The sequence below is a fragment of the Massilia horti genome, from assembly GCF_004614195.1.
GTDB lineage: Bacteria > Pseudomonadota > Gammaproteobacteria > Burkholderiales > Burkholderiaceae_D > Telluria > Telluria horti.
In genome coordinates this window covers 1-48,891 of the sequence record NZ_SPUM01000118.1, presented here as the reverse complement: position 1 = coordinate 48,891, position 48,891 = coordinate 1, and the positions used below count along the sequence as shown (strand labels likewise).

The following is a 48,891-nucleotide window of genomic DNA, read 5'->3' as shown; positions in this document are numbered from 1 at the left end:
GGGCGCGGGAGCAGCCGCGGCTTGCGCCTGCCGCGCGCGGTCGCCGCTCGAGCCGTCGTCCAGCGCCAGGCCGTGGGCGCGGATGGCGTCCGCCATTTCCGGCGTGTAGCCGCGCACCGCGACCGCGTTCAGGCGGTAGGTCTTGAGCAGGGCGACCAGCGCGCGCCAGTCGATGCGCGGGGCAGTCGCGGCGATGGCGCCGACGTCGATGACGGCGAACTCGTCTTCGAAAAAGTCCGACACCCCGCCCGTCATCTGCTTGAGCGCGGCGTTGATCGCGGTCGGATCGGCCGAGTGCAGGATGGTCGAAATAGCAACAACCGTTGAGATTTTGATCTCGATCGGCAGGGAAGATGCGGTTTTCGGCATAAACGGTTCAGGTTGGCTTTAGCCCGTGCATTCTACTGTGAAATTTGTCCTAAAGGCCAAGGCTTTTATGCATGATTCCTAAAGGCAAGCAGTCCATTATGCGTTTGAAATAATCATTCGAAAATCTGCACCAACGGGTGTCGCACAATTGTGATCCTCGGTTGTTTTGAATGAATAAGCTGATAAGATTGACCTTAATCAAATCCACTCAGAAGCGCGAATTTAGCATGAATGGTTTTCCGGCCATGACTCGGGTGCACACCTGAGCCTGTGCCTGTGCCGCCGCGCTCGCGCCCCCACGCCGGACGCCGAACGCGCAGGTACAGCGGCCGCTGCATCAATCAACCACGCTGGCCTTGGGCCAGGAACCGGAGATTTCATATGGAAGACGTCGTAATTGTGGCCGCCGGCCGCACCCCAGTGGGCAAATTCGGCGGCACGCTCGCCAAGATTCCCGCCGCCGAGCTCGGTGCCCTCGTGATCAAACAGTTGCTCGAAAAAACCGGCATCGACCCGGCCGCGGTGAGCGAAGTCATCATGGGCCAGGTGCTGACCGCCGGCGTGGGCCAGAACCCGGCGCGCCAGGCATCGATCAAGGCCGGCGTTTCCGACAAGGTGCCGGCCTTTACCCTGAACATGGTGTGCGGCAGCGGCCTGCGCGCGACCCACCTGGCGGCCCAGGCGATCAAGCTGGGCGACGCCTCGATCGTGGTGGCCGGCGGCCAGGAGAACATGAGCGCCGCGCCGCACGCGCTGCAAAATTCGCGCGACGGCATCCGCATGGGCGACGGCAAGCTGGTCGACACGATGATCGTCGACGGCCTGTGGGACGTATACAACCAGTACCACATGGGCGTGACCGCCGAGAACGTCGCACGCAAGTACGACGTGTCGCGCGCCCAGCAGGACGAGTTCGCGCTGCAGTCGCAGCTCAAGGCCGAGGCCGCGCAAAAGGCCGGCAAGTTCAAGGACGAAATCATCCCGGTCGAGATCCAGTCGAAGAAGGGCACCCAGGTGTTCGATACCGACGAATATCCCAAGCACGGCAGCACGATCGAGGGACTGTCGAGCCTGCGCCCGGCATTTAACAAGGAAGGCACGGTTACCGCCGGCAACGCCTCGGGCATCAACGACGGGGCCGCCGCGGTCATCATGATGTCGGCCTCCAAGGCCAAGGAACTGGGCTTGACGCCGATGGCGCGCATCAAGGCCTATGCCTCGGCCGGCCTGGATCCGGCGTACATGGGCATGGGCCCGGTCCAGGCCGCCCGGCTGTGCCTGGAAAAGGCCGGCTGGAGTCCGCAAGACCTGGACGTGATGGAAGTGAATGAAGCGTTCGCCGCCCAGGCGGTCGCTGTCAACAGGGAAATGGGCTGGGATACGTCGAAGATCAACGTGAACGGCGGGGCAATCGCCCTCGGTCACCCGATCGGCGCATCCGGGGCGCGCATTCTGGTCACGCTGCTGTATGAGATGCAGCGGCGCGATGCCAAGCGCGGCCTGGCCGCCCTGTGCATTGGAGGGGGTATGGGAGTCGCCTTGGCTGTCGAGCGTCCGTAAGAGATGCCGACAGCGAAACATCAAAGTGACGGACAAAACAGGAGAAGACGATGGCTAGAGTAGCATTGGTGACCGGCGGCATGGGCGGTCTGGGCGAAGCGGTCTGCATCAAGCTGGCCGCGCTGGGGTACACCGTGTGTACCACCTATTCGCCAGGAAATACGAAACACGACAGCTGGCTAGCCGCGATGCGTGAGAAGGGCTTCGCTTTCCGGGCCTATGAGTGCGATGTGGCCGATTTTGAATCGGCCCAGGCCTGCGTGGCCAAGCTGGTGCAGGAAGTCGGCCCGGTCGACGTGCTGGTCAACAACGCCGGTATCACGCGTGACATGACGTTCAAAAAAATGGACAAGGTCAACTGGGACGCGGTGATGAAGACCAACCTGGATTCGGTGTTCAACATGACCAAGCAGGTGTGCGACGGCATGGTGGAACGCGGCTGGGGGCGGATCATCAACATCTCGTCGGTGAACGGGCAAAAGGGCGCCTTCGGCCAGACCAACTATTCGGCGGCCAAGGCCGGCATGCACGGCTTTACCAAGGCGCTGGCGCTGGAAGTGGCGCGCAAGGGCGTGACGGTCAACACCATTTCGCCGGGCTATATCGGCACCAAGATGGTGATGGAGATCCCGAAAGAAGTGCTCGAGAGCAAGATCATCCCGCAGATTCCGATGGGCCGGCTGGGCAAGCCGGAAGAGGTGGCGGGCCTGGTGGCTTACCTGTCGTCGGACGAGGCTGCGTTCGTGACGGGCGCCAACATTGCGATCAACGGCGGCCAGCACATGTCCTGAGCCCATTGGCCACTGACAAAAGCACTGCTTCGGGCAGTGCTTTTTTTGTTTCAAGGAACCCACGATGACGCTGGCCTTCAAGCCGTATCTGCGCGAAATTTCGCTCGATCCGAAAGCGCAGATCGATTACGACCGCTATCCATTCTCGATCCCTGCCGTGCGCGAGCTGGGAGTGATGACACTGCATCGGGACGTGACGTTCTTCGTTGGCGAGAACGGGGCTGGCAAGTCGACCGTGCTGGAAGCGATCGCGGTGGCGATGGGCCTGCCGGCGGAGGGTGGCAACCGAAATGTTTACCGGCAGCAGCAGGAAGTCTCGCCGCTGCACGGCTACCTCAAGCTGGTCAAGGGCTTCAGGCAGCCCCGTGCGTCATATTTCCTGCGCGCGGAGAGCCTGTTCAACGTGTTTAGCTACCTCGACGAGATCAAGGTGGGACCGGGGAGCGGCGCGGGCCTGCACCGGCGATCGCATGGCGAAGCCTTCATGGATCTCATGCTTAACTTTCGCGAGGATGGCTTGTACCTGCTCGACGAGCCCGAAGCGGCGCTCTCGCCGTCGCGCCAGCTTGCCGCACTGACGGTGATGCACCAGCTGGTGCAGGAAGGCTCGCAGTTCATCATTGCGACGCATTCGCCGATCCTCCTGTCGTATCCCAACGCCAAAATCCTATGCTTCGACGAGAGCGGTATCATGGAGGTCGCCTATGCGGACACGGAGCACTATGCGGTCACGCGCGACTTCCTGAACAATCACGAGCGCCGGCTGCAGCAGTTGCTGGTTGATGAGGATGCCGATTGAATACTGTTCCATTGCTTTTTGACGCGAATGAATACTCTGCCCCATGACAGCCTGGCCCTTGCCGGCCTTGAAGAACAAATCCTGCAACCCGGCGTCAAGGGCTTGCCGATCACCGAGCCGCTGCGCCAGGGCGCGATCGGCGTGCAGGGCTGGAACGTGCTGCACGGCGACACCAGCTTTCCGGTCGCGGTCCTGAAAACCTCGGCGCTGCGCCACAACCTCGACTGGATGCGCGGCTTTTGCCAGCGCTACGGCGCCACGCTCGCGCCGCACGGCAAGACCACCATGAGCCCGCAACTGTTCGGCGCCCAGCTCGCCAACGGCGCGTGGGGCATCACGCTCGCTACGACCACCCAGGTGCAGGTCGCGCACCGCTTTGGCGTGCGCCGCGTGCTGCTGGCCAACCAGCTGGTCACGCGCGCCGACATCAAGGGCATCCTGCAACTGCTGCACGACGATCCCGACTTCGAATGCGTGGTGCTGGCCGATTCGCTGGCCGGCGTCGCGCGGCTGGCCGAAGCGGTCGGCGCACACCCGCTGGCACGCGCGCTGCCTGTCCTGGTCGAGCTTGGCCTGCCCGGCAAGCGCGCCGGCTGCCGCACGATCGACCAGGCCATGACCGTTGCGCGCGCGATCGCGGGCGCACCTAGCCTGCGCCTGACGGGCTTTGAAGGCTACGAGGGCCTGCTCGTGTCCGACGACCGTGAGGCCGACGTGCGCGCCGTGGACGATTTTGTCGCCGCGCTGGTCGCGCTGATGTGCGAGGCCGACGACGAAGGATTGTTCACCGGGCCGGAGATCCTTGTTTCGGCCGGCGGCTCCGCCTACTTCGATTTGGTCGCGCGCGGCTTGCGCCAGACCACCAGATTGACGCGCCCCGTGCGCGCGGTGCTGCGCAGCGGCTGCTACCTGACCAGCGACCACGGTTCCTACTACCGGCTGATTGGCGAGCTTAACGAGCGTGAGGACGTGGCGCCAGGCGAGGGATTGCAAGCGGCGCTGGAAGTGTGGAGCGCGGTGCTGTCGCGCCCGGAGCCGGATCTCGCGATCCTGTCCATGGGCAAGCGCGACGCCTCCTACGACGTCGACCTGCCGATCCCGCTGTACACGCACAGCCCCGGTCCCGGCATGCCAACCGCGCTGCCGGACGGCTGCACGATCTTCAAGATGAACGACCAGCACGCCTATTTGCGCCTGCCCGCCGGCCATCCGCTGTGCGACACGCTCGCCGTCGGCGACCTGGTCGGCTGCGGCATCTCGCACCCGTGCACCACCTTCGACAAATGGCCGCTGCTGCTGGCCGTCGATGACGATTACCGGGTGCGCTTTGCGGTCAACACCTTCTTCTGATTGAACCGGGCAGTAGGCTACAATCGGCTCAAGCAACTTGAGAGAGCGCCACATGCCCGTCACGCCGCCATCGCTGTTTCCGCCGATCCTGCCCGTACGCTCGGGCATGCTTGCCGTCGACGAGCTGCACACGATTTACTGGGAAGAGGTCGGCAACCCGGACGGCATCCCGGTGCTGTTCCTGCACGGCGGCCCCGGCGCCGGCCTGTCGCCGCAGCACCGGCGCTTCTTCGACCCGCATGCCTACCGGGTGATCTTGTTCGACCAGCGCGGCGCCGGCAAGTCGACGCCGCTGGGCGAGTGGCGCAACAACACGACCCAGCTGCTGATCCAGGATATCGAGCGCCTGCGCGAGATGTTCGGCATCCGGCAATGGCTGGTGTTCGGCGGCTCGTGGGGCTCGACGCTGGCGCTGGCCTACGGGCAAGCGCACCCCGAGCACTGCCTGGGCTTCGTGCTGCGCGGGATCTTCCTGTGCACCGCGGCCGAAATCGACTGGTTCCTGCACGGCGTGCAGTGGTTTTATCCCGAGCTGTACGAAGAGTTCGTGGCGCCGATCCCGGTCGAGGAACGCGGCGACCTGCTGCGCGCGTACACGCGGCGCCTGCTGTGCGACGACCCCAACCTGTACTGGCCCGCGGCGCGCGCCTGGAGCCGGTTCGAGGGCCGGCGCGTGTTCCTGCTGCCGCAGGAAGAAGAAACCTCGTCCGACACGCTCGACCTGGGCGTCGGCCGCCTCGAATCGCACTATATGGCCAACCTCGGCTTCCTCGAGGACGACCAGCTGATCCGCGACGTCGGCCGCATCGCGCACCTGCCGGCCGTGATCATCCAGGGCCGCTACGACGTGATCTGTCCACCGCTGGCGGCGTGGCGCCTGCACCGCGCCTGGCCCGGCGCGCAAATGCGCATGATCGCCGACGCCGGCCACGGTGCGCTGGAGATGGGCATCGCGCGCGCACTGGTCGGCGCCACCGAGCAGTTCAAGCGGCGCCGCCGGTTCGACTAGACGCGACAGCAAGGCGGCCTGATAAACTAGAGGCGTGACAACGACGACAACACATCCACATCCATGAATATCCAGATCAGCGACATCGGCCACATCATCCAGCTTTCGATCGCCCCCGTGTTCCTGCTGACTGGCGTGGCCACCAAGCTGACCGTGCTGATGAACCGCCTGGCGCGCATCATCGACCGCACCCGCGAGCTCAAGGACCGCCTGCGCTCCGGCCGCGATCGCGCGGATGAGGAGGAACTTGAAGTGCTGTACCAGCGCTGGCAGCTGATCAATTACGCGATCACGGCGAGCACCGCGACTGGCCTTCTGATTTGCCTGGTGATCGCCTTGCTGTTCCTTGGCGACACCACCGACCTTCCCGTGGACAGATGCATCGCCGTCATGTTCGTGATCGCGATGGCTGCCCTGATCTGCAGTTTCATGTTCCTGCTGCGCGAAGTCTTCGTCTCGTTCCGCTACATGCGCATGCACGAGGCGGTCCTGATCCAGGAGCCGCGCTGAAGCTGCCGACCGAGGGCGTCCCTTTACCGAATAGAGTTTATCCATGCAAGACTACCAACGCCCCCCTACCTTGCACCGCTACGGGCCGTGCTCAGAGCTGGAGCAAGCGCTCAAGACCGGCCAGTTCCGGCTGATCCCGTCAGGCAGCTTCCTGACCGTGTCGTTTTCCAAAGTGTGGGACAAGAAGCTGTTCGACGTGCTCGCGCCCGCGGACTGCTGCCTTGTGATCCATAACACCGAGGAGTTCGGCGAACGCCTGCACCGTGCGGTGCAGCGCAGCCTGCCCAACTGGGCCGGCATCGACGGCCCCGTCGAATACGGCGTGCGTTCGCGCCTGGGCAGCGCGTTTACCAAGAGCGGCGAACAGGCGCAGGAACAGGAATGGCAGTTCGCCTGGCGCTCCATGTCGCCGAACGCCAGCCTGAATCCGGTGACAGTGCGGATCGGCAGCCTGGAACAGTTCGCCGAACTGCGCGATCGCGAAAGCCATTTGGTCTGATCGCACGGCTTACCGTAGGGTGCGCACTGCGCACCGGTCATCGTGTGCTGACTTGCGGCTGCCGCTTCGTTACGCTACGTTCGCGAACCGCGTGCGCACAGGGTGCGCACCCTACGCGCGATCGGCGCTCCCGTTTTAGAACCACGCGTCTAGAGATTCACGGTTAAATGCCGTGATGACAACCGCAAGCTACCCGCACCTGCTCGCGCCGCTCGAGCTGGGCTTCACCACGCTCAAGAACCGCGTGATCATGGGCTCGATGCACACCGGGCTCGAAGACCGCTTCTACAACTACGGCAAGCTGGCCGCGTTCTACCGCGAGCGCGCGCGCGGCGGCGTCGGCCTGATCGTCACCGGCGGCATCTCCCCCAACCGGCAAGGCTGGCTGCTGCCGTTCGGCGGCACGATGAACTTCGCCGGCGACGTGCTGAACCACCGGCGCGTCACACGCGCCGTGCACGAGGAGGGCGGCAAGATCCTGATGCAGATCCTGCACGCCGGCCGCTACGGCTACCAGCCGTTCGTGGTGTCCGCGTCCGATATCAAGTCGCCGATCTCGCGCTTTCGGCCGCGCGCGCTGACCGCGCGCGGAATCGAATCCACGATCCGCGCCTACGCCCGCGCCGCGCGCCTTGCGCGGATGGCCGGCTACGACGGCGTCGAAGTGATGGGCAGCGAAGGCTACCTGCTGAACCAGTTCCTGTGCGCGCGCACCAACCGGCGCGATGACCGCTGGGGCGGTCCTATCGAAAACCGGATGCGGCTGGCGCTGGAAGTGGTCAAGCGCATCCGCCAGGCGGCCGGGGACGACTTCATCATCATGTACCGCCATTCGGTGCTGGACCTGGTCGAAGGCGGCAACACCTGGGACGAGGTGGTGACGGTCGCGCGGGCGCTGCAGGAAGCCGGCGTGACCATCCTGAACACCGGCTACGGCTGGCACGAGGCGCGCGTGCCGACCATCGTCACCTCGGTGCCGCGCGCGGCGTTCGCCCAGATCGCGGGCCGGCTGCGCCAGGCGGTGTCGATTCCCGTGGTCGCATCGAACCGGATCAACATGCCGCACGAAGCGGAACAACTGATCGCGCGCGGCGACGCGGACCTGGTCTCGATGGCGCGGCCGTTCCTGGCCGATCCCGAGTTCGTCGCCAAGGCAGCAATCGGCCGTGCCGACGAGATCAACACCTGCATCGCCTGCAACCAGGCATGCCTGGACCATACCTTCGCCAACCGGCGCGCGACATGCCTAGTCAATCCGCGGGCCGGGTACGAAACGGAGCTCGTGTACCGCAAGGCGCGCACGCCGCGCAAAGTGGCGGTGGTCGGCGCCGGACCTGCCGGGCTATCGGCGGCGACCGTGGCCGCCGGGCGCGGGCACCAGGTGACGCTGTTCGAGTCGATGGACCGCATCGGCGGGCAGTTCAACGTGGCCATGCGCATTCCCGGCAAGGAGGAGTTTGCCGAGACGCTGCGCTACTTTCGCCGACAGCTCGAACTGTTGAACGTGGACGTGCGGCTCGGGCGGCGCGTCACGCGCGAGGAGCTGGCTGCCGGCGGTTTTGACGACGTGATCGTCGCCACTGGCATCAAGGTGAGAAAGCCCGCCATCGAAGGCATCGACCATCCCAAGGTGCTGTCCTACCTGGACGTGCTGCGCGAGCAGGCGCCGGTGGGCCGGCGGGTGGCGGTCATCGGCGCTGGCGGTATAGGGTTCGACGTGAGCGAATACCTGCTGCACGACCCATCGCATGCGCTGCCGGTGCCGGTGCGGGAGTGGACGCGCGAATGGGGTGTGGACCTGGAGGTGGCCGGGCCGGGCGGGCTGGTCAAGCCGGAGGACGCAAGCCCGTACAGGCAGATCTGGCTCATGCAGCGCAAGACGTCCAAACCTGGCGCCGGGCTGGGCAAGACATCCGGTTGGGTGCATCGCGCGAGCCTGGTGCGCAATGGCGTGGTGATGATGGCCGGGGTGCGGTATGACCGGATCGACGATGCGGGGCTGCATGTGACCGTCGGTGGCGAGCAGAGGCTGATCGAAGTGGACAACATCGTGATCTGCGCGGGGCAGGAGAGCCTGGATGAGCTGATGCCGGGCGAGGGCGGGGCGAACGGACCCAGGTACTACAAGATCGGCGGCGCGGCGCTGGCGACGGAGCTCGACGCGAAGCGCGCGATTCGCGAAGGAGCCGAGCTCGCGGCGCGGTTGTGATACGGCCGCGTGACCGTAGGGTGGGCGGGTCTCCCGCCCACGCGTTCAAACAGTGCGTGAATCAACCGAACGCGTAGCGGCGGTGCTAGCGCCGGCTGGACGCGTGGGGTGAGTCGGGCTAAATGCCCGACGAACGAGCCCCCCGCCCTACGCCTCCGTTTTACGCCCGCATCCGTTGATTGGGTATCGTAGGGTGCGCACCTGTGCGCACGCGGTTCGCGAAGGTAGCGTAGTGGAGCTGCGGCCGCAAGTCAGTATGCGTTGACCGCGTGCGCACAGGTGCGCACCCTACGCCTCCTGTCGGCGGAGCTGGATGCGATGCGTGCGATCCGCGAAGGAGACGATTTGGCGGCGCGGTTGTGACGGTAGTAGGGTCGCTGGTTCGTAGATTCACGCTCTGTTTGAACGCGTGGGCGGCACAGCCGCCCACCCTACGCACCCCCGGTTACTTCTTGCGCACCACCACGCACCCGATCGAATACCCCGCACCAAACGAGCAGATCACCCCCAGCGCGCCCTGCGGCAAATCGTCCTGGTACTTATGGAAGGCGATGATCGACCCAGCCGAGGACGTGTTAGCGTAGGTATCCAGAATCACCGGTGCCTCTTCCGGCGCCGCGTCACGCCCCAGCAGCGTGCGGGCGATCAGCAGGTTCATGTTCAGGTTCGCCTGATGCAGCCAGTAGCGCGACACCTGGCCCACTTCCAGTCCCGCCGCCGTCACCGTGTCGCGGATCATCTCGGCCGCCATCGGGCACACTTCCTTGAACACCTTGCGGCCCTGCTGGCGGAACAGCTTGTCCGGCTGGCCGATGCCCGCTTCGTCAAAGCGGTTCATAAAGCCGAAGTTGTTGCGGATATTGTTGGAGAACTTGGTCTTGAGCTTCGATTCGACGATCTCGAACTGGTGCGCACCGCGCGCCGTCTCGGCCGCCTCAACCACCAGCGCGGTGCACGCATCGCCGAAGATGAAGTGGCTGTCGCGGTCGCGGAAGTTCAGGTGCCCGCTGGTGATCTCGGGATTGAGCACCAGGACCGCGCGCGCCTGTCCGGCCTGCACCGCCGCGGCCGCGGTCTGGATGCCGAAGGTGGCCGACGAGCAGGCCACGTTCATGTCGAAGCCGTAGCCTTCGATGCCGAGCAGCTCCTGCACCTCGACCGCCATCGCCGGATAGGGGCGCTGCATGTTGCTGCAGGCGACCAGCACCATGTCGATGTCGGCCGGTAGGCGCCCCGCGCGCGCCAAAGCCTCACGCGCGGCGGCTACGCACATCTCGGCTTGCAGCGACGGTTCGTCGTCGCCGCGCTCGGCGATGCGCGGCGTCATGCGCGCCGGATCGAGGATGCCCGACTTTTCCATCACGTAGCGCGACTTGATGCCGGAGGCCTTCTCGATGAACCCGCTGCTCGACGGTTCGATCGCCGCCACCGTGCCGGCCGCAATTGCGTCGGCATGCTCGGCATTGAAGCGCTCGGCGTAGGCGTTGAACGCCAGCACCAGTTCGTCATTGGAGATCGAGTAGGGCGGGGTGAACAGGCCGGTGCCGCTGATGACGACAGCTTTCATGATGGTCGGGCTTTCGCAAGAAGGGCGAGGAAGGTGGACCCGATTCTACACATATTTCGGGCCCAGTCCGATGTGGCATTGGCGGCCGGCGGCGATTCACCCGCCTGCCGTCATAATTGCTTGGCCAAGCGCTGGCAACTTTCCAGGCTGCGCTCCGGGTTAGGACCCCACTGCGAGGCGTCGATCTTGGGGCCGAGCTGTTCAAGCTGCGCAATCAGCGTGGCTTTGTCCTTGGCCAGGCATGCCATGTACGCGTAGCGATTGCGGCGCTCCGGGCTTTCCGGGTAACGGGACAGAAAGTCTTCCCAGCTTTTCTTCATCGTGGGCCAGTCGGCGCGGCTGTCCTCGAACAGCGCGTGGCCAAACTGTTGTTCGGCGGCGGAAGAATACAGCCGCGCATACATGCCTGTGCCCAAGTCCGCCTGCGTCTGCTGCGCGACCTGGCGAATATATTTGTCCAGGGTTTTGACATCGCCGCCCCACTTCGGTAGCAGCGAGGTCACGATGTCGAAGTAAAGCGAGATGTCCTGCGGATTGCGCTTTAAGCCATCCTGCGCGATCGCTTCCAGTTGCCTGGCATTCCAGCCCAAGCCCATTCCAATCTGCAGCAGCGTGGAATGGGCATAACTGTCGGTCAGGGCGACGTCCGCGTGTGCCTTCAGGTAGTCGACCGCGCGGCGCGAATAGCTGAGAAAATCGTTCCAGGCCTCTGGCGGCACTTCCTTGGCGTAGCCGTTGCCGCGATAGGACCACGCATGCTTCAGCAGCGCCTGGGCGTGCAGGATGTGCGCCAGCGCCGATTTCGGATGCTCGGTAGCCCATTGCAGGGTCAGCGCCTCCAGCTCGCGCAGGTAGGGCTCGCTGTGCGGAAGTTTGGAATCGAGGATGCGCTCGATTCCGGTCCGAAACTCCGCCAGCTCGGAGCCGCCGTCGGCGGCGATGTGGCCGGGCTGCCTGAGCTCGGCATTCTGTTTTTCGAGCGCGTCAAAGTCGCCCCACCAGAGCGACCACAGGGCTTGTGAGGTGATGGGCGGGTCTGGCTTCTCTGCCCAGGCCGGCGTCATGTTGACCAAGGGCGTTATGGCGATTGTCCAGGCCAGGACGCGTCGGGCGACCTTCCGGCCAAGTTGCGGCTGTATTTTCATTGGTCGGATCCTTTCGGCGCGGCGGCGGCCGTTTTCGCTGACTCGTCCAGATTCCACACCAACTGGATCCGGACACCTTGCGCGCCGTTCGGAATGTCGTAGCGGCGCTCCTCCAGTGCATAGTCCACGGACAGTTTGTCAAAAATGCTTTCAAAGGCAACAGGCCGCACGCCGCGGATACCTTCCACCTTGATCTCGCGCGCCTCGACGCTGGCCTGTTCGGGTTTTCCTTCGGCGTTGAACCGAATCCGCATATAGGTCTTTCCGGTGACAAGAAAGCGCCTGGCCAGCGGCGGATAGGGAGGAGTGTTGGTCGCCGCGCCAGGCTTGGGCTCGCGCTCCTGGGCGATGGGGGCGGCCACGAAACGGGCGCTCGCCGTGATCAAAGTTCCATAGCGGAAGGCATTGAGCGCATCGGCCGGCTTCGCGCCCTGGCGCAGACTTTCCTGTAGCCACCACTGTTGGAAGGCGCATCGCGTCACCGGTGCCAAGCTCGCGTAATCCTTCTGCTGGCCGAGCAGTGTCGAGGCCAGCATTGGTGGAAGGGGCAGCCTGGCCTGCTGGCCGTCCGCCGGAGCGCGTTTGATCAGCAACATCGCGGCGTCCTGAGGCAGGGGATCGGGCCAGGGCGCGACAGTTGTCCGGGCCTGCCCCCAGTGGGCCAGCAACTGGCGCTCGGTCGCCAGCGCGGCCGTCCGCTGCGCCGCCGGCATGGCCTGCAGCCTCATCATTCGGCTGGAAAAATCGCTGAAACGGCCGTCGCCTTCCAATTCGCACACCCGGGGAGATGTCTTGAGCACCGCCAGTGTCGCCTGCTCGTAGTCTGTGTCACCGGGCTCGATTTGCCAAAGCGCCAGTTCATTGAGCAGGCGCGCCCAGACGGCGTAGTACAGTTCGTTGGGTGAGAGCTTCTCGCCCTTGGCGGTTTGCAGCTTTCGTTCTTCCTCCAGCCACGCGGGCAGGAGCTTTTGGATGCGGGCCAGATGATCGGCGCTCATCTTCTCGGCCGCGGCGCGCAGCTCGGGGTCCAGCCGCAATTTTTTATCCAGCTCGAAGGATCGGGACAGATCCCTGTGCAGGATGCGCACCATTGCCGCGCCCTGCCCGTCGTCTGACGCTGGCGCGGCAAGGGTGGCCGCGCAGCCGGATGCCAATACCAGTGCTACCGCACCTCGAACAATGGGCGATAACTGGACTTCATAGATCATCGGGGGTCTTTCAGAAAATTACCAGGCATGCCGAGACGTAGAAGCCATCTCCCGTGAAGTCTCGCGCAAGGGGGTAATTTTATCCTGAAAGCAACCGATCCAGAGAGGCTCTGCGGGCGCTCTAATTGTCGCGGTGCGCCAGCACCGACCCGCCGGCGCGCTTGGACAACTGCATCGGCGTGCCCTTCAGGTGGTTGATCGCCTGCCCCAGCTGGAAGTCGCTCGCGCCGCCGAACTCGAGCGGCTTGCGCGCGCGCTCGATCGCGGCCGCGCGCAGCTCTTCCTCGAGCTCGTCCTGGCGCGCCCCCGCCATTTCCTTGTCGCGGTCGTTCGTCAGGTGGCGGTCGAGGTCGACCTCGCGCACGCGCAGCGCGTTGATGCCGTCGCCTTCCGCCGTTTCGTCCACTGGAAAGTCGGGCACGATGCCGCGCGCCTGGATCGAGCGTCCGGCCGGGGTGTAGTAGCGCGCGGTGGTCAGCTTGACGGCGGTGTCGTTGCCGAGCGGGCGGATGGTCTGCACCGAGCCCTTGCCGAAGGTCTGGCTGCCGACGATCGCGGCGCGCTTGTAGTCCTGCAGCGCGCCGGCGACGATCTCGGACGCGGAAGCCGAACCGGTGTTGACCAGCACCACCATCGGCACGGTCTTGAAGATCGCCGGCAGATTGGCCAGCGCGTCGCCGTCGCTGCGCAGCATGTAATATTCGGGCTTGCCATAGAAGCGCTGCCGCGAATCGGCCAGCTGGCCGTTGGTCGAGACGACCTCGGCGCCCTTGGGCAGGAATGCCGCCGCCACCCCGATCGCGCCTTGCAGCAGGCCGCCCGGGTCGTTGCGCAGGTCGAGCACCAGGCCCTTCAGGTTCGGTTCCTGCCGGTACAAAGCCGTCAGGCGCGCGGCCAGGTCTTCCACCGTCGGCTCCTGGAACTGCGAGATGCGTACCCAGGCATAGCCGGGTTCGACGATCTTGCCCTTGACGCTCTTTTGCACGATCTCCTCGCGCACGATCGTCAGCTGCAGCGGCTGCGGCAAGCCCTCGCGCAGGATGGTCAGCGCCACCTTGGTGTGCGGCTCGCCGCGCATGCGCTTGATCGCTTCGTTGATGTCCAGGTCCTTGACCGGCGTGGCGTCAATGCGCGTGATCAGGTCGCCAGCCTGGATGCCGGCGCGCTGCGCCGGCGAATCTTCGATCGGGGACACGATCTTGATGTAGCCCTCATCGCTTGGCGATATTTCGATGCCCAGGCCAACGAACTTGCCCTCGGTGCCTTCGCGCAGCTCGCGGTAGGCCGCCTGGTCGAGGTAGGCCGAGTGCGGGTCGAGCGAGGCGACCATGCCGGAGATGGCGTTGGTCAGCAGTTTTTTGTCCGGCACCTGCTCCACGTAGTCGGACTTGATCACGCCGTACACCTCGGCCAGCTGGCGCAGCTCGGCCATCGGGATGGCCTGGTCGACGGGCTTTTGCGCCAGCGCGGAAAATTGCATGGAAATAGCAATCCCGGCAATCACGCCAAGGCTGACGAGTGCGGAGTTTTTGAAAGTGGAGCCCATATTCACCTGGATTTACGGCAGGATCGGCCCGCCAGCGCATGAGATAGCGCAAAGGCAGTATAAACCCGAACAGGCGGGCCCGCTCAAGGCGCACGACCGACCGTAAATTCGGCGCAACATTTGTAAATCGCTGTAACCCCCATTTGAAGGACGGTAAGCAATTGTAAGAGTTTGCACTGACGTCAATTGAGCGACCTATAGTTCCTCTCAGTTTTTCTCTCTCTCCACTCTTTTGAAGTGGTCTTTGCCCTCGGCTCCCCCTCCGAGGGCTTTTTTATGCCCGGGAGCTTTGCATGAAAACACCTACGTTCGCCCGTGCCGTGCTGCTGGCGCTGGCTTTGGGCGCCGCGGCGCCCACCTTCGCCACCCCGCTGTTGGAAATGCATCCCGAGGACCTGCTGGTGGTGGCGCAAGAGCTGAAGACGTCGCTGAATTTGAACGCCAACCAGCAGACGCTGTGGCAGCAAGTCGAAAGCCGCAGCCGCAGCATCCTGCGCGAGCGCGCGAACCGGCGCGAAAAGCTCCAGCAGCAGGGCAAGTCCATGCTCGACAATCCCAACCTTGAATTGCGCGATCTGGGCGCGGCTGTCGATGCCGAGGAGGCCGCCAGCGCGGCGGAGAACAAGCAGCTGCGCGAACTGTGGCTCACCGTCAATGATGCGCTCGACGACACCCAGCGCCGCAAGGTGGCAGCGATGGTTGCCGATCAGATGGTGCGGGTGCAGGCGGAAGGCGGGCCGCGCGGATCCTTTGATGCCAGGGGCGAGGGCCGTGGCCGCGGCGGCATGGGCCATGGCCGGGCCGGAATGGGGCGTCCCGGTGGGGGAATGGGCGGCGGCTGAGCCGCCATGTATCGAAAAGTAAAAAAATAGCGGCGGGTGTTCCGTTGCCCGGCCCAGCCGCTAGAATGCTTTATCTTAAGGGCAATACATGTTGGCTGAGGCTAATGGTGTCGCCTTGCTTTACATGATTTGAAGAAGATATGAGCAAACTATTTCCGATCGCCTGCCTGGCCCTGCTGGGCACGGGCGGCGTCGCGCATTCCCAGGACCAATCGGTTACCCCGGCCACGCCGGCGGTGCAAGAGCAAGGGCAAGATCAAAATAAGGCCGAGGACTCGTCCTCGCCCCGCCGCGGCAACGGCCGCATGCGCGGCAATTCCCAGCCCGCGGCGCCTGCCCAGGCCGACGCCCAAATCCAGCAAGTGACCATCAGCGGCAGCCGTGCCGACGACACCGAGTCGCGCCGCCTGTCGACCGCGGCCAAGATGGTGTTCGGCCGCGAGGAGCTCGACCGCAACGGCGACACCAGCGTCGGCGAAGTGCTCAAGCGCCTGCCGGGCGTGACCATGGGCGGCGCGCCGGGACGCGGTGGCGGCGGAATCCGCATGCGCGGCCTGGGCAACGGCTATACCCAGATGCTGGTCAACGGCGAGCGTCCGCCGCCAGGGTTCTCGCTCGAGTCGCTCTCGCCCGACCAGGTCGAGCGGATCGAAGTGATGCGCGGACCGGTGGCCGAGCACAGCACGCAGGCGATCGCCGGCACCATCAACATCATCCTGCGCGAAGGCTACCAGCAGAAGGACCTGCAGTTGCGCGTGGCCGACAACATCGAGCAGGGCCGCCATGGCGGCATGGTGTCGCTGACCATGCCGGGCAAGACCGGCAACCTGACCTGGCTGTTGACCGGTGGGCTGATGCAGCACCGCCAGCACAACCAGACTGACACGGTCAACCTGAGAACGCGCGACCTGGACAATGTCGTGGAGCGTGAGCAGCTGATCCACGACGAGGGCAACGGCAAATCGACCGGCATCCACCTGTCGCCGCGGCTGCAGTACAAGTTCGACAATAACGATACGCTGACCTTCCAGCCGTTCTTGATGAGCAACCGGAACACGGGCGATGCCGACACCAAGGTCACCCAGCCGGTGGGCAGCGACGACCAGCTCGAGTACGCGTACCAGCATTCCCGGTCGAAATCGAGTTCGACCTTCCTGCGCGGCTTCGGCAACTGGCTGCACCGGATGGAAGCGGGCGCCAAGCTGGACGTCAAGTTCGGCTTCGGCGGCGGCCAGAGCGACAGCGACACCTGGCGCAACACCTTCGACAAGGCCGGTGTGGCCAAGCGCGCCTATGTCGATTCCGATTCGACGCGCGAGCGCAGCCTGAACACCGGCGGCAAATTCACCAAGCCGCTCAAGCAGGGCCACCTGTTCGCCGCCGGCTGGGACGTGGAGGCCGGCCACCGCAGCCAGAACCACGTGGCGCAGGGCGACAGCGCGGCGCTGTTCGACGATTCGGGCGCGACGTTCGCGGCCGACACCCGGCGCGTCGCGGCGTTCGTGCAGGACGAGTGGGACATCACGGAGCGGTGGTCGGCCTACCTCGGCCTGCGCTGGGAAGGCATCCGCACGACGAGTTCGAGCCTTGGCACCGACGTCAAGAACACCAGCAGCGTGTGGAGCCCGGTGCTGCACACGGTATGGCGCATTCCCGGCCGCGAGAAGGACCAGCTGCGCGCCAGCCTGACCCAGAGCTACAAGGCCCCGGCGCTGAACGACATGATTGCCGTGCCTTTCATCTCGACTACCCCGGACGACCCCACGCGGCCGGACCGCATCGGCAACCCGAACCTGAAGCCCGAACTGGCCAAGGGCATCGACCTGGCGTACGAACACTACCTGGGCAAGAACGGGATCGTTTCGGCCAGCGCGTTCATGCGCAACATCGACAACCTGATGCGGCGCCAGACCGTGCTTCAGCAAACCGGCAACGGGCCGCGCTGGGTGTCCACTCCGATCAACATCGGCAGCGCGCGCACCAGCGGCATCGAGCTGGAAGCCAAGTTCCCGCTGACTGACCTGTTCCCGAACGCGCCTGGCATCGACGTGCGCTCGAACTACAGCCGCTTCTGGTCGCAGGTCGACGGCATCCCCGGCCCGAACAACCGTCTGGACCAGCAGCCGAAGCAGACCGCCAACGCGGGTCTGGACTACCGCATGAAAGGACTGCCGCTCACCGTCGGCGGCGGCTTGAACTGGACGCCGGCCACGATCGTGCAGACCACGGTCAGCGAAGTGGCCAGCACCGGCGTCAAGCGCCAGTTCGACCTGTACGGGCTGTGGAAATTCAGCCCGGCCACCCAGGTGCGGATCTCGGCCAACAACCTTGACCCGAACCTGTACGAGACCGGGCGCAGCGTCGATGCCAAAGGCATCACGCAAAGCGCCTTCAACGTAGCCCGCACCTACACGACGGTCGGAGTGCGGCTTGAAACAAAACTGTAGCGGCAGCCCAGCAGCCCGGTCCGACATCGGCCGGGCTGTGCTACATTTGCCTGCGGCCACGAGCCGCTTATTAGAAATAGAATAAGGACCTTCTTGTGAAACGATACCTTCTGAGCACCCTGACCCTGTCCGTGATGGCAGCCTTCGCCAGCGCGGCGGACAACGTACACACCGCCGCTCCGGTCGCCGCGGTTTCCGGGATCGACACCCAGTACATCGACCCGGCCGTGCGCCCGCAGGACGACTTCTTTGAACACCTGAACGGCAAGTGGCTCAAAGCGACCGAGATCCCGAGCGACAAGGCCAGCTGGGGCACCTTCATGAAGCTGCGCGACGACACCCTGCCGCAGCTGCGCGGCATCATCGAGGCTGACGCCCAGAGCCCGCACAAGAAGGCCGGCACCGACGCCCAGAAGATCGGCGACCTGTACACCAGCTTCATGGACGAGAAAAAGCTGGAAGCCCTGGGCTACAAGCCGCTGACCGGCGAGCTGCAGCGCATCCGCGCGCTCAAGGACAAGAAGGGCGTTCCGGCACTGATCGCGCACCTGGCGCAAATTGGCGTGACCACCCCGTACGGCATCGGCGTGGCCCAGGACGCCAAGGAATCGACCAAGTACGCTGCCTACATCCGCCAGAGCGGCCTGGGCATGCCGGACCGCGACTACTACCTGAAGGCCGACGACAAGCGCATGGCCGAGACCCGCGCCAAGTACGAGCAGCACGTGGCCACGATCCTGGCGCTGGCTGGCGACAAGGATGCGCAAGCCAAAGCCAAGGCGATCCTCGCGTTCGAAACCGACCTGGCGCAGGCACAATGGACCAAGGTCGAGCTGCGTGATCCGGAAAAGAGCTACAACAAGATCGAAGTGGCCAAGCTGTCCGAGCTGACCCCGGGCTACGACTGGAAGGCCGCGCTGGCCGCCGTCGGCATCGGCAACAAGGTCGACTACGTGATCGTCGGCCAGCCGAGCTACCTGTCCGGCCTGAACCAGATCCTGAACAACACCGACATCGAGACCCTGAAGGCCTACTTCCAGTGGCAGCTGCTGCGCGAATATTCGCCGTTCCTGTCCAAGGCATTCGTCGACGCGAATTTCGCGTTCTACGGCGCCACGCTGACCGGCGTGACCGAAAACCGCCCGCGCTGGAAGATCGGCGTGTCCACGGTTGAAGGCGCAATGGGCGAGGCGGTGGGCCGCCAGTACGTCGAGAAGTACTTCCCGGCCGAGCGCAAGGCGCGCATGGAAGTGCTGGTGAAGAACCTGCTGGCCGCGTACAAGGAGTCGATCGACAACCTCGACTGGATGGGCCCGGAGACCAAGAAGCAGGCGCAGGACAAGCTGGCCAAGTTCACGCCGAAGATCGGCTACCCGAACAAGTGGCGCGACTACTCCAAGCTGACGATCCGCGCCGATGACCTGGTCGGCAACGTGATGCGCGCCTCGACCTTTGCCTACAACCGCAACATCAGCAAACTGGGCAAGCCGATCGACCGCGAAGAGTGGGGCATGACGCCGCAGACCGTGAACGCGTACTACAACTCGCGCCTGAACGAGATCGTGTTCCCGGCCGCGATCCTGCAGCCGCCGTTCTTCAACATGGAGGCCGACGACGCGGTGAACTACGGCGCGATCGGCGCCGTGATCGGTCACGAGATCGGCCATGGCTTCGACGACAAGGGCAGCCAGTCGGACGGCGACGGCAACCTGCGCAACTGGTGGACCGCGGAGGACCGCGCCAACTTCAAGGCCAAGACCGACATGCTGGTGGCGCAGTACAACGCGTTCTCGCCGCTGCCTGGCTATAACGTCAACGGCGAGCTGACCCTGGGCGAGAACATCGGCGACAACTCGGGCCTGTCGATCGCGTACAAGGCGTACAAGATCTCGCTGGGCGGCAAGCCGGCGCCGGTAATCGACGGCCTCACCGGCGACCAGCGCTTCTTCATGGGCTTTGGCCAGGTATGGCGCACGAAGATGCGCGAGCAGCAGCAGATCGTGCAGGTCAAGACCGATCCGCACTCGCCGGGCCAGTTCCGCGCCAACGGCACGCTGCGCAATCAGCCAGCGTTCTACGAGGCGTTCGGCGTGAAGGAAGGCGACAAGATGTACCTGGCGCCGAAAGACCGCGTCACGATCTGGTAAGCTGTAAACGGCTGTAAACCGCTTGACCACGGAACCGGCGCCACGAGCGCCGGTTTTTAATTCCAACCCTAAACTGGAGACGAGCTTGATGAAACGATATTTGCTGAGCGCGCTGACCCTCGCGTTGATCGCCGGCGTTACCCACGCCGAAACGGGCAAGGGCGCGAGCAAGGCTGCGAGCGCCAAACCGGCGTCGGTCCTGACGGCCGGCATTGCGACCCAATATGTGGAACCGTCGGTCCGCCCGCAGGATGACTTTTTCGAATACCTGAATGGCAAGTGGCTCAAGACCACCGAGATTCCGGCCGACAAGTCGAGCTGGGGTTCGTTCGCCAAACTGCGCGACGACATCCAGCCGCAGCTGCGCGCAATCATCGAGAACGTCGCCAACAACCCGAACAAGGTCGCCGGGACCGACGCCCAGCGCATCGGCGACTTCTACGCCAGCTTCATGGACGAGGCACGCCTGGAGCAGTTGGGCTTGAGCCCGCTCAAGGGCGAGCTGGACAAGATCGCGGCGATCAAGGACAAGTCCGAACTGCCGGCGCTGTTCGCACACCTGGGCCAGATCGGCGTGAACGTCCCGTATGACTTCTCGATCCACCAGGATGCCAAGGATTCGACCAAGTACGTGGCCGACATCGCGCAGGGCGGCCTGGGCATGCCCGACCGCGACTACTACCTGAAGGCGGACGACGCCAAGATGGCCGACACCCGCGCCAAGTACCAGGCGCACGTCGAAAAGATGCTGGCGCTGGCAGGCGAGCAGGACGCCGCCGCCAAGGCGAAGGCGATCGTCGAGCTCGAGACCGAACTGGCACGCGTGCAATGGACCAAGGTCGAGAACCGCGACCCGGTCAAGACCTACAACAAGGTCGAACTGGCCGGCATGGCCAAACTCGCGCCCGGCTACGACTGGATGTCGTATCTGGACGCGGCCGGCATCAGCGGCAAGGCCACCTATGTGATCGTCAGCCAGCCGAGCTACCTGAAGGGCTTTGCCGCAATCGCGGCCAAGACCTCGCTCGACACCTGGAAGACCTACCTGCGGGCGCACCTGGTGGAAAGCTACGCCACCTACCTGTCGAAAGCCTTCGTCGACGAGCGCTTCTCGTTCTACGGCACCACGCTGTCGGGCGCGCCGCAGATCGAACCGCGCTGGAAGCGCGGCGTGTCCACCATCGAGCGTACCCAAGGCGAAGCGGTGGGCAAGCTGTATGTCGAGCAGTACTTCCCGGCCGAGCGCAAGGCGCGCATGGAAGCGATGGTGCAGAACCTGCTGGTGGCCATGAAGCAGTCGATCAACACGCTCGACTGGATGAGCCCCGCCACGAAGAAGGAAGCACAAGCCAAGCTGGCCAAGTTCATGCCGAAGATCGGCTATCCGAACAAGTGGAAGGATTATTCGGCGCTGGTAGTGGCCAAGGATGACCTGGTCGGCAACGTGATGCGTTCGCGCGTGGTCGAGTCCAACCGCGAGCTGAACAAACTGGGCAAGCCGATCGACCGCGACGAGTGGCTGATGACGCCGCAGACCGTGAACGCCTACTACAACCCGGAGCTCAACGAGATCGTGTTCCCGGCATCGATCCTGCAGCCGCCGTTCTTCGATCCGAAAGCGGATGACGCGGTCAATTACGGCGCGATCGGCGCCGTGATCGGCCACGAGATCAGCCATGGCTTTGACGACCAGGGCGCGCAGTACGACGGCGACGGCAACCTGCGCGACTGGTGGACCGCGGCCGACCACAAGAACTTCGAGGCCAAGACCAAGATGCTGGTCAAGCAGTACGACGCCTTCAGCCCTATCCCTGGCTACAACGTCAATGGCGCTCTGACCCTGGGTGAGAACATCGGCGACAACTCGGGCATGGCGATTGCGTACAAGGCATACAAGCTGTCGCTCAAGGGCAAGCCGGCGCCGGTCATCGACGGCATGACCGGCGACCAGCGCTTCTTCATGGGCTGGGCCCAGGTGTGGCGTTCGAAGATGCGCGATGCGCAGCAGATCGTCCTGCTCAAGGCTGACCCGCACTCGCCCGGGCAGTTCCGGGTGAACGGCACGCTGAAGAACCAGCCGGCCTTCTATGACGCGTTCAAGGTCAAGCCGGGCGACAAGATGTACCTGGCGCCGAAGGACCGCGTGATCATCTGGTAAGCGCGCCGCCAAGGCGAATCGCAAAAAGGGGCTGCAGGGATGCAGCCCTTTTTTCGTGGGTGCCGCATCGATACCGTCAATGCCAAGCCGCATGGCTTACCGGAGGCGTAGGGTGCGCACCTGTGCGCACGCGGTCACGGCATGCTGCTATGCGGCTCCCACAACAGATCGACGGTTCAAAACAAAACCGCCCGGCTAGCGGGCGGTTTGTCGAGGTGGCGGTGCCGGACTACTTGGCCGCAGCCGTCATGTAATCGACTGCCGCCTTGACGTCGGCGTCCGACGCGCTGGAATTCCCGCCCTTCGGCGGCATCGCCATTGGCGCGGCCTTGCTCTGGAACCCCTTGATCGCGTGTTCGTACAGGACATTTTGGCCCTGGGCGATGCGCGGCGCCCACGCCGCCTTGTCGCCGAACTTTGGTGCACCGCCGATGCCGGCGGCATGGCAGGCGGCGCAAGTCTGGGTGTACAGCGCCTTGCCGGCGTCGGCCCCGCCGGCTGCGGCCTGGGCAGGCGCGGCTGCTGCCGGAGGCGTTGCACCGCCCCCGCTTGCGGCAGTTGCCGCCGCAGGCGCCGCGGTGGCGGCTGCCGTGGCCGGCGCATTTGCGGTTGCAGCGTTGGTGGCGGAAGCCGCGGCGGGAGCAGGCGCTTCCGGTTCCTTGAAATTGGCGCCGGCCTGGTTCGCCATGTAAGCCACGGCGCGCGCTACCTCGACATCGTCCAGATCCGGATTGCCGCCCTTGGCCGGCATTGCACGGATGCCATGGACCGCATGCTGGACCAGGGTATCGAAGCCCTGGGCGATGCGCTGGCCCCAGGCGGCCTTATCGCCGAGCTTGGGAGCGCCGGCGGCGCCGGTGGCATGGCAAGCGGCGCACACGGCGGTGTAGACCGCCTGGCCATTCTGCAGGACTTTGGGGGCATTCACATCTTTCAGCGTATAGCCTTCTTCCGCAACCGGCCGCAAGCGCGCCTCGATGGCTTCCGGGGTTTGGCTCTCGGAGCCGGCGCCGGTCAGCTTGCTGCTGGTGGCATAGGAGACCAGCAGGATGATGCCGATGACAATAATCAGGAAGAATCCTGCTACCGCGGCGATGAGCTGCTTTGGCGTCCGGATCATGGATTGGTGTTCGTTGTGTGCGTCGCTCATGATTTCCTTAATACAATTAAAAAAACCTGCTGCCCTTCCGGCCCTTGCGATGCTGCATACCAATTTGCAAATGCCGCAAACGGCCGATTATAGACCCAAAGGTCGGGATTTTGGAACGAAAACAAGGGGCTCACGCTCACTTGGCATAGACGCCAAGGAGGAAAGAATGTATCCTTCGACTTCCTTTCCAGCGCGGCTGTAGCTCAGTGGATAGAGTATTGGCCTCCGAAGCCAAGGGTCGTGGGTTCGATCCCCGCCAGCCGCGCCATCCTTCTATAAAATAAAATAAAGCACTTAGCCTCAGCAGTATTTCGCACTGTTGAGCGTTTTTGCGCGATTTTTGGCACACCAAGTGTGGCAAAGTTGTGGCAAGCGTTGAGTTCACTCGACGGGCCGGTCCTAGCATATCTGCCCGATATTTCGGTTGCTACGCCGTCGCCGCTTTTTTGATGGCTGGTCCCAGAGATTCGACCATTAAAAATCGCAGCTGAGAGCTGTCGAAATGGCGCTCCTGGTCGCAGTAGCGCTACCGCTTACGAGGCCGACCTCTTCTTGGGGTAACTTCAACCGGGCGTTCGGTTAGCGTCTGTTGAGCCGGGGGCACAACGTGCTGCGCAAGCCATCGCTCAACATCCTCAGCCCGCCAAAGCAGGCGTTTTGTCCCAGGCAGGCGGCAGATCGGAGGGAGCGCCTCCGGATTACGTGAGGCGTCGCTCCGGACGCTTGCTACCGACTTATGCAGGCAAGTTGCTAGCTCTTCGACGGAAAGTAGGGGTTGTACAACAGGTTCCTTGCGCTCCAGCACGGAAGCCCCTTTAGTTGGATCAAAGCGAGAAAGAAATGTGCTTGGTGGCTTGATCGGTTAAGTCTGCTTTTCCAGAGCACGAGGGCCAGTGGATTGACAAATTGTTAGCAGTTTGACGGCGGCGATCCATCGTCGCAACCATAACCTCGACTATCCTTCTGCTGCGTCAAACTGCTGGGGCTTGACTATTGACGGTCAATAGTGCTGCGAGAGTCGCTAACGATATTGTTTTTCATACCTGACCGACGAGATCTCATGGCAAGAACTTTTTGCGTTAGGTCAATAGCTGCAGTTGCCCTTTAGTTAGATTGGTCATCTGGTTGCCGACATTCAAGGCAGCGGGATCTCTTAGCCTAGGGGGCATTGTGAAGCGGTACACGATCACTGAAGGGGCCACAACAACGGCGGGCGGCAAGGTAATTGGCGCCAGTAGCCATGGGTCCATCAACGGAGCGCGCATCGCGCTCGAAAACGATCCCGTTCACTGCCCAGCCTGCAACAGCATCGGCCACATTGTTTGTGTTGGCGCTCGGCTCAGCGAACGCTTTAATGGCATCCAGGTTGCCCTTGAGAACGACCTGTGCATCTGCCAGTGCTATCCGCATCCGCGCCTGGTGCCGAGCCAAACCTTGCGGTGCCAAATCGTCTCCGAGGATGCCGATAGCGCCGATATTGTTGGGCAGAGCGGAACAACGTCGGAATGGGGTGTCACAGCGGCTTCTGCCGAACAGCAGGAAATCCACGACCAGTACTTTCACGTCAAGGACGAGGCAGGTCACCCACTTGCAGATTTTCCATACGTGATCGAGCTTAGCAGTGGGCGCCGTATCGAGGGCCGAACGGACCAGGAAGGAAAGACTGCGAAAGTCGTGGCGTCACGCGCCGAGCACGCCACCCTGATTGTCTATGCGCAGGAAGCAACTTCTCTGAATCCGGCATGGGACCAATGACATGGCGACTAGGAAGGTGATCAAGACGCACTCTGCACAGCTCACGCCGACGACCGACAACAAGGGCGTTGATGTTGAGGTCGAGGACCTGGCCCGGCTGCGTGCGATACGAAGGCTGGTCGAGTCAAACAATCAGTCTAGCTTATCCACGGATCTGATCATCTGCCAGATCTACATGGAGTCACGATTTGACAAGAACGCGCACAGTGACGGAAGTAGCGCCCGCGGTTTGATGCAATTATTGAAGGCACCCATCCGGGAACTTTACCGGCTCGAGAATCGCAAGCAACCGTGGCGCGAGCGGAGGCGTGAAGCTGATCTTTACCGCGAGGCGGACGAGTTCCACGACAGTGACCAGCTTCTGGACGAAGCCACTAACATACGCGTCGGTACGGCGTATCTGCAGGCACTCATCGAGAAACGCACTGCGGGCCATTCAGCCGATCCCATCAGCGAAGCCTACAAGGATTACCGAGGAATCAGGAACGGGATCTACTATCGCAAAATCAAGGCTGCCGCTGAGAAACTGACAGCGAAGCCTGAGTCGATGCAGGTACTACGGGACATGGTGAAATGAAAAGCTCGCCCTTTTTGCTGTTCTGCTTGTTCCTTCCTGCTTTTACCGCGGCAGCCGAACTGGTGACAACCTGTGATATTGGCGGCAAAATAAGTAGCCGAGTCGATGCAATTCGAGATTCAAGAATTGCCGATACCTACGTCTATTATTTGCGGCAAAATGGCTCGGTGCGTCCGTTTTTTGGGGACAAGGACAGTTCAAGAGGATCATCAGTGCAGATTGCCTGCGTCGGACGTAAGACTCGCGCGCTCGTCGTTACTGGTGAGTTCACGGCGAACTTCCTTCAAGGCTTCGTGCTCACTCGTAATCCTAAAAGCGGTGTAGTCGAGCGTCTGGACTTTGCCGAAAAAAGTCGACCTGCCTGGCTGTATCTAACTCCATCCGAGACAACAATCGTCGTACCCACACACGGATACGGAGAAACGAACAAGAAATTCATCGTCTACCGCCATTTCGTCGGCTCATCCGCAGAGCCCCTAGTCGTACCAATGGACGAATTACCGCGTCAGGCCGGCGCCGACGTCATAAAGCTGGGCGGTCACCAGTCCCGATAAGGTGGCGCCGCGACTGTACGCAGGTGCCGGGATTGCTGCCAGCTAACCAGGCAGGAAGGACAGTGTCTGTGGCCGTAAAAATCGCCGAGGCCATGAACACGAACGGCGTGCCGAAATCCTCCGCACGGCACAGCCATGCCGCGTACGCTTCACCCGCAACGCGCTGGCACACCAAAAGCTCCAGGATGGTTGGGGGTGCTGGGGCGCGTCCCGGCATGCGGCCAGTGGCGGCAATCGTGCCGGGTGCGCGATGCTAGCAAGCGCCGGGTTTGCGGCGCGGCGGCGGCGATCACGCGCGGGTGCGAATATGGCCAGCGCCCCAATTTGCGGCGCGACGACGCTGGCGGTGCTGGGGGGCGCCCCGGCCTGCGGCCAAGTGGCGGCGACCTTGCCGGGTGCACGATGCTGGCCAGTTCTCGGTTTGCGGCGCGGTGTCGCGCTCGCCGGCGCGGAGTCCTAATTGCGGGTAGTGGGAGCGCTGGTTGGCAAGGGGAGGCGCCGTAATATCCAGGCGCGGGCCGGTCGCGCCGCAGCTCATGGAAAAATGGAAGCACCGGGCCCTAGGCCGCGATCAAAGCGAACTACTTCAGCGCGCGGACGGACCGGTGCCCGGCCCGCCCACGAAGTCTCAAGCCAGCGGACGCTATCCGGTAAACCGGACCGCGTCCGAGAAGCGCGATATGTGCGGGGGACGCCCCCGCACCCCACATAAGAGTTGCACACATTACGCACGATACGCGCGAGCGAAAAAGTGAGGATAACTCTTTGATTTACTAGGCTATTTTGGCGTATACGTTTGCTCGTTGCGGCCCCGGTTTAAAAGTGCGGTATTCGAAAAGCATGTTGAAATCAAACACTTAGAGCGTATACATTTGTAAACATGCCCTGCGAACCGTCGCAAGGTCACAATCGAGTATTGCTCCACGGTGGGACAGAACTGAGCACTCATCGCCGGGTCCGAAAGCGCCATCCAGCGCCTATCCGCGAACGGGATGCGAGCGTCGGCTTTCGCACTGGCTCTCGCCAGACGGCGAACGAGCTGAGCAAGAAAAAAGGCTGCACAGTCCTGGACCTTATCCTCGTGCGTATCTTACTGACAGCGCTCCACTTAGATACCGACGACTTCGACAAGCAACTGCTGTTTGGCGTCCACAATGCCAATTCGCTGGTTGTCAATCTTGGCTTGAAAAGCAATATTGTACAGAGTCAGCGTCAACAGCCGCACCTCGTCCAACGTTGCCCTTAGCACGGACACCTAATAGCCAACTGGATCCGCTTCGTCGGCAGCGTAACGGATGACAGCCACGAGTACCGGCGGCAGGAAACGCTGATGTGACAATCGAGCGCGACTTCGGCCTGAAGCGCGTGATTTCCTCATCCGAGGCGAAGCGCCACGCAGTCACCAAGCGCGAGATAGAGGCAGGTCTGCGCACCGGGCTGCCCTCGACGCGCCAGCAGCTGCAGCAGCTGTGTGATGGCGCTCTTGCCGGGTGCCCGGGGCCGCCCCCTTAACGAGCGGCTTTCATAATTTACTTGTGCGAAACTTACTTATGATCAAAAATTTAGCTACTCCAGTTGAGCGGTAGCGCAAAAATGATCACGTTCCTACATAAACACGGCCGTCCAAATCTCGTCCTCTTTGTCCATGGCTTTACGGGAGGAATTGAAACTTGGCGGAACTCGAGCGGAAAGCTTTTCCATGAGCTCCTTACTGAGGATCCTGCGCTCCTGGACAATTATGATTTCGCGTACTTCGAATATTACACAAAGTTCACGAATCTCTTTCCTGCCGCAAACACTTGGGTATCTCGATTGAAGATGCTCGTCGGAAGATCCCACCGAAAGGTTGAAAAGAACGTCGGGATTTCGGAAATCTCAGAGATGTTTCGAAGTCAACTGCGCTTCCAGGTTGGTTCCTACGCTAACGTTGTGTTGATCGCGCATAGTATGGGCGGGTTGGTCGTGAAGAATGCACTGGCCCAGGATCTGTCCCGACACGCTCCAACGCAGGTCCGGATGATGCTCTCGCTAGCCGTGCCTCATTTGGGCGCTAACCTCGCGACATTTGCCAAACTTCTGTCCAGCAACGAGCACCTGGCTGATCTGGCGCCTCTTAGTGACTTTTGCTCGGGGTTGAACGATCGCTGGCTCAAACTCGCTAACCGTCCCCCTATTAAATACTTCTACGGGACATATGACGATGTGGTAACAAAAGCTAGCGCAACAGGAACAGATAACATTGAGCAAGACATCATTGCTTGCGACGACGACCATTTGAGCATAGTGAAACCTCTTGATTCATCGTCAATCGCAATTACCGCGACTCGCGCTTTCTTAGCGGATTTTTTGCACGCCACAAAAATCCCTGATGGCGGCAAACTTCTGAAACTAAAAAGTGATGCCGAATTGGCAGATGAATATTTCGTGCTGAAGCTGATGTTGGCGGACGTTCACGTTTCCACCATAAGGCATTGCAAGGAAAACTTCCTTAACGCGGAGTACACCCGAAAGTTATTCTCAAGTCGAACAGATCAGGAAAAGCTTGCGCAGCTATATGAGAGGATTAGAACTCTTTACCACGACTCCTTTGATAAGTTCATCAACTCGAAATCGCCGAAGAAGACCCCCGGCGAGTTGGTGGCAGAGATTCATGAGAAGATAGTTCACCAGGATGACGGATACCTAAAATCCGCTTTGCCTGTGATACATGCTCTTCATAAAAAAGGCATGTTGCATCAGTTGGCAAACGACCTGGAGGGGGATGTTTGGTGGAGTGAAGAGAAATCAGTAGAGGCACTCGATAAACTGAAGAACTTGATAGAAGACTCCTCGACCCCCGCATGAACAAAAACCTGCCATTTACCCAGCCAGAACAGGACCTGTACTTCAATGTATCCCTTGGGTTATCAGTCCTTCGCAAACTGAGCAGCACGAAAAAGGGAAAATTATTGATAAACAATGAGCGCTTGGCGCTCATGATTTTTCTTCTTAAAAACCCATTGGTGGCAGCCAAGCTCCTCACTAATTTGGGCCATTCTACTTTGCAATTGTCTGCTTCCGAGAGTTACTCGGTAAGGAGCTTGGCTCCTAATCTGGATGAGTTATTGGATCAACGCCTATTAAAGGCTATTCTGATATTTCTCGCGCAGCGGAAAATGCTCGCAGTTTCGTTCAGGAAGTTGGAGGGTGCAATGTACACCTTGACTGAGACTGGATACCAAGCTGCGGAGGCACTTGTCGGGCCTTTTTTTTCCACGGTTTTAGTGCGTCTTGAACGTTTGGCGGACCTAAATAGTGTGCCGACGAAGGTGTTATACCAGCAGATTTATTCGATCATTACTAAACCATGAAAACATCGACGCTATTGCTCAGCCGGCTGATCTTGGTCGGTCACCGGAAGAATTATATTGTGCCTTTTCAGCCAGGCCTGAACATAATTTATGGCGATTCCGCGACCGGAAAGTCGAGCATCTTGGAATGTATAAATTACCTGCTGGGCGCTTCTAAATTCGTCTTTGATACGGAAATCGAGACTTCGGTAAGTTACGCGGCTCTTGAGCTCGAGCTCGGTGGCAAACCTTATCTCATCAAGCGAGATATTTTCCAACCTACGCGCCACGTTGAGGTGTATTCAGCTTGGTTTGACGACCACGCTTCAGTGTTCCCCAAGCGATACGTGCCATCGTACGGCCAGCCCGTTTCCGGGGACGGCTATTTTATGGATTTCCTGTTGGCGTCTCTTGGATTGCCGATTGTTAAAATTAGGACCGCCCCGACCCGGGAGGACTCGACAGTTGCACGTTTGAGTTTTCGGGATTTGTTTAAATTTAGCTACCTAAGGCAGGACGATGTAGGAAGTAAAAACCTTCTTAACGTAGGCCTTCCAGTACTTCACACAAAGACAAAGCAGACTTTCCGCTATATTTTTAATCTTCTAGATGAGAATATCGCTCTTCTCGAAGAACATCTTTCCGAGTTGAAGGCAAAGCATAGGCGGTTAACGACCAAATATGAAGATGTAAGCGAATTTTTACGGCAGTCGGATTTTAAGGCCGCGGTTTCTCTCGAAGATGAGTTAGACGAGCTGGAATCGCAAATTAAAATTTTGGAGAATCAGCTGTCTGAGGTCAACCTGCGTGTAGTCGCCGATAGCCACGCAGCACGCTATCTAAGGGAGCTGCTCGCCGAGCAAAAGGATTGTTTGGCATTGCTGCAGTCGGACAGACTAAATTCAGAGCGACAAATAGACCGTTTCGTCCGGTTACGTAATGATTACGCCGAAGACATCGACCGCATCTCTGCTGTTGTCAAGGCCAAGTCACTACTTGGTCAGGCATCCCCCGCTGATGGAGTCTGCCCGGTTTGCGACAGCCCACTTCGATTGGACCAATGGCGAGAGTCCTTTCAAATCAATTCTGAGGACAAGCTGGCACAAGAGGCATCTACCCTCGAGCGTCGCACCAAAGAGCTTGGGCACTTGCTAACGGAAGAGCGTTCTCGGTATCAAGAACTTTCCGTTCGGATCGGCTCGGTGAATGATGAATACGAACGTACTTCAAGGCTCCTTGATGAAGAGGTATCAACAACGGTCAGCCCTTATCTTGCCGAACGTGACGGTATATCTTCCGAGATTGCAACTTTAAAGGAACGCCGGAGCCAAGTCGAGCATTCGGCAAAAGTACGAAGGCTACAGAAGTCGATTTCAGACGAAATTGACCAATTACTTCGAACAATAGACCAAACTAACGGAAAGCTGGAAAAAATGCGGGATGCGGCTCCGTCGCTGCACGAGGTCTTGTCGCTGCTGGGAGACGAACTTAACGATTACCTTCGTGTCGTCAACATCAAAGATCGGCGCGGTGTCGCAGTAAGTGAAAGCTCTTTGCTACCTGTACTCCGAGAACGCGAGTATCGCGACGTGACGTCAGGAGGGCTTCGAACAATTCTTTCTATTGGTTACTATCTATCGGTCCTTAAGGCAGCGGTTTTGGATAAAGCAAATCTACCAGCGTTCATAATGATTGACACAGTCGGAAAATACCTGGGTAAAACAAATGCAAGCGTTGATGAAACAGATCCGGTCGCTGACTTAACTGAAGGCGTAACGGATCCTATGAAATACCAGCATATGTACGACTACATGGTCTCGTTATCATCCTTCGCCGAGGAAAAGCAGAGCGATGCCCAGATCATAGTGGTGGATAATGACATTCCCTCAACCATCCGTGATAAGTTTGCCGGTTTTGTTGTCGCTCAATTCAGTAGCACTGGTGAGGGTGGGCTTCCTGTCGGGCTTATCGACGACGCTCGCGCTGCTAGCTTGCCCCAAGAGCTATAAATTAACAGGGCATAAGGATAAATAAGAGGGGAAAGAGACGGGATGATGGTCGGCCCGGATAGCGTGCCAAGCTCTTCTAACCCCTTTTTCCGAATCAGCCCAGTTTCTTGACGAGGTCTTCTGCTCTGAGGTGTGTATAGCGTTTGAGCATCTCCAGCGTCTTATGGCCGGTTATCGCGGCAACCTCCATTACGCTAAGGCCTCTCTCGAACAGCCGGCTTGTCGCTTCGTGTCGCAGGTCGTGGAAGCGGACATTCGCTACGTTCGCACGGTGCGGTTCGCAGCTTCGTTCGAACGCTTGGCTCATCGACTCTGCTCGCATGGTGAAGACGGGGCCTTCCGAACGGGCCTGCAGTGACTGTAGCGCGGCCATTGCGGCACTCGACAGGGGTACCTTGCGCGGCGTGTCCGTCTTCGTTTTGGGGAGGTGGGCGATTTTACGCTTGAGGTCCACATGCTCCCAAGCCAGAGAAGTAATTTCATTCCTTCGCATTGCCGTCTCGACGGCGATCGTGACGACCGCACGGAGCTCCGTTGACTCCGTTGCGGCAAGTATTCTTTGAATCTCTTCTTCGGTGACCCGACGATCTCGGCCCCGAGGTTTTTTCGGCTTCCTGACGAGCGACGTTGGAAGGGCCGTCGGCAGTGCAATTCCCCAATCCATTGTTGCCGCTCTGAGTACGCGATTGAGCAGATTGAGTTCATGGACGACTGTCTGTGGTCCGACGACCTGGAGGCGCTGGTCGCGAAAACGTGCGATTTGCGCTGATGTCAGGCTCGCCAAGCGGAACGTTCCGAAAGCATGGTTAAGTGTTTTCAGCCGCGATCGATCGGATGCACGGCCGCGTTTGGTTGGGAGTACCTCGCTCTCGTAGCGCTGCAGCAGGTCACGGATCAGTGTCGCTTCCGCCTCGCTCCGCGATACGAACACCCTACGGATCATCTCGGCCTCGATCACAGTGGCCCAGTCAAGCGCATCTTGTTCCGAGCCAAAGGTTTTTGTCTGGGTCGGATAGCCACGTTTGCGCACTTGAGCTTGCCACTGGCCGGGGCCGCGTTTCCTGATGTTAGCCATGATGCGAAAGCACTTTAGAAATCGCAACTGTGGCAAAATTGTGGCAAAGGGTCCTGATTTGGCTCAAAACCCGCATGGATACTGGGTTTCTTTTGGGCCTCCGAAGCCAAGGGTCGTGGGTTCGATCCCCGCCAGCCGCGCCATTCAAATCAAAGACCTAGCTAGTTTCCACGGCTTGGTCCGCTTGGTCTCCCCTCATTCGTTTCCCGTCGTGTACCCCCTGGTACCCGATTCTGGTCAATAGAACTCAATTGCTCGGCTTGCTTCTGTTCGAGCCAGCAGGCGTTGATGTATCAGGTTTGTGAGGTGCAGGAGCGCCCGACCGGAGCGTGCCGGCGGCAAAATCGGTCGCGCGGTGCGCCAGGTCGGAAACTATGAGGGCGTGGGTGCCGCCATGGGCGGATGGGTCTGGGGTTCAGTACGCAATTGGAGAAGGACGCGCCCTTCATCGTCAAGGACTTCCAGACTCGCTATGCGGGCTACCGCATGCGCGGCGGGCCTGATGGGTCAACTTTAGTAGCCCCTCGATACGTGACAAGCAATTGCGTGAGGGCTATGAACCACAAAACCCATGCGCCAATCACGTATTGAAACGGGAATTGCGCCCTTGGTCCAACAATCAGGACCGCCGCGCCCCCTAACGCAAGCATGGTCCAGGATACAAAGAAATGTTTGTTACAGAAAGCGATTCTCGCCCAAGGCACCAAGCTGATTCCGCCAGCGACAAGGCCGAGTAGAAAGATCGATCCACCATTTACAAAGAAAGCGAGTACTGCACCGGTGACCACCAGCGCCGAGCACGGGCACAGATCATCTCGGAGGAAGTGGCGATCTGCATTGAATTTCGCCCCGTCGTCGTGCGGGTCATCGAAACTTGGCCACCATAGGCGGCAACGGCGAAAGGAGACCGCGGAGAGGGGCAATGCCGGAACAGATGCAAGCAAATGTGCTATCGGCCGTGCATGGGCTCCAAGAAGTTGAATTTCTAATAACGCCCAGCCAAAGGTCGAGAAGAGAAAAGCGCTGAAGGCAAAATTTCTTATTTCTTGTTCCGTCCCGATTTTGAAAGTCTTCATGATCGCTCATATCCATCTTGTTTTAATCGGTTTTTGAAAAATTCCGGTGTATTTCAACAGTCCGGGACCGGGTAAACGTTGTTGGACGAGCGCATTTCAGCGAGATGACTGCCCGAGCGTGAATGACTAAAGAACAGTTTGCTGTAGGGCACACCTTTCCTCAAGCAAATAGTTTGACTTGTTTGACCTACATCACGAACTTGTCCGTCGGGTTCGCGGGTCCACTGATTTTGGTTTTGGTCGGCTTGCTTATGCTCAAAAGAATTAATTCCGTGTGAGCTAGAATTCTCATCGAAAGTCATAGTATCTGGGCAATCTGCATGACGGAGGCAATCCATGGACAGTACGACTGTCGAGGCTGCTCGGGACGCCGCGTGCCTGGCGAACTATTTGCCAAATCGATCTGGCGAGACGCGCCAGCGAGGCGCCGTTGCCGTTATGTTTGCCGTACTGCTGCCGTTGATCATCGTATGCTACGGTCTGGCGCTCGATCTGGGGCGGGTCTACAGCCGCAAGGCAGAGATGCAGGCAATTGCGGGCAGCGCCGCGATCGCGGCAGCCAAGAAATTGAATGGCACGAAGGCTGGGATCGAGAATGCCATTACCGCAGCAGGTCACGTACTGCAAGGCGGAGGGGATAACACAGATGCCATCTACTGGCCGAAGTATGGGTATGTCAACACCATGGTTTGGTCGGACGCTGCGATTATGTTCAGTAAGACGGCAGACGGCAGCACCGGATGGCTTTCTGCCGAATCAGCCAAGCAAGCTCCCCGCGGCCTTGCCTTCGTAAAGGTCGACACTAGCGCGCTCGATAAGTCCTACGGCGCTGTCGATATGCTGTTTGCCCCGGTCTCTTCCTCGTTCGCGACAGTGAACGTGAGCCACACGGCAGTCGCAGGTAGGGGAAGCATTAACGTGACGCCGTTCGGCATTTGCGCGATGGATGCGGCCTTCACCCGCCGCAAGAATGTCTTGACTGACACAACCTATGATGAGCTGGTCGAATATGGTTTCCGCCGAGGGGTTGGCTACAATCTGATGAAACTGAACCCAAATGGCTCGGTGGCGGGGAGGAATTACCTCATCGATCCAGTCGCGTTGTCAGGCTCCGGCAGCCCGAACAACTTGAGTTTGACGACCGTTACCCCTTATGTGTGCACTGGCACAATGGCTGTGCCCAGGCTGATTGGGGAAAAGGTAACCGTGCAGAGCGGTTTTCCTCTCGCTTCGCTCGTAAATCAGCTCAATTCTCGTCTTGATATCTACACTAATGGTTGTGATGCGGCGACGACGCCGCCGGGCACGAACGTTAAGCAGTACACGGCCAACTCGTCCTTGGGTTGGATGAGCCCCAAGCCGCCAACCACCAGCCAGACTGCCGCCAGCCAGACCATCACAAGGGATGGTGTGACCATGCTGCAGACCAAAGCCGACCAGGATCCACCCAATAACTTGACAACAACAGATACCGGGGTGTTATGGGCTTACGCTAAAGCGGTCCCCTGGTCTGCCTACACACCCGGGGTGCCAGAACCCGAAGGTGGCTATGAGCCGTTCGAAACTAAGCAGGTTACCTGGGATAAGCTCTATGGTAGCTCGGTCTTACTGGCCCCAACGGGCTCCAATTATCCATCTCCCACGCCATCCGCCAGCATCACGTCGCCGCCGGCCCTCGCACGCCGCCCGGGCGTGGCGAACCGGCGTGTGCTAAACGTGCCGATCCTCGATTGCGCGACAATGTCCGGCTCGACCGCGACAGTGCTCGCGGTCGGAAGATTCTTCATGACCGTGCAAGCCACCACCAGTGCAATCAGCGCGGAATTTGCGGGGGCTACGTCGGAGGTCCAGGCGGGCGGTCCAGTGGAGCTGGTGCAATGAAAAAATCACTACGCAAAGGACGACAGCGCGCGAATGGTGGGGTGGCCGTCGAGCTCGCCGTGCTACTTCCTGTCATAGTTCTCTTCGTGTCTGTGGTGCTGTTCTTCGGGCGGGTCTTTTGGCACTACACGGTGGCTGAAAAGGCGGCATATGATGCAGTCCGATTCTTGGCATCCGCATCCGCCGTGGAGTTCAGGACTCAAGGCCCGGGTGGAGGCAAGGCGCACGTGGCAGCAATCGCGGAAGCGATCGTCAAGGAGGAAATAGCCGAGCTGTACCAAGGCGGCCCATACGTCCCGGCCGTCGACGTTCTGTGCGATCTTCGTAGCTGTAATGGCACGTTTGTCCCAGCCAAACTCACGGTAATGGTCAGTCTCAATATCGCCGACCCATTCTTTGATGGCATTACTTCCGAATTAGCCGGCGAGTCAGAGGTTGCAATTGTCCTCAATCCAGCGGCGTCGATGCCTTATGCAGAATACTAACTTACGGGTGGCATTGCTCAGGCGTGCACCGATATCGAGGCAGGGCGGGGGAGCAGCCGTTGAGTTTGCTATTGTCGCGATTCTGTTTTTTACGCTTGTGTTCGGAATTATCGAGCTGTGCAGAATCATGTACATGTACAACACGTTGGCTGAGGTCACCAGAAGCGCAGCGACCGCCGCCGCAAACATCAGTTTCAAAAAACCAACGGAGCTTGCTCGGGTACGGCAAAAGGCAATTTTTCAAGATTCGCCTGGCTTTCTCCCTTTTGGCGCCCCGATCACCGATAAGAATATTCGTATCGACTACCTATCCCTACCAACACAATCCAGCGGATCCGTTACCCCAACGCCGATTTCTACATCGGCCCTGCCGGGTTGCCCAGCCCGCAACCGCCAGAATTGCCTCGAAAACCAATATGGTGCCAGTTGTATCCGGCTAGTTCAGGCGCGCGTTTGCAGCGACGATAGCTCCACCTCCGACTGCAAGCCGGTGGAGTATCAAATGTTATTTCCCCTTGTCAAATTAGGTGTTTATCTGCCCATTTCGTCAACCATCGTTCGCGCCGAAACTTTGGGCTACAGCGCGGGCGACGCGCTTTGCGATTAGCTTGGACGTTTGAAGTTAGGTGAGGGTCATCATCAGGCGCGCAGTCGGTCATGCTGGTATTCGGTCAGGTGCGCGCTCACCCGCTTGGGCGCGAACACTACGCACCGCCCCCGTTCCCTTCGCCGTCCGGCTCAGCACAGAACAATGGGCCATCAGGCAGGGCTTGCCGGTGGAAGCGTAGGCGCTGACTGAGAAGGCACCCATCCGGGAACTTTACCGAATCGAGAACCTCAAGAAACCGTGGCGCAAGCGCGCGCGTGAAGCTGATCTCTACCGCGAGGCGGACGAGTTCCACGACAGTGACCAGCTTCTGGACGAAGCCACTAACATACGCGTCGTACGGCATATCTGCAGGCACTTATCGAGAAACGCACTGCGGGTCATTCAGCCGATCCCATCAGCGAAGCCTACAAGGATTACAGTTGAGTCAGGAACGGGATCTACTACGGCAAAATTAAGGCTGCCGCTGAGAAACTGACAGCGAAGCCTGAGTCGATGCAGGTACTACGGGACATGGTGAAATGAAAAGCTCGCCCTAAGCGCAATGCAATCGGCCAAGCACCACCCCTGGTACCTCTAACCGTTTTGACATGCGCTCTGCGTGATTCATCATACGGGGCGCCACACTGTTGTGCAATGCCCGTTAGGGTCCGCATCAAGGACTCTGTTTCACCGCACCCCCAGTTTTTCCGCTTCCTGACAGCCCCAGCCGGTGCTGATCTTCCTCGTTTTGTCCTCGCGTTTGACAGCGCGCGGTTGCTGGTCAAGGGCTTGTTAATTTGAGAATAATAATCGACAATTTGTCGGACTATATTAGTAACCAATAATCGCTAGGCTCCGGACCGCGGTTGCGGTCGCACCTCAAACGCTCAGGTAAATGATGGATCGCCCTTTCGCAGCTGGATCCGCCCAGCGCCGTTACTGGATGATGTGCCTGCTGGTCTGGGGCCTGCACGCGGTTCTTGTTGCGGTTGCTTTCCCTTTGTCCGAACTGTTCACGCAGCTACCGCTGGTCCACATTGATTCGCCTTTTCACCAATACCAGGTCGATGTGGCCCGGGAACTGTGGGAAAAGCATTCCCTGATCGGCTACGACCCATGGTTCGCCGCCGGCAGTATCGGCGGGGTGAACTACAATGCCAGCGCGAAGGCTCCCGCACTGCTCGCGATCATGCTGTCCCCCGTGTTCGGTACCGTCATCGCCTATAAACTGTACGTTTTCATGGCAGCGCTGGTGGCCCCGGGTTTCGTGCTGTGGGCGATGCGGCTGCTCGCCGCGGATGCGGTCACTGCAATCGCGGCGATGGTCTTGGGCGTCCTGCTGTGGTGGGTGTCCGCGCTCCACTGGTACCACACCGCGGGTATGGTGGCCTTCGTGCTCGCGAGTTACGCGTCTCTTCCGTATATCCTGCTGGCCTGGCGCAGCACAGCCGGCGCTTTATCCGCGGCGACGGTGCTCGCTCTCGGCGTCTTTGGCGCGATTGGCATGTTCGTGCATCCGCTATTTCCCATCCCGGTAATTTTCACCGTGCCGTTTCTGGTGGCGGCGAACTGGAAGCAGGTCAGGCCAAAAGCCTTGGTGCTGGTTGCCGTAGTGGTGCCTATCCTGTGCCTCCTTCCAAACATCGTCTGGATGGTTCCGTCGCTCCGGTATCCCGGCTGGTCCGATGGCAGCCTGTCACCGTTCCAGAAGGTCGTGGATATCCATATCGTTTTCCTCGAGGCGATCGGGCGGATCGAGGGCGCTGCCAGGGGGGCCAGGCTATACCCGCTGATGTGGGCCTGCGCGCTGTGGGCGCTGTCGTCCGCTACCGAATCGCGCCTGCGTCGGGTGGCCGCCGGTTTTGTGTGCGCAATCCTCGCATTGGTGGTTTTTTCCGCAGTCGGCGCCTATTGGCCGGTAATCGGCACCTTGCAGCCTAACCGATTGTCCGCGGCTGCGTATCTGCTGCTGATCGTTCCGGCCGCAATCGGCATAGGAAGCGCCTGGCGGGCGCTTGGCCGTACCGGGATAGTCCGTTACATGGCACTGATGAGCATGGCCGTTCTGTTACTGGCGTCGGCGTTCTTCGGCAGGGAATTGAAGAACGAAGTGTCCAGCGCGCAGACCGCGCATTATGGCCGGCCCGCGCCGGAAGTAGGCGGGGAGGGCGGGATGACGGAGTGGCTTGGTGAATGGATTCGGCGTAACACGACCGACCAGGCGAGGATATTGTTCGAAACGTCGCAGGGCAGGGTGCACGATGGGGCGCATATCGCCGGCCGCCTGGTCCACGCCACCGGGCGCGAGTTCATCGGCGGGCCCTACGTGTTCATGCACCATGCCGGCTTTTGGGACGGTCATGTATTCGGCCGTCCAATCGACGCGTTCTCCGTCCAAGCCTTTTCCGCGCAACTCGAGCTCTATAACATCGGCTGGATTATCGTCCATTCGCCAGTCAGCAAGGCTTACCTGGACGCCCATCCGCAGTTAAGCGCGATCGCGCGCCATGGCCCGTTGACGATTTACCGTGTGCAGCAGGAACCTGACTACTTCCTTGAAGGTAAAGGCCGGGTCGTGGGACGCAAACTCGATCGGATCGAATTGGACGACGTGGAAGGCCCCGCCGTGACCATTAAATATCACTTCGTGAACGGCTTGGTTACCGATCCGCCAGCCACCCTGCAGAGCGTTTATCGCGACGGCGATCCCCAGCCTTTCATTCGCGTACTGGCGCCGGCGCGGCGGCTTGCGATCGTTTTTCCTTAACTCGGCCGGCCGCTGCCGCTTGGAGCGGGCTTGCGCCGAAAACGCTACAATGCGCCAGCCCCATTTCCGGGGCTGCACCTTATCGGAGGAACGACCTCCCCCGCTGTTGGGAACAATGTCCGGGACGGCCCGGCTCTTTTGAAAAGGAGAGCCGCCATGGCTTGGATCATGTTGGCAGTCGCCGGAATCCTGGAAGTCGTCTGGGCTTATGCAATGAAGCAGTCCAATGGCTTCACCCGCCTCGTCCCAACCCTCATTACTTTCGTCACCATGGCAGCCAGCTTTGCCTTGCTGTCGGTGTCGATGCGCACCATTCCGCTTGGCACCGCCTATACCGTCTGGACGGGCATCGGCGCGGTCGGCGCATTTGTCGTCGGCGTCGCGGCACTGGGCGAGCAGTTGAACCTGGCCCGCGTGTGCGCCGCTCTCCTGATCGTCTGCGGCCTCGTGCTGATGAAATTGTCGTCCGCGGAATAGCCCCACGCCGGATCGCGTTCGGGATAGATGACCCGCCATAGCATGCTCGTGCTATCCACGTATTTACTGGCGCACAACATGTGCATTTTGCAATTTGAATTTTAGAAAATGCTAAGATTGCACTACCGCCGCAGTCTGACGGTGTTTTTCTTGAAACATCTGCGGCGGTGGTGAGAAAGAGCGCATTTCCATGGACCTGCGAGCGGGTATATTGACGCGTTCAGGAAGTTCACTTTGGAAACGCGCCCGTCACCATACGGGCAACGCCATCTGACGGCCCTGGTCCGCGAAGACTGGCTGTCGCTCGTCGCAGCTGCAGCACGAGGTTGATTCACCCGCCGAGATAGCTGTTCGATATTACCTTCGGCAACATGTAGTTCCTTAAAGACAAAACTGATTGCTGTATGTTGAGTACGGTTGTGTTTCCATGCTATATTGAAAATTAGCATAATAGCAAAACTTAATACTGAATTGGAAGGCGATAATGAGAGCAAATGAGGTCGTTGCGGTCGTTGGACTGGGATACGTCGGCCTGCCGCTGGCAGTCGAGTTCGGAAAGAAGGGGAGGACCATCGGATTCGACCTGTCGGTCGCCAAAATCGAACACTACAAGAAGTTTGTCGACCCGACCGGCGAAGTGTCCACCGACGAGCTCAAGGCCTCGCGCCACCTCGAAGTGACCAACGATCCGCAAGCGCTGGCCGAGGCCGACTACATCGTGGTCGCCGTGCCGACCCCGGTCGACATCGCCCACAATCCAGATTTCACCCCGCTGGCCGGTGCCAGCACGACGGTGGGCAAGTACATGAAACGCGGCGCGGTCGTCGTGTTCGAGTCCACCGTGTACCCGGGCGCGACCGAGGAAGTCTGCATTCCGCTGATGGAGCAGCATTCCGGCATGAAGTGGAAAGAGGACTTCCACGTCGGCTTTTCGCCCGAGCGCATCAACCCCGGCGACAAGGAACACACCCTGACCACGATCCTGAAGGTGGTCTCGGGCGACGACGACGCCACGCTCGAACGCGTCGCCCAGCTCTACGAGTCGGTGGTCAAGGCCGGCGTGTACCGCGCCTCGAGTATCAAGGTGGCCGAGGCGGCCAAGGTCATCGAAAACACCCAGCGCGACCTGAACATCGCGCTGATGAACGAGCTGGCGATCATCTTCGACAAGGTTGGCATCGACACGCTGGAAGTGCTCAAGGCCGCCGGCACCAAGTGGAACTTCCTGCCGTTCCGCCCGGGCCTGGTGGGCGGGCACTGCATCGGCGTCGACCCGTACTACCTGACGCACAAGGCCGAGATGATCGGCTACCATCCGCAGGTGATCCTGGCTGGCCGGCGCATCAACGACGGCATGGCCAAGTTCGTGGCCGAAAAGACCGTCAAGTCGATGATCTCGGAGGGCTTCCACGTCAAGGGCTCGAAGGTCAACGTAATTGGCCTGACGTTCAAGGAGAACTGCCCCGACCTGCGCAACTCGAAGGTGGCCGACATCGTCCACGAGCTGCAATCGTACGGCTGCGACGTGCACGTGCATGATCCGGTGGCCGATGGCGACGAGGCGCAGCACGAGTACGGCATCAAACTGGAGAGCTGGGAAGCGCTGCCCAAGGCCGATGCGATGGTGGTGGCGGTGGCGCACAAGCAGGTGCTGGCGCACTCGCTGGCCGACTTCCAGGACAAGCTCAACCCGTCCGGCTGTTTCATCGACGTCAAGGCGCAGTTCGACCCCAAGGCGCTGCGCGAGGCTGGCTATTGCGTCTGGCGTCTGTAATCCTGTCATATCTGGCGATGCCGCCTCGGGCAACCGTGGCGGCATTGTCGGCTTAGACCGGGCGTCGTGCCTGGCAAATTGAAAGTGTCCCAAAACGTGAACAAGATTGACGACCTCCGGCAGATTCTCCGCGAACACAGTTACCACTGGCTGGTGACCGGCGCCGCCGGTTTCATCGGCTCGAACCTGGTCGAGGCGCTCCTGAAGCTGAACCAGCGCGTCACTGGCCTGGACAATTTCGCGACGGGGTACCGCCACAACCTGGACCAGGTGCGCGAAGCGGTGGACGCGGCCGCCTGGTCCCGATTCGATTTCGTCGAAGGCGACATCCGCCGCCTCGAGGACTGCGCGCGCGCCTGCGAAGGCGTCGATTTTGTGCTGCACCAGGCCGCGCTCGGATCGGTGCCGCGCTCGATCGCCAACCCGATCCTGACCAACGAGACCAACATCGGCGGCTTCTTGAACATGCTGGTGGCCGCGCGCGACGCCAAGGTGCGCCGCTTCATCTACGCCGCTTCCAGCTCCACCTACGGCGACCATCCAGCGCTGCCCAAGGTCGAGGACCAGATCGGCAAGCCGCTCTCGCCCTACGCGGTGACCAAGTACGTCAACGAGCTGTATGCCGACGTATTCGCCCGGACCTACGGCATGGAATCGATAGGCCTGCGCTACTTTAACGTCTTCGGCCCGCGCCAGGACCCGAACGGCGCCTATGCGGCCGTGATCCCGCAGTGGATCGCCGCGCTGATTCGCAACCAGAGCTTGAAGATCAACGGCGACGGCGAAACCAGCCGCGACTTCTGCTATATCGAAAACGTGGTCCAGGCCAACCTGCTGGCGGCGATGGCCGCTTCGGAGGCGGCCAACCAGGTGTACAACGTGGCACTCAATGACCGCACCAGCCTGAACCGGCTGCACGCGATGATGGTCGAGCTCTTGGCGCCGCGTTACCCGCACGTGGCCGCGCACCGGCCGCAGTATGTCGATTTCCGGCCTGGCGACGTGCGCCATTCGCAGGCCGACATCGCGAAGGCGCAGCGCCTCCTGGGCTATGCGCCGACGCACCGGATTGGCGAGGGATTGAAACAGGCGCTGGACTGGTATGTCCATAATCTGGTTTGACCGGCAAGGTTGTTCGGGTACACAAAGAAGAAACAAGAAATTCCGGAGGCTGCTGTGTTTAGGATCTCTAATCACTATGTGTCGAAGATAGTTTTCACACTTCTGTTTGTGGAAGTGCTGGTGCTGCTGGGTGCGGCCTACGTCGGCGCGGCGGTACGCTTCATGGAACTGGGCGAGACGAGCGCCACCGTCCCGCACCTGGATAACTTCTTTACCTCGGCGATCGCATTTACCATCGCGGTGATCTTCAGCATGAGCGCGATGGGGATGTACCAGCTCGATTTCGACGAAGGCCTGCGCAACCCGTTCCTCATGAAGCTGATGCCGTCGTTCGTGATGGGCTTCGTGATCCTGACGCTGGTGTTCTACCTGGCGCCGGACCTGTATTTCGGGCGCGGCGTGCTGATCCTGGTGTTCGCGGTCGGCGGGGCCGGCATCCTGCTCGCGCGCCTGATCTTCTTTAAAACCTCGGAAGCGCGCTTTATGCGCTCGCGCATCATGTTCCTGGGCGGCGGTCCGCTAGCCAAGGAATGCAGCGACCTGGCCACCCGCAACAACCGCTACCACAAGTACGACATCGCCGGCTTCATCCCGATCGCGACCGAGGACCTGTGCGTCGAGACGTCGAGCCTTTTGAAAGTGCGCGACGGCGATTCGCTGGTCAAGCTGGCACGCCAGAACAACGTCGAGGAAATCGTGGTGTCGGTGCTGAACCGGCGCGGCGGCTTCCCGATCAAGGAACTGCTCGACTGCAAACTGCAGGGCGTGAAGGTGACCGACGCCGCCACCTTTTTCGAACGCGAGACCTGCCAGATCCGCGTCGATTCGCTGCAGCCGTCGTGGCTGGTATTCGGCGGCGGGTTCGACCAGAGCTTCGTGCGCACGTTCATGAAGCGCTGTTTCGACCTGGCCTGCAGCGTGATCCTGCTGGTGCTGACCCTGCCGATCATGCTGCTGGCCGCGCTGGCGGTGTGGGTGGAGGACCGCGGAACGGTGTTCTATTCGCAGGAGCGGGTGGGCAAGGATGGCAAGACCTTCCGCGTGCTGAAGTTTCGCAGCATGCGCGTGGACGCCGAGAAGGGCGGCAAGCCGCAGTGGGCGGCCCAGAACGACCCGCGCGTGACCCGGGTGGGCAACTTCATGCGCAAGACCCGCATCGACGAGCTGCCCCAGATCCTCAATGTGCTCAAGGGCGAGATGAGCTTTGTCGGCCCGCGCCCGGAACGGCCATACTTTGTCGAGCAGCTGATCGAGGTGGTCCCGTACTACAACGTGCGCCATTCCATCAAGCCGGGCATCACCGGCTGGGCCCAGGTCCGCTACGGCTACGGCTCGTCGGCCGAGGATGCGCTGCAAAAGCTGCAGTACGACCTGTACTACGTCAAGAACAACAGCCTGTTCCTCGACGTGCTGATCATGATCGACACGCTCAAGGTGGTGCTGTTCCGCAGCGGCCGCTGACGGCGCCCCGCCTTCCGATCCGCATGCACGCCGGTTACTTCATGGATGGTGCAAGTTGACCAGTATCGCCACGTTCAGCTATTCGTTAGCCGCCGTCGGATTCCTGTTGCTGGGCGCCCTGTGGCTGACCAGCTGGCGCGGGCGACGCCACGGCGGCGCGCTGTCCGCAGCCTGCCTCCTGACCGCGTCCTGGGCTGGCCTGGTCAGTTACCAGGCCAGCCGCGGCGTGCAGCTGTCGGTGCTGGCCGACGCCGTCGAAATCCTGCGCAATGCCGCCTGGTCGTACGTGCTGGTGGTGCTGCTGGGCCAGCACCGCGATCCGGCCAGCCGCCTGCCATTTCGCCTGCCGCGCCCGGTGCTGGCCGCCGCCGCCGTTTATGGCCTGTTCCTGCTGGCCACCGTATGCAGCTGGTGGGAGCTGCCATTCCTGGTCCAGCTCGATCTGATGCCGGCGATGATGGCACGCCTGGGCTGGTCGGTATTCGGCATGCTGCTGGTCGAGCAGGTGTACCGCAACAAGCCGGTGCAGGAACGCTGGGCGATCAAGTTCGCGTGCCTGGGCATCGGTGGCATGTTCGCCTATGACTTCTACATGTACAGCGACGCGCTGCTGTTCAAGAGCGTGCATCCCGACATCTGGGCCGCGCGCGGCGTGGCCAACGCACTCACGGTGCCCTTGATCGGCATTTCGATGGCGCGCAGCGCCTCGTGGAATACCGAGCTGGCGGTCTCGCGCCGCGTGATGTTCCACTCGGCCGCGCTGTTCGGCTCTGCCATCTACCTGCTCGCGATGGGCTCGGCCGGCTACTACCTGCGCTTTTTCGGCGGCAGCTGGGGCACCCTGATGCAGGTGACCTTCCTGTTCGCGGCCGTGATGCTGCTGGCCGGGATCCTGTTCTCCGGGACCTTCCGCTCGTGGCTGAAGGTCTTCATCAGCAAGCACTTCTACACCTACAACTACGACTACCGGGAGGAGTGGCTGCGCTTTACCCGCACCCTGTCCGAGCAGGGGCCGGGCCTGGGCGAGCGCGCCATCCAGGCCATTGCCGAACTGGTCGAAAGCCCGGGCGGCGCGCTGTGGATCCGGCGCGAGTCGGGCGTGTTCGAAGCGGCGGCCCGCTGGCACGTGCCGCGCCAAGACGCGGACGTGCATGCCGATTCGCCGTTTTGCATCTACCTGGAGAGCACCCATTGGGTGGTCGATCTGCATGAACTGGCGCGCGACCCGGACAAGTACGAGGGCCTGGTCATCCCCGACTGGCTGGCGCAGCATGCGCGCGCCTGGCTGGTGGTGCCGATGATGATGCACGGCGCTCTGTTCGGCTTCGTGGTGCTACAGCAGGCAAGGAGCCCGGTAAGCCTGAACTGGGAGGTGATCGACCTGCTCAAGATCGCCGGCACCCAGGCCGCCAGCTACCTGGCGCAGGAGGATGCCGCCAACGCCCTGATGGTGGCGCGCCAGTTCGAGTCGTTCAACCGCATGTCCACCTTTGTGGTGCACGACCTGAAGAACCTGGTGTCGCAGCTGTCCCTGATGGGCGCGAACGCGGAAAAGCACCGCAACAACCCCGAATTCCAGCGCGACATGCTCGACACCGTGAACCATTCGGTGCAGAAGATGAAGCTGATGCTGCAAAAGCTGGGCCGCAGCGCCAACGCCGAGCGCCCGGTGCCGCTGGCGGTGGAGGAGGTAGTGCGCCAGGCGGTCGCGCTCAAGGGCGGCCTGGAGCCGCAGCCGGTGCTGCAGGTACGCGCACCGGGCCTGACGGTGCTGGCCGACCGCGAGCGCCTGGAGCGTGTGCTGGGCCACCTGGTGCAGAACGCGATCGAGGCCACGCCGCGCGACGGCAGCGTCACCATCGAGCTGTCCAAGAGCGGCCCCCAGGCGCAGGTCGCGATCCGCGACACCGGCGCCGGGATGACCGAGGATTTCGTGCGCGAGCGCCTGTTCAAGCCGTTCGAGTCGACCAAGGCGGCCGGCATGGGCATCGGCGCCTTCGAGAGCCGGGAATACATCCAGGAGCTGGGCGGCAGGCTGGAAGTGTCCAGCACGCCGGGATTCGGCACCACTTTCAACGTGATTTTGCCGCTGCACGGGATGCACGTGCAGGAAGCCGCGCCGGCCGCGGTACGGCAGGAGGACTGCTTTGACTCAAAATAAACCGAAACTGCTTATCATCGAAGACGATCCGGGCCTGCAAAAGCAGCTGCGCTGGAGCCTGGACGCATACGACGTCGTCGTCGCCGGCGACCGCGAAAGCGCGCTGGTGCAGCTGCGCCGCCACGAACCGGCGGTGGTCACGATGGACCTGGGCCTGCCGCCCGACCCGGACGGCGCGACCGAGGGCCTGGCCACGCTGCAGCAGATCCTGGCGCTGGCGCCGGAGACCAAGGTGATCGTCCTGACCGGCAACCAGGACCATGCGAACGCGGTCAAGGCGATCGGCATGGGCGCCTACGACTTCCACCAGAAGCCGTGCGACCAGGAGGTGCTGGGCCTGGTGGTGCAGCGCGCGTTTTTCCTGCACTCGCTGCAGCAGGAGAACCGGCGCATGCTGCAGACCCAGGCGGCGTCGCCGATGGCCGGCGTGATCAGCCGCGACCCGGGCATGCTCAAGGTGTGCCGCAACATCGAGAAGGTGGCGCCGACCTCGGCCACGGTGATGCTGCTGGGCGAATCTGGCACCGGCAAGGAAGTGCTGGCGCGCGCGCTGCACCAGTTGAGTCCACGCGCCAGCCACCGCTTCATGGCGATCAACTGCGCGGCGATTCCCGAGACCCTGCTCGAAAGCGAATTGTTCGGCTACGAAAAGGGCGCCTTCACGGGCGCGGCCAAGCAGACCAAGGGCAAGGTCGAACTGGCCAGCGGCGGCACCTTCTTCCTGGACGAGGTGGGCGACCTGCCGATGGCACTGCAGGCCAAGCTGCTGCGCTTTTTGCAGGAGCGGGTGGTCGAGCGCATCGGCGGGCATGAGGAGATCCCGGTCGACGTGCGCGTGATCTGCGCGACCCACCGCAACCTGAAGGAGCTGGCGAGAAGTGGAAGCTTCCGCGAAGACCTGTACTACCGGCTGTCGGAGATCGTGGTCACGATCCCGCCGCTACGCGAGCGCAACGGCGACGCGGCGCTCCTGGCGCACCACTTCAAAAACAAGTTCTGTGCGCAGGAGTCGCGCCCGCCCCTGCATTTTTCGCCGGAGGCGCTGGCCGCGGTCGAGAACTACGGCTGGCCGGGCAACGTGCGCGAGATGGAAAACTGCGTCAAGCGCGCGGTGATCATGGCCGACGGCGCGTACATCGCGGCCGAGGACCTTGGCCTGCCGGACGTCGGTGGCCAGGAGGAGCCGATCAACCTGCGCCAGGTGCGCGACGAAGCCGAGTACAAGGCGATCATGAAGGCGCTGGCGCGCTGCGACGGCAACATCGTCAAGGCGTCAGAGCTGCTGGGCATCAGCCGCCCGACGATGTACGACCTGATGAACCGTCACGCGATCAAGTCGGCCACCGCCTGAGGTACCGCGCGTGCACGGCGAGTGCGCACGCTCGCCGGCCGCAGGGCCGCGCACATCACCACCAGCAGCAGCAGCAGGGTCAGGCGCGGCACGTCGACCAGGCTGTCGAACAGTCCCACCACCATCATCCCGGCGACCGAGGCAAGGTATACCGCGGCGACTCCCTCGCCGTGCAGCGCGCGCAGCGTGAGGTCGGCCGCCACATACAGCAAGAGCAGCGCGATCGCGGCGCAGCCCAGCCAGCCCTGCTCGAAGAACATGTTGACCGCAAAGTTCTTCACGTGCCACGGCATGTGACTGCGGTCGCTGCTGAAGAACCAGCCGGCGTTCCCGTGCGAGAAGCCGCCGTTGCGCACCAGATCAAAGGCGCTGCCCTCGGCTTGCAGGCTGACGTTATCGATGTCGAGCACGCTGACTCCGCCGACGCCGTCGTTGGATAGTTCGAGCTGGGTGGTCGGGCGCACCAGGCCCTGGCCACCTCCGCGTACCGGGAGCTTGACCTCGTAGTGGTGCCAGGCGCCGTCGGCGCGCGGCTGCGGCAGCCGCGCCGTCAGGCAGTTCTGCGGGTACAGCAGCCAGCGCTCGCAGACGCGCGCGTCCAGCGACGCCTTGGCGCTTGCGCTGCGCAGGTCGAACGAGAGCCGGTAGCGCGTGCCAGGGGCCAGTTCGACCATCTGCAGCGCCCGCAGGGTCTCGCCGTAGCCGGCCGGGTAGGCGCCTGCCACCAGCCGCAGGAACTGGTTGCCGTCCTCGGATTCGTAGGACAGGCGCGGCGGCGTCTCGCCGTGGGTATTGAGCCAGAAATAGCTGTCCGGGTAGCGCCCCAGGCCCATTCCGAACACGCTGGTTTTCCAGCCGTCGTTCATCATGCCGACCGCCTCGGACCAGTGCTGCAGGCGCACCGCCATGTCGTTGCCGGTGGTGGTGAAGCGGCTGCCCATGTAGTAGCTGCCCGACAGCGGAATCGCCACCGCGAACACGATCGCGGCGCCGCCGGCGAGCGTCAGCGTGGACGCGCCCGGGCGCCACAGCGATCGCGCCGGCAGCCGGTTGGCGGCCACCAGGACGAAGGCGAGCAGCACCGCCAGAGCAGCGTCGGGCAGCGCGGCATCGCCTCCCCACCACTGCGCCACCAGCAGGGT

General features: G+C 61.4%; 37 protein-coding genes and 1 tRNA gene. 29 read left to right on the top strand and 9 right to left on the bottom strand.

Annotation, left to right across the window (positions count from 1 at the left end; all coding sequences use genetic code 11):
• Positions 1-369, bottom strand: a 369-nt coding sequence (locus tag E4O92_RS17985) for a septum site-determining protein MinC (protein ID WP_502572581.1), incomplete at its 3' end; no start/stop codon positions are given.
• A 381-nt stretch (positions 370-750) separates the two neighbouring features.
• Between E4O92_RS17985 and E4O92_RS17980 the strand changes: the two genes are divergently transcribed.
• The 8 genes from E4O92_RS17980 (at position 751) to E4O92_RS17945 (ending at position 9,096) form a co-directional block, all read left to right on the top strand.
• Positions 751-1,929, top strand: coding sequence for an acetyl-CoA C-acetyltransferase (locus tag E4O92_RS17980; protein WP_135191029.1), 1,179 nt, complete (start codon positions 751-753; stop codon positions 1,927-1,929).
• A 50-nt stretch (positions 1,930-1,979) separates the two neighbouring features.
• Positions 1,980-2,720: an acetoacetyl-CoA reductase gene (gene phbB / locus E4O92_RS17975; RefSeq protein WP_135191028.1), complete on the top strand. Its 741-nt coding sequence runs from the start codon at positions 1,980-1,982 to the stop codon at positions 2,718-2,720.
• A 64-nt stretch (positions 2,721-2,784) separates the two neighbouring features.
• The gene (locus tag E4O92_RS17970; RefSeq protein ID WP_135191027.1) at positions 2,785-3,519 is read left to right on the top strand and encodes an AAA family ATPase; all 735 of its coding nucleotides are present in this window, start codon (positions 2,785-2,787) and stop codon (positions 3,517-3,519) included.
• A 27-nt stretch (positions 3,520-3,546) separates the two neighbouring features.
• Positions 3,547-4,869 (top strand): amino acid deaminase, encoded by a 1,323-nt coding sequence (locus E4O92_RS17965; protein ID WP_135191026.1) that lies wholly within the window; start codon positions 3,547-3,549, stop codon positions 4,867-4,869.
• Positions 4,870-4,921: 52 nt separating this feature from the next.
• Entirely contained in the window at positions 4,922-5,878 is a 957-nt protein-coding gene (gene pip, locus E4O92_RS17960) for a prolyl aminopeptidase (RefSeq protein WP_135191025.1), read from the top strand.
• A gap of 63 nt (positions 5,879-5,941) precedes the next feature.
• Positions 5,942-6,388: a DUF2721 domain-containing protein gene (locus E4O92_RS17955; protein ID WP_135191024.1), complete on the top strand. Its 447-nt coding sequence runs from the start codon at positions 5,942-5,944 to the stop codon at positions 6,386-6,388.
• 43 nt (positions 6,389-6,431) lie between these two features.
• Positions 6,432-6,887 carry a hypothetical protein gene (locus tag E4O92_RS17950; RefSeq protein WP_135191023.1) on the top strand — a complete coding sequence of 152 codons (456 nt, stop codon included), beginning with the start codon at positions 6,432-6,434 and terminating at the stop codon, positions 6,885-6,887.
• Between the two features lie 175 nt (positions 6,888-7,062).
• Positions 7,063-9,096 (top strand): NADPH-dependent 2,4-dienoyl-CoA reductase, encoded by a 2,034-nt coding sequence (locus E4O92_RS17945; protein ID WP_135191031.1) that lies wholly within the window; start codon positions 7,063-7,065, stop codon positions 9,094-9,096.
• A gap of 445 nt (positions 9,097-9,541) precedes the next feature.
• On the opposite strand, the gene E4O92_RS17940 is transcribed toward E4O92_RS17945, so the two are convergent.
• From E4O92_RS17940 to E4O92_RS17925, 4 genes are all read right to left on the bottom strand, one after another.
• Positions 9,542-10,663: a beta-ketoacyl-ACP synthase III gene (locus E4O92_RS17940; RefSeq protein ID WP_135191022.1), complete on the bottom strand. Its 1,122-nt coding sequence runs from the start codon at positions 10,661-10,663 to the stop codon at positions 9,542-9,544.
• 110 nt (positions 10,664-10,773) lie between these two features.
• Entirely contained in the window at positions 10,774-11,808 is a 1,035-nt protein-coding gene (locus E4O92_RS17935; protein ID WP_229483483.1) for a DUF4034 domain-containing protein, read from the bottom strand.
• Entirely contained in the window at positions 11,805-13,016 is a 1,212-nt protein-coding gene (locus tag E4O92_RS17930; protein WP_135191021.1) for a hypothetical protein, read from the bottom strand. Before E4O92_RS17930 ends, E4O92_RS17935 begins: the two co-directional genes overlap by 4 nt.
• A 121-nt stretch (positions 13,017-13,137) precedes the next feature.
• Positions 13,138-14,562 (bottom strand): S41 family peptidase, encoded by a 1,425-nt coding sequence (locus E4O92_RS17925; protein ID WP_135191020.1) that lies wholly within the window; start codon positions 14,560-14,562, stop codon positions 13,138-13,140.
• 293 nt (positions 14,563-14,855) lie between these two features.
• Here E4O92_RS17925 and E4O92_RS17920 point away from each other — a divergent pair, with 293 nt between their 5' ends.
• The 4 genes from E4O92_RS17920 to E4O92_RS17905 all read left to right on the top strand — a co-directional run bounded on the left by E4O92_RS17920 (position 14,856) and on the right by E4O92_RS17905 (position 22,156).
• Complete coding sequence (locus E4O92_RS17920; protein ID WP_135191019.1) at positions 14,856-15,404, top strand: hypothetical protein; 549 nt, start codon at positions 14,856-14,858, stop codon at positions 15,402-15,404.
• Positions 15,405-15,544: 140 nt separating this feature from the next.
• Positions 15,545-17,851: a TonB-dependent receptor plug domain-containing protein gene (locus E4O92_RS17915; RefSeq protein WP_135191018.1), complete on the top strand. Its 2,307-nt coding sequence runs from the start codon at positions 15,545-15,547 to the stop codon at positions 17,849-17,851.
• Between the two features lie 95 nt (positions 17,852-17,946).
• A complete protein-coding gene (locus E4O92_RS17910; RefSeq protein WP_135191017.1) occupies positions 17,947-19,998 on the top strand; it encodes a M13 family metallopeptidase in 2,052 nt (683 codons plus the stop codon).
• 88 nt (positions 19,999-20,086) lie between these two features.
• Positions 20,087-22,156: a M13 family metallopeptidase gene (locus E4O92_RS17905; RefSeq protein WP_135191016.1), complete on the top strand. Its 2,070-nt coding sequence runs from the start codon at positions 20,087-20,089 to the stop codon at positions 22,154-22,156.
• A gap of 229 nt (positions 22,157-22,385) precedes the next feature.
• Here the strand turns inward: E4O92_RS17905 and E4O92_RS17900 are convergent, their stop codons facing one another.
• On the bottom strand, positions 22,386-23,306 hold the full coding sequence (locus E4O92_RS17900) for a c-type cytochrome (protein WP_135191015.1): 921 nt from the start codon (positions 23,304-23,306) through the stop codon (positions 22,386-22,388).
• 192 nt (positions 23,307-23,498) lie between these two features.
• On the opposite strand from E4O92_RS17900, the gene E4O92_RS17895 reads away from it, so the two are divergent.
• From E4O92_RS17895 to E4O92_RS17855, 7 genes are all read left to right on the top strand, one after another.
• Positions 23,499-23,574 (top strand) — tRNA-Arg (locus tag E4O92_RS17895).
• A 902-nt stretch (positions 23,575-24,476) separates the two neighbouring features.
• Positions 24,477-25,061: a PAAR domain-containing protein gene (locus E4O92_RS17885; protein ID WP_135191014.1), complete on the top strand. Its 585-nt coding sequence runs from the start codon at positions 24,477-24,479 to the stop codon at positions 25,059-25,061.
• Position 25,062: 1 nt separating this feature from the next.
• Positions 25,063-25,638 (top strand): transglycosylase SLT domain-containing protein, encoded by a 576-nt coding sequence (locus E4O92_RS17880; RefSeq protein WP_135191013.1) that lies wholly within the window; start codon positions 25,063-25,065, stop codon positions 25,636-25,638.
• The gene (locus E4O92_RS17875) at positions 25,635-26,192 is read left to right on the top strand and encodes a hypothetical protein (RefSeq protein WP_135191012.1); all 558 of its coding nucleotides are present in this window, start codon (positions 25,635-25,637) and stop codon (positions 26,190-26,192) included. Before E4O92_RS17880 ends, E4O92_RS17875 begins: the two co-directional genes overlap by 4 nt.
• Positions 26,193-27,785: 1,593 nt before the next feature.
• On the top strand, positions 27,786-29,036 hold the full coding sequence (locus E4O92_RS17865; protein WP_135191010.1) for an ABC-three component system protein: 1,251 nt from the start codon (positions 27,786-27,788) through the stop codon (positions 29,034-29,036).
• Complete coding sequence (locus tag E4O92_RS17860; protein ID WP_135085661.1) at positions 29,033-29,542, top strand: ABC-three component system middle component 4; 510 nt, start codon at positions 29,033-29,035, stop codon at positions 29,540-29,542. The genes E4O92_RS17865 and E4O92_RS17860 overlap by 4 nt, the downstream gene beginning before the upstream one ends.
• On the top strand, positions 29,539-31,530 hold the full coding sequence (locus E4O92_RS17855; RefSeq protein ID WP_135191009.1) for an AAA family ATPase: 1,992 nt from the start codon (positions 29,539-29,541) through the stop codon (positions 31,528-31,530). The genes E4O92_RS17860 and E4O92_RS17855 overlap by 4 nt, the downstream gene beginning before the upstream one ends.
• 94 nt (positions 31,531-31,624) lie before the next feature.
• Here the strand turns inward: E4O92_RS17855 and E4O92_RS17850 are convergent, their stop codons facing one another.
• Complete coding sequence (locus tag E4O92_RS17850; RefSeq protein WP_135191008.1) at positions 31,625-32,605, bottom strand: site-specific integrase; 981 nt, start codon at positions 32,603-32,605, stop codon at positions 31,625-31,627.
• A gap of 479 nt (positions 32,606-33,084) precedes the next feature.
• A complete protein-coding gene (locus E4O92_RS17845) occupies positions 33,085-33,681 on the bottom strand; it encodes a hypothetical protein (protein ID WP_135191007.1) in 597 nt (198 codons plus the stop codon).
• A gap of 336 nt (positions 33,682-34,017) precedes the next feature.
• Here E4O92_RS17845 and E4O92_RS17840 point away from each other — a divergent pair, with 336 nt between their 5' ends.
• The 10 genes from E4O92_RS17840 to prsR all read left to right on the top strand — a co-directional run bounded on the left by E4O92_RS17840 (position 34,018) and on the right by prsR (position 47,749).
• The gene (locus E4O92_RS17840; protein WP_135191006.1) at positions 34,018-35,562 is read left to right on the top strand and encodes a pilus assembly protein TadG-related protein; all 1,545 of its coding nucleotides are present in this window, start codon (positions 34,018-34,020) and stop codon (positions 35,560-35,562) included.
• Positions 35,559-36,047, top strand: coding sequence for a TadE/TadG family type IV pilus assembly protein (locus E4O92_RS17835; RefSeq protein WP_135191005.1), 489 nt, complete (start codon positions 35,559-35,561; stop codon positions 36,045-36,047). The genes E4O92_RS17840 and E4O92_RS17835 overlap by 4 nt, the downstream gene beginning before the upstream one ends.
• On the top strand, positions 36,034-36,654 hold the full coding sequence (locus E4O92_RS17830; RefSeq protein WP_135191004.1) for a TadE/TadG family type IV pilus assembly protein: 621 nt from the start codon (positions 36,034-36,036) through the stop codon (positions 36,652-36,654). Before E4O92_RS17835 ends, E4O92_RS17830 begins: the two co-directional genes overlap by 14 nt.
• Before the next feature lie 877 nt (positions 36,655-37,531).
• The gene (locus E4O92_RS17825; protein WP_135191003.1) at positions 37,532-39,403 is read left to right on the top strand and encodes a hypothetical protein; all 1,872 of its coding nucleotides are present in this window, start codon (positions 37,532-37,534) and stop codon (positions 39,401-39,403) included.
• Positions 39,404-39,559: 156 nt separating this feature from the next.
• Positions 39,560-39,880, top strand: coding sequence for a DMT family transporter (locus tag E4O92_RS17820; protein WP_135191002.1), 321 nt, complete (start codon positions 39,560-39,562; stop codon positions 39,878-39,880).
• Positions 39,881-40,364: 484 nt separating this feature from the next.
• Positions 40,365-41,654 (top strand): nucleotide sugar dehydrogenase, encoded by a 1,290-nt coding sequence (locus E4O92_RS17815; protein WP_135191001.1) that lies wholly within the window; start codon positions 40,365-40,367, stop codon positions 41,652-41,654.
• Between the two features lie 96 nt (positions 41,655-41,750).
• Positions 41,751-42,776 carry an SDR family oxidoreductase gene (locus tag E4O92_RS17810; RefSeq protein ID WP_135191000.1) on the top strand — a complete coding sequence of 342 codons (1,026 nt, stop codon included), beginning with the start codon at positions 41,751-41,753 and terminating at the stop codon, positions 42,774-42,776.
• A gap of 78 nt (positions 42,777-42,854) precedes the next feature.
• Positions 42,855-44,237 (top strand): TIGR03013 family XrtA/PEP-CTERM system glycosyltransferase, encoded by a 1,383-nt coding sequence (locus E4O92_RS17805; protein WP_229483481.1) that lies wholly within the window; start codon positions 42,855-42,857, stop codon positions 44,235-44,237.
• Positions 44,238-44,292: 55 nt separating this feature from the next.
• Positions 44,293-46,398, top strand: coding sequence for an XrtA/PEP-CTERM system histidine kinase PrsK (prsK, locus tag E4O92_RS17800; RefSeq protein ID WP_135190998.1), 2,106 nt, complete (start codon positions 44,293-44,295; stop codon positions 46,396-46,398).
• The gene (gene prsR / locus E4O92_RS17795) at positions 46,385-47,749 is read left to right on the top strand and encodes a PEP-CTERM-box response regulator transcription factor (RefSeq protein ID WP_135190997.1); all 1,365 of its coding nucleotides are present in this window, start codon (positions 46,385-46,387) and stop codon (positions 47,747-47,749) included. The genes prsK and prsR overlap by 14 nt, the downstream gene beginning before the upstream one ends.
• Here the strand turns inward: prsR and E4O92_RS24895 are convergent.
• On the bottom strand, positions 47,722-48,891 hold a 1,170-nt coding region (locus E4O92_RS24895), incomplete at its 5' end, for a hypothetical protein (protein WP_206076901.1). The genes prsR and E4O92_RS24895 overlap by 28 nt on opposite strands.

Bases quoted from the DNA above. Each gene is read 5' to 3' on its own strand.
- E4O92_RS17980 (WP_135191029.1), top strand. From the start codon at position 751: ATGGAAGACGTCGTAATTGTGGCCGCCGGCCGCACCCCAGTGGGCAAA.
- phbB (WP_135191028.1), top strand. From the start codon at position 1,980: ATGGCTAGAGTAGCATTGGTGACCGGCGGCATGGGCGGTCTGGGCGAA.
- E4O92_RS17970 (WP_135191027.1), top strand. From the start codon at position 2,785: ATGACGCTGGCCTTCAAGCCGTATCTGCGCGAAATTTCGCTCGATCCG.
- E4O92_RS17965 (WP_135191026.1), top strand. From the start codon at position 3,547: ATGAATACTCTGCCCCATGACAGCCTGGCCCTTGCCGGCCTTGAAGAA.
- pip (WP_135191025.1), top strand. From the start codon at position 4,922: ATGCCCGTCACGCCGCCATCGCTGTTTCCGCCGATCCTGCCCGTACGC.
- E4O92_RS17955 (WP_135191024.1), top strand. From the start codon at position 5,942: ATGAATATCCAGATCAGCGACATCGGCCACATCATCCAGCTTTCGATC.
- E4O92_RS17950 (WP_135191023.1), top strand. From the start codon at position 6,432: ATGCAAGACTACCAACGCCCCCCTACCTTGCACCGCTACGGGCCGTGC.
- E4O92_RS17945 (WP_135191031.1), top strand. From the start codon at position 7,063: ATGACAACCGCAAGCTACCCGCACCTGCTCGCGCCGCTCGAGCTGGGC.
- E4O92_RS17940 (WP_135191022.1), bottom strand. From the start codon at position 10,663: ATGAAAGCTGTCGTCATCAGCGGCACCGGCCTGTTCACCCCGCCCTAC.
- E4O92_RS17935 (WP_229483483.1), bottom strand. From the start codon at position 11,808: ATGAAAATACAGCCGCAACTTGGCCGGAAGGTCGCCCGACGCGTCCTG.
- E4O92_RS17930 (WP_135191021.1), bottom strand. From the start codon at position 13,016: ATGATCTATGAAGTCCAGTTATCGCCCATTGTTCGAGGTGCGGTAGCA.
- E4O92_RS17925 (WP_135191020.1), bottom strand. From the start codon at position 14,562: ATGGGCTCCACTTTCAAAAACTCCGCACTCGTCAGCCTTGGCGTGATT.
- E4O92_RS17920 (WP_135191019.1), top strand. From the start codon at position 14,856: ATGAAAACACCTACGTTCGCCCGTGCCGTGCTGCTGGCGCTGGCTTTG.
- E4O92_RS17915 (WP_135191018.1), top strand. From the start codon at position 15,545: ATGAGCAAACTATTTCCGATCGCCTGCCTGGCCCTGCTGGGCACGGGC.
- E4O92_RS17905 (WP_135191016.1), top strand. From the start codon at position 20,087: ATGAAACGATATTTGCTGAGCGCGCTGACCCTCGCGTTGATCGCCGGC.
- E4O92_RS17900 (WP_135191015.1), bottom strand. From the start codon at position 23,306: ATGAGCGACGCACACAACGAACACCAATCCATGATCCGGACGCCAAAG.
- E4O92_RS17880 (WP_135191013.1), top strand. From the start codon at position 25,063: ATGGCGACTAGGAAGGTGATCAAGACGCACTCTGCACAGCTCACGCCG.
- E4O92_RS17875 (WP_135191012.1), top strand. From the start codon at position 25,635: ATGAAAAGCTCGCCCTTTTTGCTGTTCTGCTTGTTCCTTCCTGCTTTT.
- E4O92_RS17865 (WP_135191010.1), top strand. From the start codon at position 27,786: ATGATCACGTTCCTACATAAACACGGCCGTCCAAATCTCGTCCTCTTT.
- E4O92_RS17860 (WP_135085661.1), top strand. From the start codon at position 29,033: ATGAACAAAAACCTGCCATTTACCCAGCCAGAACAGGACCTGTACTTC.
- E4O92_RS17855 (WP_135191009.1), top strand. From the start codon at position 29,539: ATGAAAACATCGACGCTATTGCTCAGCCGGCTGATCTTGGTCGGTCAC.
- E4O92_RS17850 (WP_135191008.1), bottom strand. From the start codon at position 32,605: ATGGCTAACATCAGGAAACGCGGCCCCGGCCAGTGGCAAGCTCAAGTG.
- E4O92_RS17845 (WP_135191007.1), bottom strand. From the start codon at position 33,681: ATGAAGACTTTCAAAATCGGGACGGAACAAGAAATAAGAAATTTTGCC.
- E4O92_RS17840 (WP_135191006.1), top strand. From the start codon at position 34,018: ATGGACAGTACGACTGTCGAGGCTGCTCGGGACGCCGCGTGCCTGGCG.
- E4O92_RS17835 (WP_135191005.1), top strand. From the start codon at position 35,559: ATGAAAAAATCACTACGCAAAGGACGACAGCGCGCGAATGGTGGGGTG.
- E4O92_RS17830 (WP_135191004.1), top strand. From the start codon at position 36,034: ATGCAGAATACTAACTTACGGGTGGCATTGCTCAGGCGTGCACCGATA.
- E4O92_RS17825 (WP_135191003.1), top strand. From the start codon at position 37,532: ATGATGGATCGCCCTTTCGCAGCTGGATCCGCCCAGCGCCGTTACTGG.
- E4O92_RS17820 (WP_135191002.1), top strand. From the start codon at position 39,560: ATGGCTTGGATCATGTTGGCAGTCGCCGGAATCCTGGAAGTCGTCTGG.
- E4O92_RS17815 (WP_135191001.1), top strand. From the start codon at position 40,365: ATGAGAGCAAATGAGGTCGTTGCGGTCGTTGGACTGGGATACGTCGGC.